This window comes from Ectopseudomonas alcaliphila, assembly GCF_900101755.1.
Taxonomy (GTDB): Bacteria; Pseudomonadota; Gammaproteobacteria; order Pseudomonadales; family Pseudomonadaceae; genus Aquipseudomonas; species Aquipseudomonas alcaliphila.
Window position 1 is genome coordinate 28,480 of the sequence record NZ_FNAE01000002.1, and the last position, 57,671, is coordinate 86,150.

Sequence of the window (57,671 nt, forward strand, 5' to 3'; positions counted from 1 at the left end):
CGGCTTCACTGCCGAGTAGGCAGCTCAGAAAAGCAGATCAGCGACGACCCCATGACGCAGGCGCTTCACTGCCGAGTAGGCAGCCCAACACTTGGCACCCACAGCCAAAAGGACTTAACTGCAGGCACTGCCTCAGGAGCCTTTCATGGACGACATCAGCCCCTCCGACCTCAAGACCATCCTTCACTCAAAGCGCGCCAATCTGTACTACCTGCAGCACTGCCGGGTGCTGGTCAACGGCGGGCGGGTGGAGTATGTGACCGATGCAGGCAAGCAGTCGCTGTACTGGAACATTCCCATCGCCAACACCACCACCATCCTGCTCGGCACCGGCACTTCGATCACCCAGGCGGCGATGCGCGAGCTGGCCAAGGCCGGTGTACTGGTGGGCTTCTGTGGCGGTGGCGGTACGCCGCTGTTTTCAGCCAACGAGATGGATGTGGAAGTGGCCTGGTTCTCGCCGCAGAGTGAATACCGCCCCACCGAGTACCTGCAGAAGTGGGTGAAGTTCTGGTTCGATGACGACAAACGCCTGGAAGCGGCCAAGGCCTTCCAACTGGCGCGTCTGCAACGCATTCGCCGGAGTTGGCTGCACAGCCGACCACTCAAGGACGCCGGTTTTCAGGTCGATACCGCAGCCCTGGAGCACGCCCTCGACGCTTCGCAGCACGCTATCGTGGCGGCACCGGACAACACCTTCCTGCTCACCGAAGAAGCCCGCCTGAGCAAGCAGTTGTTCGCCCTGGCCGCCCGAGCCGTGAGTTACGGCGACTTCACCCGTGCCAAGAACGGCTCCGGCGGCGACCCGGCCAACCGTTTTCTCGACCACGGTAACTACCTGGCCTACGGCCTGGCCGCCAGCGCCACCTGGGTGCTCGGCATCCCTCATGGCCTGGCCGTGCTGCACGGCAAGACGCGGCGTGGCGGCCTGGTGTTCGACGTGGCCGATCTGGTGAAAGACGCCACCATTCTGCCGCAGGCCTTCGTCAGCGCCGTGCGCGGCGACGAGGAGCAGGAGTTTCGCCAGGCCTGTATCGAGAACCTGACCCGCAGCGAGTCGCTGGACTTCATGATCGACACCCTCAAGGCCGTGGCCGAACAGGTCGGCGCATGAACGTGCTGCTGATCGCCCAATGCGACAAACGGGCACTGGTGGAGAGCCGGCGCATCCTCGACCAGTTCGCCGAGCGACGGGGCGAGCGCACCTGGCAGACACCGATCACCCAGGCCGGGCTGGATACGCTGCGCAAGCTGCTGAAAAAGACTGCCCGACGCAACACCGCCGTGGCCTGTCACTGGATTCGCGGCAAGGACCACAGCGAACTGCTGTGGATAGTCGGCGATGCCAGCCGCTTCAACGTACAGGGCGCGGTGCCCACCAATACCACCCGCCGCGACGTGCTGCGCAAAAGTGATGAGAACGACTGGCACAGCGCCGAGGATCTTCGTCTGCTCAGCACCCTGGCCGCGCTGCTGCATGACCTGGGCAAAGCCAGTCTGGCATTCCAGAACCGCCTCAAACCCGGCGCGCCCATGGAGCGCAACCTGTACCGTCACGAATGGACATCATTGCGTCTGTTCCAGGCCTTTGTCGGCAACGACGACGACTCGGCATGGCTCGCACGCCTGGCCAACCCCAGCCCGCAGGATGACGCCACCTGGCTGAGCCGCCTGCAACGCGACGGCCTCGACCCCGACTGCGACAAACCCTTTCGCCACCTACCGCCCTTGGCCGCCGCACTGGCCTGGCTGGTACTGACCCATCATCGCCTACCCCTGATGCCGAGCGAGGACACGCGCCTGGGCAGCAAGATTCGCCATTTCCAGCTCGGCATGCTGAAGAACCTGCCAGGAGATATCGATGCCAGTTGGAACGAGCATTGTGCCACCCAGGACAGGGCACAGATCGAACCTTACTGGCACTTCCCACATGGCCTGCCAGTGACCACCGAGCGCTGGCGCAAACGGGCCAGCAAGCAGGCCCAACGCCTGCTCGCCCTGCTACCACGCCGCCCGCAGCAAGACTGGCTTGGCAGCCCCTATCTGATGCACCTGGCACGCCTGAACCTGATGCTCGCCGATCATCACTACTCCAGCCTCACCGGCCCGGGCCGGGTGCAGGGCGAGGCGGGCTATCCACTGTGGGCCAATACCGAGCGCAAAAGCGGCAAGTTCAACCAGGGCCTCGACGAACACCTGCTTGGGGTCGAGGCCAATGCCGGGCTGATCGGCCACCGCCTGGCCGACTTCGAGCGCAGCCTGCCACGCCTGAGCCGGCACAAGGGCCTGAAGAAGCGCAGCGGCAACGAACGCTTTCGCTGGCAGGACAAGGCCTTCGATCTGGCCGCTGGCATGCGCGAACAGGCTGCCCGGCACGGCGCCTTCATCGTCAACATGGCCTCCACCGGTTGCGGCAAGACCCTGGGCAATGCACGCATCATGTATGCCCTGAGCGACCCCGAGCGCGGCATGCGCTGTGCTTTCGCACTTGGCCTGCGCAGCCTGACCCTGCAAACCGGGCGCGCCTTCCGCCAACGCCTGCGCCTGGACGAGGACGACCTGGCCATCCGCGTCGGTGGCACGGCCAACAGCACGCTGTTCGAGCACCAGCAAGCCCTCGCCGAACGCAGTGGCTCAGCCTCCAGCCAGGCACTGTTCGAGGACGATGGCCATGTGCGCTTCGACGGTAATGTGGACGCCCACCCCCTGCTCAACAAAGTGATCCATGAACCCCAGGTGCGCGCCCTGCTGGTCGCGCCGGTACTGGTCTGCACCATCGACCACCTGACCCCGGCCACCGAAAGCCAGCGCGGCGGCCGGCAGATCGCCCCCATGCTGCGCCTGATGAGCGGCGACCTGGTACTCGACGAACCGGACGATTTCGACATCGCGGACCTGCCTGCCCTGGCGCGCCTAGTGCACTGGGCCGGGCTGCTCGGCAGCCGTGTTCTGCTGTCCTCAGCCACCTTGCCGCCCGCGCTGATCCAGGGGCTGTTCGAGGCCTATAGCGCCGGGCGCAGTGAATACCAACGCCATCGTGGCGAACGTCCCGGCGAGCTGCCGGCCATCGCATGTGCCTGGGTCGATGAACAGCGGCAAAGCCGCCTGGACTGTAGCGACAGCGCCAGTTTCAGCGCCGCCCACCTGGACTTTGCCCAGCGCCGCCACACCTGGCTCGCTGCACAGCCAGCGCGCCGCCATGCGCAACTGCAGCCCCTGCGCTTTGCCAGCCAACGCCCGGAGGAGATTCGCCTGGCCTTCGCCGAACAGATACTGACCGCCGCCCAAAGCCTGCACAATGCCAACGCTACAACCGATCCGCACAGCGGCAAGCGCGTGAGTTTCGGTCTGGTACGCATGGCCAATATCGAGCCCCTGTTCGATGTGGCGCTGGCCCTGTTTCGCCAGGGTGCCGCCGAGGGCATGCGCATCCACCTGTGCGTCTATCACTCGCAATTCCCGCTGCTGCTGCGCTCGGCCATCGAAAACCGGCTGGATACCACCCTGCAACGTGAACAGCCGGAAGCTGTATTCGCCCTGCCGGAAATCCGCCAGCGCCTGCGGCATTACGCCGAGCCAGAGCAACTCTTCATCGTGCTGGGCTCACCCGTGACCGAAGTGGGCCGCGACCATGATTACGACTGGGCCCTGGTCGAGCCCTCGTCCATGCGCTCGCTGATTCAGTTGGCAGGTCGCGTGCGGCGCCATCGCCCCGAGCCCTGGAGCGCAACCAATGTGCAGATATTCGACAGCAACCTGCGCCATGCCGAACGGCGCGACCAACCAGCCTTCTGCAAACCCGGTTTCGAGACGGAACATTCCTGGCGGCTGAACGCCCATCGCCTGGACAAGCTGCTGGAGGCCGAGCAGTACCAACAGATCGACGCCCGCCCGCGCATTCTCGAGCGCCCCGCGCCACTCGACGCCACGGGTAATCTGGTCGACCTGGAACACGCGCGCCTGCAAGGCTGGATGCTGCAACCCACCGAACCCGACCCGACCACGCTGTCTGAGCGCCAGCGGCGGCGGCAAAGCAGCCAGCCGCGCGAAATGAACGCCCATGACGGCTGGAGCCAGCCGCTGCTGCACCTCACTGCCTTGGCCCAGCAGCAGCAACCCTTTCGCCTCGACACTCAGCCAAGGATCGAGCTGATCTTGCTGCCGGACGACGATGGCGAGGATTATCAGTTGCACCGCATCGACCCCGGCCAGCGCCGCTACGAACAGATCTACGTGCTGGTGGAAAACAGCCTGCACCAGCGCATCGCCGACAGCGAACTGGCCGGCCCGCGCATCAGCCCCTGGGGCACAACCGACTACCTCAGCGCGCTGGATGAACTGGCGCAGGAGCTGGACATGAGCCTGGAGGGGTGCGCCAAACGCTTCGGGACCGTCAACCTGCCCGAGAGCGAGCGAGGCTGGCGCTTTCACCCCGCGCTGGGGTTTGCCAAGCGTCGGTGAAGCATATGCAGGGGCGTAGCCGACGCTTTTTTCATCCACCATTGGAAGCTATCTGGCGAGTGGCAGAGCCATGGTGGGCAAGCTGCCCGTTGCCCACCCTACGGCCTGCCTCGTTCGCGCTTATCACAGCGGAACGCGATTGAATCCGCGCCTACATCCTGCGTGGCGAGTCTAACTCTCGATCCGAAAATCCCCATGCAACGCCCGCCAATGCTCACGCAGGGCGGCCTTGTGCACATCCTGCATCGGGCTGTCGCGCAACGCGGCCGGCCATAGCTCGCGGGCTTTGCCGATGGCAGCTTTAAGGTTGTAGAGAATCGGCGACTCCGGCAGGTCCGCGCGGTTGGCCCAGCGGCGGAAGTGTTCGAGCGATACCGCATACCACTGCTTGGTCTGCGCCATATTCAGCGCGTAGTGCTGCTCAGCGTGGATATAGGCCTTGGTGAAGAGGATGTCATAGGCCGGCGACAGCACGGGTTTTACGCCATCGGGGTAGAGAATGCTCCAGTTCTTCAAATGCGCATCGCCGTTGCCCAGCAGGATATTGACCAACAGGCGCACGGCCATCTGCACCGCATCGCGCTGGCCGTTGTAAGTGTTCTGGTAGACCAGCCGAGCGATCTGTTCGTAACTGGCCTTCTGGTATTTCTCGGCGGCATAGCTGAACAACACCTGAGCGAAGTCCTCGGCATGCACGCGCCGCCCCTCGGCCCGGTCGAAACGCCGGATGGCGTAGGCATAGCCTTCGTCGGGCAGCTTGATCTCCGGCAGGCGCTCGAGCTTGTCCAGCTCCACCAGGCGGATCTCCGGGATGTCCACGCCGGCCAGCTCCGCCAGGCGCATGCTGGTGTACTCGTTCAGCGGTACATGGGCATGCACTGTAGAAGGCGTCTTGATGATCCAGTCACCGGGCGCCGCCGCATCCCCCAATTGGTAACGGCCATCGCGCTGGTGCATGGAAAACTTCATCTGCACCCCGGCCAGGGAAAAATGCGCCACCCGGTCCACGGCATCCACTGCCACCCGGTCGAGCCGTCCGTGGTCACCAAAGGCCGCATCCGGGATGGCCTCGGCAGCAACCGGTTCGGCGATTAGGGCGCCGGGCAGGTCGCCGCCCAGGTGTACCAACAGCGGAAACTCGTTGTGCTCATGGACCTTCAAGCGCTGGGCCAGCAGTTGGCGCAGGGCGCCTTCGGGCAGCAGGTTGCTCAGCAGTGGGTGCAACTGCATGTTGGTCGCCACCGGGAAACTCTTGCCAGCACGGGCCGCGAAGGTGGCCGGGTTGGCCAGTGACAGGGTCAGCGCGGGGCGGTTGGCATCCTCAACAAACGACGGCGCCAGCGACAACACCGTGCGGTTATGCGCATAGCCGGCCACGTAACCCACCAACTGCCCATGCAGCGTCAGCCTGAGTGCCGAAACCTGCTCGCCGGCCATCAGTCGTCACCCAGGTCTTGCCAAGGGTCTTCGATGGTTTCCTTGACGCCCGCGCCAGGCGCAGACGATGGCGAGCGGTCCATGGCGTAGTTCTGTTGCGCCTTGGCGGGGCCAGCCTCCAGTAATTGCTCGACCTGACGCGCCAGCTCCTTGGGGATCAGCATGAGAGTGGCGTCGAGCCCCTCGGCGATCTTGTCCAGGGTGGCCAGGCTGGGGTTGCCGTCTTTTTCGATCTTGCCGTACTGCTGGCGATTGAGCCCCACACGCAACGGCATGTCCGTGCCTTTCAGGCCGAGTTGAAGGCGTCGGCGTTTGATCTGGGTCAGCACTGTGCTGCGCATGGGCTACCTCACTCGCTCTATTCAGAGTGCAGCATATAAGGCTCTATTGGATAAAAAGAGCCTTATATGATGCAAATAAACCAATCCGAAGCTTATGTGCTTCATTAGTAAGTGAAGTTTATAAGCTTCACAAGCATTTATTTGCAGTATAAATGCTTCTTTTAAGAGCCAATGCAGCATAAAGGGCTCAAGCGGTCTGAGTCAGGCGGGCAGCCAAAATTAGTGGCAAAACAATGCTACTTTTCGTGTTGCCTCCCAGCACAAGGACACGCTGCTATGCACGACCCGTCCACACACCGACAAAGCGAAATCCGCAGCCTTATCCAAGGTTTTATCGCCGAACGCTTAGCCACCAAGCTCGAAGGCTTGGCCGACGATGACCCCAGGCACACCACCCTGCTTGCCCAATACGCACCGGCCACCTGGCTGGAAGAGGCCGCCCGCCGTGCCGGACAGATCCAGGCGGTGACCCATACGCTCAAGGCGATTCACCCGGACGCCAAGGGCACCAACCTCTACTGTTTACCACGCGCGCTGCCCCAGCATCAGTTGGTCGGCAGCCATTGCCTGGGCGACGACTTTGCCGGCGATGTGGTGGGCAATGCCGCCGCGCTGGATGTCTACAAGCTGCTCAAGCTGGAACACGACGGCCAGGCACTGCTCGACCTGCTGCTGGCCGCAGATGCCGACGCTATCGCCGCGCTGCATGACGATGCCGAACAGGCCCGGAGCCTGGCCGCCGCCTTTACCAGCATCACCCGCGCCCGCGACGGCCTGGCCTCCCACACCCACGGCAAGCAGTTGTACTGGCTGGTGGGCGATGATCCACGCAACGATGCGCACTTCCATCTGCTCGCGCCGCTGTATGCCAGCTCGCTGGCACACCGGACTTACCAGGGCATCCAGGCGGATCGCTTCGGCGAGCCGGCCAAGGAAGCGCGCCAGGCACGCCGCGACAAGCAGTTTCATCCTGGCGTGATCCACGAGTACCCCGACCTGGCGGTGCAGAAACTCGGTGGCACCAAACCGCAGAACATCTCCCAGCTCAACAGCGAGCGGCGTGGCGACAACTACCTGCTCGCCTCCCTGCCGCCAAACTGGCAGCAGCGCGACGTACGCCTGCCGATCCGCACCCGTGATGGCTCGATCTTCCCGGCCTTTGGCCAGCGCCCGGCGGTGGCCGAACTGGTGCGCAACCTTCGCGACTTCCTGCTCAGCGGCCCGCCACCGAATGTGCATACCCGCAACAGCCGCGATGAACTGCTCACCGAGCTGATCGACGAGCTGCTGCTGTATGCCGCCGAGCTATGGGCCTTCGAGCCCGGCTGGTCGACCAGGCCCGAGTGCAACCTCAACCGTGCCGAGCAGCTGTGGCTGGATTTTCGCCGCGCCGAGCACGACGCCATCTTCGCCAGCGAATGGCGACGCATGGAGTGGCTCGCGGAAATTCGCCAGCGGTTCGCCAACTGGCTCAATGCGCGGCTGGTCAGCAAACTCTCGGTCGGCGATGTGGAGAACAGTTACTGGGCCAAAAAAGCTGGCAGCAATGCCCTGTGGCTCGACCTCGACTGGCTGAACCGGGCCTGGGTCGAACAATTCGAGCGCGAGCAACGCGACCTGGAGGCCGAACATGAGTGAACTGCCCGCCTCCAACGGCTTGTTGATCGTCCCCCACCTGCGGGTGCAAAACGCCAACGCCATCTCCAGCCCACTGACCTGGGGCTTCCCCGCCATCAGCGCTTTCATCGGCCTGATGCAGGCCGTCGAGCGCAAGTTCGAGGGTCGCTTCGCCCTGATGTTCGACAGCGTCGCGGTGGTCTGCCACAACCATGAGGCCCAGGTCACCGGGGGCTATCAACGCGCCTTCCGCCTGACCCGCAACCCGGTCAACGAGCGCGGTGAAACCGCCGCCATCGTCGAAGAGGGGCGTATCCACTTGGACATCACGCTGATCTTCGGCATCAGTGGCTATAGCGAAGACGGGCAGGACGACCCAGTGCAGGGCGATTGGCAACAGCGCCGGCAAATCGCCAGTGAGATCGCCGAACTGCTGGGCAGCATGCGTATCGCCGGCGGTAGCGTATTCCTCGATCCGCAGCACAAGCCGGTACTGGAGCCTTTGGCACAAGGCGAGGAGCGCAGCAAGCAGTTCCGCCGCCTGCGTCGCCGCTGGCTGCCGGGCTTCGCACTGGTCAGCCGCGACGACCTGCTACAGGCCCATCTGCAGCATCTGCGTGACGAAAATACTAACGCCAACCTGCTCGACGCCTGGCTTGATCTTTCACGCCTGAACCTCAGCGCCCAGGAAACCCGCCCGGCCAGCGAAACCCAGCCTGCCAAAGTGGAGTGGCGCGTCCAGCGTGTAATGCCTAACGGCTGGCTAGTACCGATCCCGGTCGGCTATGGCGCCCTCGGCCCGCTGCAAGCAGCCGGCAGCGTGGCCAACGCACGGGATGGGCAAACCCCGCTGCGTTTCGTCGAAAGCCTCTACTCCATCGGCCAATGGCTCAGCCCGCACCGACTGCGCGATGTCGATGACCTGCTCTGGTACGCCAGCGCCGATCCCGAGGCCGGCCTGTACCGCTGCCACAACCTCTACAGCCAAAACCTCTGCACTGATGACATGGAGTGACCATCATGACCACCGCCCCTCTGAAAACTGCTTCCGTCCTGGCCTTCGAGCGCAAGCTCGACCCTTCCGATGCGCTGTTTCATGCCGGTGACTGGCAGACGCGCGACAACTGGCAGCCGCTCGCCGTGCGGGAAAAATCCGTGCGCGGCACCATCTCCAACCGCCTCAAGGCCAAGGACCAGGACCCGGCCAAGCTCGATGCGAAAATAGAAGACCCCAACCTGCAGACCGTCGACGTCGCCGCCCTGCCGCATAACGCCGACACGCTACGCGTCAGCTTCACCCTGCGTGTACTCGGCGGCGCCGGCACCCCCTCGGCCTGCAACGATGCCAGCTACCGACAGAAGCTGCTGGACACCGTGCAGGGCTACGTCGCCAGCCACGGCTTCGCTGAACTGGCACGTCGCTACGCACACAACCTGGCCAATGGCCGCTTCCTCTGGCGCAACCGCATCGGCGCCGAACAGGTGGAGGTGCAGATCGCTCATCTGGTCGATGGCAAGGCCACCCAGCAGTGGAGCTTCGATGCCCTGGGCCTGTCCCTGCGCAACTTCGACGCCAACGGCCCGGTGGCCACGGCGCTGGACGAACTGGCCAGCCTGATCGCCGCAGGCCTGAGTGGCGAGCGTCACCTGCTGCTGGGCATCACCGCGTACGTGCGTATGGGCGCAGGCCAGGAGGTTTTCCCTTCCCAGGAGCTGATCCTCGACCGGGGCAAGGGCGACAAGAGCAAGACCCTGTACAACATCAACGGCGTCGCCGGCATGCATTCGCAAAAGCTCGGCAATGCCCTGCGCACCATCGACACCTGGTATCCGGACGCCGGCGAACTCGGCCCCATCGCCGTCGAACCCTACGGTTCGGTAACCACCGAAGGTCGTGCCTATCGCCAACCCAAGGCCAAGGCGGACTTCTACAACCTGCTGGACAACTGGCTGCTCAAGGACAAAGTGCCGAGCATCGGTGACCAGCACTTCGTCATGGCCACCCTGATTCGCGGTGGCGTCTTCGGTGAGGCGGGCTAGCCATGGACCACTACCTCGACCTGAAACTGCTTCCCGACCCGGAGTTTCCGGCCACGCAGTTGATGAGCGCACTGCTGGCCAAGCTGCACCGTGGCCTGCATGACCTGCGCCGTACCGATGTAGGCATCAGTTTCCCGGATGTGGAAAGCGCCAGCCACAGCCTCGGTGCCAGCCTGCGCCTGCATGGCAGTGCCGAGGCGCTGGATCGGCTGATGGCCCTGAACTGGCTCACTGGAATGCGCGACCACCTGACCCTGGGTGAACTGGCGCCGATCCCCGCGCAGGTGCGCTGGCGTTGTGTCAGCCGCGTGCAGGTGGACAGCAACCCGGAACGCGCCCGCCGCCGCCTGATCAAGCGTCACGGCATCAACGAGGCGGAGGCGCGCCAGCGCATCCCCGACAGCGCCGGCAAACGCTGCGACCTGCCCTACGTCACCTTGCGCAGTAAAGGCAGCGGCCACAGCTTCCGCCTGTTTATCCGCCACGGCCCGCTACTCGACGCCCCAACCCCCGGTACCTTCGGCGCCTACGGCCTCAGCGCCAAGGCCAGCGTCCCCTGGTTCTGACCCTTTTTTCGGGATAAAGAAAGACTCTTTAAAAATCAATAGCTTAAAAAATTGCTCAAAAAGAGGGTCAATCGCAGTAAAAAGCCAAACCCGCTTTGCCGAGCAAGGTGTTACGGCTTTATGGTTCTACTTCACTGCCGTATAGGCAGCTCAGAAAACTTGGAGAGCGCCGCGCCGCCGCTTGAGTTCCTTCACTGCCGTATAGGCAGCTCAGAAAATCCCGCGCGGGCACTCGCTTTTGATGTAGCTCTTCACTGCCGTATAGGCAGCTCAGAAAAACAAAAGCATTGATGTTAGCCGCGACCTCAACTTCACTGCCGTATAGGCAGCTCAGAAAACTGGAAAAGGTCTAGGGCTGCGCTCATGAGGCTTCACTGCCGTATAGGCAGCTCAGAAAGCCATCGCCGCCTGCCGAGCGCTGGGCATCGACTTCACTGCCGTATAGGCAGCTCAGAAATGATAGCTGACCCACCCACCGTCGCTGTTGCGCTTCACTGCCGTATAGGCAGCTCAGAAATCAACTGGAGAAAGACACCTGGCCGACGCAGGCTTCACTGCCGTATAGGCAGCTCAGAAAAGCGCCCTGGAGGGCGAAGCTATGTCCACGGACTTCACTGCCGTATAGGCAGCTCAGAAAGAACTGGACCGATGCGCCTATCGGCAACACCACTTCACTGCCGTATAGGCAGCTCAGAAAGGCACGGTTGCGCGCCTTCTGATGCTCGTTCCCTTCACTGCCGTATAGGCAGCTCAGAAATCGATCTCGGCCTGCTGCGCGCGGTCGAGCTGCTTCACTGCCGTATAGGCAGCTCAGAAATACCCATCGCCCATCAGACGACGCAGGCGCTCCTTCACTGCCGTATAGGCAGCTCAGAAATCGATATGCTCGCCTGGTCAGAGTTGGGCGAGCTTCACTGCCGTATAGGCAGCTCAGAAAACTCCCATCGCTCGACTGGCAGGCGCCGCCTGCTTCACTGCCGTATAGGCAGCTCAGAAAACGCACACATAGCGAGGATTGATCATGTCCGACTTCACTGCCGTATAGGCAGCTCAGAAATTCTCCAGTGGCGCCACGATATGGCCGAGCCGCTTCACTGCCGTATAGGCAGCTCAGAAATCGGTGCACATGGTCATGTGCTCTACGCGGTCCTTCACTGCCGTATAGGCAGCTCAGAAAGAACAGCTCGTCGAGAGAGATGCGCTGCTCGATCTTCACTGCCGTATAGGCAGCTCAGAAAACTCGAAGAAGGTGACGCCACCCTAATACGCCCTTCACTGCCGTATAGGCAGCTCAGAAACCTTTGCCGGCGTCAGCCAGCAGACGTGGCAGCTTCACTGCCGCATAGGCAGCCCATGGCCGCCCCAACCGTTCGTGAACGGGTCGTGAAACCACGAAGAAATTCGCTCCTACAGCAACCACAGGCTCAGGCCAGGCTACGAAACATCACATGGCAATCGACCAGCCCATGGCGGGCATGGCGGTAGGCCTTGGGAAGGGTACCGACGATGGCGAAGCCGTGCTTCTGCCACAGCGCCACGGCAATGCCGTTGGTGGCCACCACGCGGTTGAACTGCATGGCGCTGAAACCCATCTCGCGCGCTACCTCCAGCGAATGGAGGCAGAGCCGGCTGGCGATGCCACGCCCGCGTGCGGCCGGCGCGGTCATGTAGCCGCAGTTGCATACATGATCGCCCGGCCCGGCCGCATTGGCCTTGATGTAGTAGGTGCCGAGAATCTGCCCGCCCTGCTCGGCAACGAAGGTGGCGCGCGGCAGCTCCACCCAGGTTTTCCAGGCCGTTTCACGATCCATGTTTGGGTCGAAGGCGTAGGTTTCCTGCGCCTGCACCACGTCACGGATGATCGGCCAGACCTGGTCGAAATCGGCCGCCTCGATGGTGCGAATGATCAGCTCATCGCTCATTGGTCGTAGCCTTCGGCCAGGTGCAGATCCTTGAGTTTCACGTAGTTGCCCGCCGTGTAACTGAAGAAGTTGCGCTCCTTGTCGGTCAACGGGCGCGCCTGTTTCACCGGGCTGCCGACGTACAGGTAGCCGCTTTCCAGGCGCTTGCCCGGTGGCACCAGGGAGCCGGCACCGATGATCACCTCGTCCTCGACCACCGCATCGTCCATGACGATGCTGCCCATGCCGACCAGAATACGGCTGCCCAGGGTGCAGCCATGCAGGGTGACCTTGTGCCCGACGGTCACCTCATCGCCGATGATCAGCGGATAGCCGTCCGGGTTGAACGGCCCGGCGTGGGTGATGTGCAGCACACTGCCGTCCTGCACGCTGGTACGCGCGCCGATGCGGATGCGGTGCATGTCGCCACGGATCACGGTCATCGGCCAGACCGAGCTGTCCTCGCCCAGTTCGACATCGCCGATGACCACGGCAGAAGCGTCGATGAATACGCGCTCGCCCAGTTGTGGAACGTGCTGCTGGTATTTGCGAATCGCCACGATAGAAGCTCCTGAGCTGCGGGAAAGCTTGATTGTAATTAAGATGCCCCCCATATCGACTGCAATGGCCCCGGGATTTTCCCGGCTTTTGCCTTCCTTCATTTGCCACAGGTGCCTCGTCGTGACCGCAAACAATCCCCTGCTGCAAGACTTCGACCTGCCGCCCTATTCGCAGATCAAACCGGAACACGTCGAGCCCGCCGTCGACCAGATCCTCGCCGACAGCCGCGCCGCCATCGCCAGACTGCTCGAACAGCAGCAGGCCAATCCGAGCTGGGATGGCCTGGTGCTGGCCCTGGACGAACTGGGCGCGCGCCTGGGCCGCTCCTGGAGCCCGGTGAGCCACCTCAACGCCGTGTGCAACAGCGCCGAGCTGCGCGCGGCCTACGAGGCCTGCCTGCCCAAGCTGTCGGAATACTGGACCGAGATGGGCCAGAACAAGCCGCTGTTCGAGGCCTACGATGCGCTGGCCAAGAGCCCGGCAGCCGCCAATTTCGACGTAGCGCAGAAGACCATCCTCGAACACGCCCTGCGTGATTTCCGCCTGAGCGGTATCGACCTGCCTGCCGAGCAGCAGAAGCGCTACGGCGAGATCCAGATGCGCCTGTCCGAGCTGACCAGCAAGTTCTCCAACCAGCTGCTCGACGCCACCCAGGCCTGGACCAAGAACGTCACCGACGAAGCCGTGCTGAGCGGCCTGACCGACTCGGCCAAGGCGCAGATGCAGCAGGCCGCCGAGGCCAAGGGCCTGGACGGCTGGCTGATCACCCTGGAATTCCCCAGCTACTACGCGGTGATGACCTACGCCGACGACCGCGCTCTGCGCGAAGAGGTGTACACCGCCTACTGCACGCGCGCCTCCGACCAGGGGCCGAACGCCGGGCAGAACGACAACGGCCCGCTGATGGCCGAGATTCTCGACCTGCGCCAGGAGCTGGCGCGCCTGCTCGGTTTCGCCCATTACAGCGAGCTGAGCCTGGCCAGCAAGATGGCCGAGAACACCGACCAGGTGCTGAGTTTCCTGCGTGACCTGGCGGTGCGCAGCAAACCGTTCGCCGAGCAGGATCTGGCCGAACTCAAGGCCTTCGCCGCCGAGCAGGGGCTGGATGATCTGCAAAGCTGGGACGTCGGCTACTACAGCGAGCGCCTGCGTCAGCAGCGCTACAGCATCGCCCAGGAAGAAGTGCGCGCCTGGTTCCCGGTGGACAAGGTGCTGACCGGCCTGTTCGCCATCGTGCAGAAGCTCTACGGCATCGAGATCCGCGAGCTGCAAGACTTCGACACCTGGCACCCGGATGTGCGCCTGTTCGAGATTCAGGAGAACGGCCAGCACGTCGGCCGCTTCTTCTTCGACCTCTATGCCCGCGCCAACAAGCGCGGCGGCGCCTGGATGGACGGCGCCCGCGACAAGCGCCGCGACGCCCAGGGCAAGCTGATCCCCCCGGTGGCCAACCTGGTGTGCAACTTCACCCCGCCGGTCGGCGGCAAACCGGCGCTGCTGACCCACGACGAGGTCACCACGCTGTTCCACGAATTCGGCCACGGCCTGCACCACCTGCTGACCCGCGTCGAGCACGCCGGCGCCTCGGGCATCAACGGCGTGGCCTGGGATGCAGTCGAGCTGCCGAGCCAGTTCATGGAGAACTGGTGCTGGGAGCCGGAAGGCCTGGCGCTGATCTCCGGCCATTACCAGACCGGCGAGGCGCTGCCGCAGGCCATGCTGGACAAGATGCTGGCGGCGAAGAACTTCCAGTCCGGCCTGATGATGGTGCGCCAGCTGGAGTTCTCGCTGTTCGACTTCGAGTTGCACGCTACCCACGGTGACGGTCGCAGCGTGCTGGACGTGATCGAAGGCGTGCGTCGCGAAGTCTCGGTGCTGCGTCCGCCGGCCTACAACCGCTTCGCCAACGGCTTCGCGCACATCTTCGCGGGCGGCTATGCGGCCGGTTACTACAGCTACAAGTGGGCCGAGGTGCTCAGCGCCGACGCCTTCTCGAAGTTCGAGGAAGAAGGCGTGTTCAACGCCGAGACCGGCCGCGCCTTCCGCGAAGCGATCCTCGCCCGTGGCGGTTCGCAGGAGCCGATGGTGCTGTTCGTCGACTTCCGTGGCCGTGAGCCAAGCATCGATGCGCTGCTGCGCCACCTCGGCCTGAGCCAGGAGGCCGCATGAGCGATGCGCCTGTGAACAGCACCCCGAAACGCTTCATCGCCGGCGCCGTGTGCCCGGCGTGCAGCGAAACCGACAGCATCAAGATGTGGAACGTCGACGGCGTGCCGCATCGCGAATGCGTCCGTTGCGGCTATGCCGACACCCTCGACGCGCGCGGCAACTCGGTACCCAAGGAGATCCCCACACGGGTCAATGTCAGTGGTCTTAAACCCAAGGCGGCCGACCCCAATGTGCAGGCCGTGCAGTTCTTCCCCAACCCGAAGCTGAAAAAGCCGAAGGAATAACGTGTAGCCCGGATGCAATACGGGGAATGCCTGGCACACTGCCCCGGATTGCATCCGGGCTACGCAACGGCCGCACGATAGGCTACTCGCGAAAGAACTCACCCGGCGTCGCGCCGAACTGGCGGCGAAAAGCGGCGATAAAAGCCGATAGCGAGTCATAGCCGCAGGCCAGCGCCACGTCGGTGACGCGTTCGCCCTGCTCCAGTGGGGCCAGCGCATCGAGCAGGCGTTGTCGCTGGCGCCAGACGCGGAAACTCAGGCCCGTCTCACGCAGGAACAGCCGGCTCAGGGTCTTTTCCGAGACGCCCAGGCGCCCGCCCCATTCGCCCAGGCCAAGCTGGCGCAGCGTCGCATCCTCCAGCCCCTGGCACACCTCGCGCAGCCGCGCGTCCTGTGGCAGCGGCAGCATCAACTCGACGTCTGGTGCAGCCCGCAGTTCGTCCAGCAACACCGCCGCCAATCTCCCCGGCGCGCCCTGCTCGTCGTATTCGGCCGGCAGCGCGCTGAAACCACGAATCAGCTCGCGCAGCAACGGGCTGACCGCCAGCACCCGGCACTCGTCTGGCCCCCAGGGCACCGCACTGCCGTCGATGTACAAACTGCGCATCTCGGTGCGTGGCGAGCTGAATACCTGATGCTCGACACCCGCCGGCACCCACACCGCCCGCTGCGGCGGAGCGACGAAGCGGGCGCCAGCCGTCTGCACCTCGAGCACCCCGGCGATGGCGTACGACAGCTGCACCCAGGGGTGGGTATGGCGGAAGGTCAGGGCGCGGTTGGTCAGCGATTCGGTGCGGCCATAGAGCGGCCGGGGCAGGCGCGGCAACTCGGGCAGGCTGCGATGCAGGGTGGCAGGATGTCTGTTTGGCGACACTTGCTGGCTCTTTGGCGTTAGCCGGAAATTTTCGACGACGATAGTCTGGCGCCCTCCTGTATCGCAAGTCCGAGATTTGCCATGTTCCTGCGCCGCCTGCTGCCCGACAATTTCACCCTGACCCTGCTCGCCGTTGTGCTCGCGGCCACGCTGCTGCCCGCCAGCGGTCAGATCGCGACGGTCTTCGAGTGGATCACCAACCTGGCCATCGCCCTGCTGTTCTTCATGCACGGCGCCAAGTTGTCGCGCCAGGCGATACTCGCCGGCGCCGGGCACTGGCGTCTGCACCTGCTGGTGTTCGCCTGCACCTTCATTCTCTTCCCGCTGCTCGGCCTGGCGCTCAAGCCGGCGCTGCAGCCTTTGCTGGGCACGGAGCTGTATCTGGGCATGCTCTATCTCTGCGCCCTGCCGGCCACCGTGCAATCGGCCATCGCCTTCACCTCGCTGGCGCGCGGCAATATCCCGGCGGCTATCTGCAGCGCGGCGGCCTCCAGCCTGCTCGGTATCTTCGTCACCCCACTCCTGGTCGCCTTGCTGATGGGCGTGCAGGGCGACAACGGCTCGACCCTCGATGCTATCGGCAAGATCAGCCTGCAACTGCTGCTGCCGTTCGTGCTCGGCCAGATCGCCCAGCGCTGGATCGGCGGCTGGGTCAACCAGAACAAGAGCTGGCTGAAATACGTCGACCAGAGTTCGATCCTGCTGGTGGTCTACACCGCCTTCAGCGCCGCGGTGATTGGCGGCCTGTGGCAGCAGGTGCCGCTGACCACCCTACTGGCAGTGACCTTTGCCTGCTGCGTACTGCTGGCCCTGGCTCTGGTGCTGACCCACCTGCTGGGCAAATGGCTGGGTTTCAGCCTGGAAGACCGCATCACCATCCTCTTCTGCGGCTCGAAGAAGAGCCTGGCCACCGGCGTGCCCATGGCCCAGGTGCTGTTCGCCGGCAGCGCCATCGGCGTGCTGATCCTGCCGCTGATGCTGTTCCACCAGATCCAGCTGATGGTCTGCGCGGTGCTGGCGCAGCGTTACGCCAAGCGCGAGGAAACACCGCAGATCGCGGCCGTTTGATCGGCGCCGCGACAGAAGGGACTTGCTCAGGCCCCAGATAACTGTATTTTTATACAGTATATTTGGAGTCCGAGCATGTCCTTCAGCCTGCCGCCACGTGGCCGTGGCACCGCCAGCAACCCGCACAACCGCTATGCGCCGACCCGTTCGGAGCAGGAAGACGACGGCTGGTATCAGGACGAGACCCCACTGAGCCGCGCCACCGAAGTGCGCAAGGAGCAGGCGAAGACGGCGATCACCCGCAACAACTCACCGGATGTCGGCTTCGACCGTTCGGTGAACCCCTACCGTGGCTGTGAGCACGGCTGCATTTATTGTTTCGCCAGGCCAACTCACGCTTACTGGGACATGTCGCCGGGCATCGACTTCGAAACCCGCCTGATCGCCAAGACCAACCTGGCCGAGCGCCTCGAAGAGCAGCTGCAGAAGCCCGGCTACATGCCGCAGCCCATCGCCCTTGGCATCAACACCGACGCCTACCAGCCCATCGAACGCGAACAGCGCCTGACCCGCCAGGCCCTGGAAATCCTGCTGCGCTACAAGCACCCGCTGCACATCATCACCAAGGGCTCGCTGATCCTGCGTGACCTCGACCTGCTCAGCGAGCTGGCCAGGCACAACCTGGTCAGCGTGGCCTTCAGCCTGACCACCCTGGATGACGAACTGAAACGCATCATGGAGCCGCGCACTGCCGCCCCAGCGGCGCGCCTGCGTGCCATGCGCACCCTGCACGAAGCGGGTGTACCGGTCAGCGCCATCTGCGCGCCGATGATTCCGCAGATCAACGACATGGAGCTGGAAGCGCTACTGGAAGCTGCCCGTGACGCCGGCGCCCGTTCGGCCGGCTACGTGCTGCTGCGCCTGCCACTGGAGATCGCCGGATTGTTCGAGGAATGGCTGCAGGTGCACTTTCCGGATCGCGCCGCCCATGTGATGAGCCTGATTCGCCAGAGTCGTGGCGGCAAGAACTACGACAGCCGCTTCGGCAGCCGCATGCGTGGCGAGGGCCAGTTCGCCGATCTGCTGGAGCAGCGCTTTCGCCTGGCGCGGCGCAAGCTCGGCCTGGATCAGCGCGGTAGCGTGGTGCTGGACTGTTCGCAGTTCTGCCCGCCGGGTGCGCAATTGAGCCTGCTCTGACTTGGCAGCACGTCTCGATATGTTAAAACGGGGGCGACCCGAGGCATTGACCGACGACGACCATGACCCGCACATCCCGCGTAGCCGACCCGTCCTACGAACTGATGGACGACCATGAAGGCCATTCGCTGATCTACCGCCAGCACGGCTTTCCCTCGCCGCTGGTGCGCTGGCACTTCCACAAGGAATACGAGCTGCACCTGATCGTCGCCAGCTCCGGCAAGGTATTCATCGGCGACTACATCGGCAATTTCTCCCCCTATACCCTGTTCCTCACCGGCCCCGGCCTGCCGCACAACTGGATCAGCCAGGTCGAGGACGGCGAGGTGGTGGAAACCCGCGACATGCTGGTCAACTTCACCGATGAAGTACTGGAGAGCGGCACCGCGGTGTTCGCAGAGCTGAAGAGCCTGCAGCCGTTGCTGGCCCGCGCGCAGTTCGGCATCGAGTTCCGCGACCCGCAACTGATTCGCGAAGCCGGCGTACTGATGGGCAAGATCGCCAGTAGCCGCGGCATCACCCGCCTGGGCCATTTCTTCATCCTCATGGAGCTGCTCGCTGGCAGCGAGGATTACCAGTTGCTCTCGGCCGTGACCTCTTCGGAGCTGGGCGACGAGCAACATGTCGAGCGCATCAACCGGGCGGTGGACTACATCTTCCAGCACTACGCGCAGGGCATCAGCCAGGAGGAAGTCGCCGAGCACCTGGGCATGACCACCACCTACTTTTCGCGCTTCTTCAAGCAGGCCACCGGACGTGGTTTCGTCGAGTTCGTCAATCGCCTGCGGGTGAGCAAATCCTGCGAGCTGCTGAGCAAGAGCGACAAGCCGGTGACCGACGTGTGCTTCGAGTCCGGCTTCAGCAACATTTCCAACTTCAACCGCCGTTTCCAGCAGCTCAAGGGCATGACCCCCTCGGGTTATCGCAAGCTGGCGGTGCAGCGCCTGACCGAGCAAAACCTGTACTGAATCAGCAGCCACCCTCTACCCCGACCTCCTCTACACCCCTGATGCCAGAGAGCTACACCCCTTGCCGCGCCGGTTTCTCGCTGCACAGGCAGTGCAAAAAAGTATCGATCACTGTGCGCTCAAGGATTTGTTCGTGCAGGCCTGCGGGGGTGTAATCCGGCCCGAGCTAAACAAAAACAATAACGTTCTTCCGCAGCCGTACAGGCGCGGGAGAGGAGTTCACAACCATGAACAACTCGATCAAAGCCCTCGTTGCAGCCTCTTGCCTGTCTCTCACCGTGGTCGCCCAGGGCGCCGAAACCCTGACCATCGCCACGGTCAACAACAGCGACATGATCCGCATGCAGCGGCTCGCCAAGACTTTCGAAGAACAGAACCCCGACATCCGCCTGAAGTGGGTGGTGCTCGAGGAGAACGTGCTGCGCCAGCGCCTGACCACCGATATCGCCACCCAGGGCGGCCAGTTCGACGTGCTCACCATCGGCATGTACGAAGCGGCGCTGTGGGGCGAGAAGGGCTGGCTGGAGCCGATGACCGAACTGCCGGCCGACTATGACCTCGACGACGTCTTCCCTTCGGTACGCGAAGGCCTGTCCGTCAAGGGCACGCTGTACGCCCTGCCGTTCTATGCCGAAGCCTCGATCACCTATTACCGCAAGGATCTGTTCGAGCAGGCCGGTCTGGAAATGCCCGAGCAACCGACCTGGGAGCAGATGGCCGAATTCGCCGGCAAGCTGCACCAGCCGGACAAGGGCCAGTACGGCCTGTGCCTGCGCGGCAAGGCCGGCTGGGGCGAGAACATGGCGCTGATCACCACCCTGGCCAACGCCCATGGCGCGCGCTGGTTCGATGAGCAGTGGCAGCCGGAATTCACCGGCAGCGAGTGGCAGAACGCGCTGAACTTCTACGTCGACAACATGAAGAAATACGGCCCGCCCGGCGCCTCCAGCAACGGTTTCAATGAGAACCTGGCGCTGTTCAACAGCGGCAAGTGCGCGCTGTGGGTCGATGCCAGCGTCGCCGGCTCCTTCGTCACCGATACCTCGCAAAGCAAGGTCGCCGATGCCGTCGGCTTCACCTTCGCGCCGACCCAGGTCACCGACAAGGGCGCCTCCTGGCTGTACTCCTGGGCCCTGGCGATTCCCACCAGCTCCAAGGCCAAGGACGCCGCCAAGACTTTCAGCGCCTGGGCCACCTCCAAGGCCTATGCCGAACTGGTCGCCGAGAAGGATGGCGTGGCCAACGTGCCGCCGGGCACCCGCGCCTCGACCTACAGCGAGGCCTACATGCAGGCCGCGCCGTTCGCCAAGGTCACCCTGGATTCGCTGAAGAAGGCCGACCCGACCGACCCCAGCGCCAAGCCGGTGCCTTACGTGGGCATCCAGCTGGTGACCATCCCCGAGTTCCAGGCCATCGGCACCAGCGTCGGCAAGCTGTTCACCGCTGCCCTGACCGGGCAGATGCAACCGCAGCAGGCCCTGCAGGCCGCACAGCAGAGCACCGAGCGGGAAATGAAGCGCGCCGGGTATCCGAAGTAGCCATTTTGTAGGGTGGGCCGGGCGGCGTTCCGCTTCAGCCCACCAGGGTTTTCACCGTGAGTTCGTGGTGGGCTGAAGCCCACCCTACGGGCTAAAGCGGAACGCCACCCCCCATTCGCCCTCGGAGGCATGATGAATTCTCCGGCCATCGATACCCCCGCCGCACAGGCCAGCACACCGGCACCGCGTAAATCGCGGCGCCTGGCACCCGGCTGGTTTCTGGTCAGCCCTTCGGTGGCCCTGCTGCTGATCTGGATGATCGTGCCGCTGGGCATGACCGTCTATTTCTCGCTGATCCGTTACAACCTGCTGTACCCCGGCGAAAACGATTTCGTCGGCCTGGAGAACTTCGAATACTTCGTCACCGACGCTGCTTTCCTCTCCGGCGCCGGCAATACCGTATTGCTGGTGGGCAGCGTGCTGCTGATCAGCGTGGTGTTCGGCGTGCTGATCTCCGCGTTGCTGGAGGCCAACGAGTTCTTCGGCCGTGGCATCGTGCGGGTGCTGCTGATCTCGCCGTTCTTCATCATGCCCACGGTCAGCGCGCTGCTGTGGAAGAACCTGATCTTCCATCCGGTATCGGGGATTCTCGCCGCCATCTGGCAGTTCTTCGGCGCGCAGCCGGTGGACTGGCTGGCGCACCACCCGCTGTTCTCGATCATCATGATCGTGTCCTGGCAGTGGCTGCCGTTCGCCATCCTGATCCTGATGACCGCCATGCAGTCGCTGGATCAGGAGCAGAAGGAAGCCGCACGCCTGGACGGCGCCGGCCCCATCGCCATCTTCTGGCACCTCACTCTGCCGCACCTGGCCCGGCCGATCGCCGTGGTGGTGATGATCGAGACCATCTTCCTGCTCTCGGTATTCGCCGAGATCTACACCACCACCAGCGGCGGTCCCGGCTACGAGTCGACCAACCTCGCCTACCTGATCTACACCCAGGCGCTGCTGCAGTTCGACGTCGGCATGGCCTCGGCCGGCGGGCTGATCGCGGTGGTGATCGCCAACATCGCCGCCATCGTGCTGATCCGCATGATCGGCAAGAACCTGACCGATAAACAGTGAGGGCGCCGACATGCTGACACTCAAACAGTCCCGTCGCCTGCAAAGCCTGTTCATCGGCACGCTGGCCTGGGCGATTGCCGCGGTGATCTTCTTCCCGATCTTCTGGATGGTGCTGACCAGCCTGAAGACCGAGATCGACGCCTTCGCCACGCCGCCGCAGTTCATCTTCACCCCGACGCTGGAGAACTACCTGCACATCAACGAGCGCAGCGACTACTTCGCCTTCGCCTGGAACTCGGTGCTGATCTCCCTCTCGGCGACGCTGCTGTGCATGCTTCTGGCGGTGCCGGCCGCCTACTCCATGGCCTTCTTCGAAACGCGCCACACCAAGCGCACGCTGCTGTGGATGCTATCGACCAAGATGCTGCCGCCGGTTGGCGTGCTGGTGCCGATCTACCTGCTGGCCAAGCAGTTCGGCCTGCTCGACTCGCGCGTGGCGCTGATCATCATCTACACCCTGATCAACCTGCCGATCATCGTGTGGATGGTGTACACCTACTTCAAGGACATCCCCGTGGACATCCTCGAAGCGGCGCGCCTGGATGGCGCCACCACCTGGCAGGAGATCGTCCGCGTGCTGCTGCCGATCGCTCGCGGCGGCCTGGCCTCGACCATGTTGCTGTCGCTGATCCTGTGCTGGAACGAAGCGTTCTGGTCGCTCAACCTGACCAGCTCCGCCGCCGCCCCGCTGACCGCCCTGGTCGCCTCCTACTCCAGCCCCGAGGGCCTGTTCTGGGCCAAGCTCTCCGCCGTTTCGACCCTGGCCTGCGCGCCCATCCTGATCGTCGGCTGGATCAGCCAAAAACAACTTGTACGCGGCCTGTCCTTCGGCGCGGTGAAATAACGGGAGACCTTCCATATGGCTGATCTGAAGATCCGCAATCTGCAAAAAGGCTTCGACGGCACGGCAATCATCCAGGGCGTCGACCTGGACATCCACGACCGCGAGTTCGTGGTCTTCGTTGGCCCCTCGGGCTGCGGCAAGTCCACCCTGCTGCGCCTGATCGCCGGGCTCGAGGAAGTCAGCAGCGGCCATATCGAACTCGATGGCCAGGACATCACCGACATGGCTCCGGCGCGCCGCGACCTGGCCATGGTGTTCCAGACCTATGCGTTGTACCCACACATGACCGTGCGCAAGAACCTGTCCTTCGCCCTCGACCTGGCCCGGGTGGGCAAGCAGGAGATCGAAGCCAAGGTCGCCAACGCCGCGCGCATCCTGCAGCTGGAGGCGCTGCTCGAACGCAAACCCAAGCAGCTATCCGGCGGCCAGCGCCAGCGCGTGGCCATCGGCCGCGCCATCGTGCGCAACCCGAAGATCTTTCTGTTCGACGAGCCATTGTCCAACCTCGACGCCGCCCTGCGCGTGCAGACCCGCCTGGAGCTGGCGCGGCTGCACAAGGACCTGCAGGCGACCATGATCTACGTGACCCACGACCAGGTCGAAGCCATGACCCTGGCCGACAAGGTGGTGGTGCTCAATGGCGGTCGCGTCGAGCAGGTCGGTTCGCCGCTGGAGCTGTACCACCACCCGGCCAACCTGTTCGTCGCCGGCTTTCTTGGCACGCCGAAGATGGGCTTTCTGCGCGGCACCCTGAACAGCGTCGGGGCCGACAGCTGCGACGTGCAGTTGGAGTGCGGCACGCACCTGACGCTGCCGCTGTCCGCCGCCGGCCTCAGTGTCGGCAGCAGCGTGACCCTGGGCGTGCGCCCGGAACACCTCAACGTGGTCAGCACCGGCGCGGGCCGCATGCAGGTGACCGCCGACGTCAGCGAGCGCCTGGGCAGCGACACCTTCTGCCACGTGCGCTGCACCTCGGGCGAGATGCTCACGGTGCGCGTACGCGGCGACTTCGCGCCGCGTTATGGCGATGCCCTGACGCTGGATTTCGACACGGCGCACTGCCACCTCTTCGACGCCGATGGCCAGGCCGTCGCCAAACCACTGCAGCAGGCTGCCTGACGCCGCTCCATACGGGATGTTCCAGATGAAACTCAATCGCCAGCAGCTTTCCCGGCTTGGCGGCGCCGTCGCGCTGCCCGGCTACACCGCCGACATGATTCGCACCGGCATCGCCCATTTCGGCGTCGGCGGCTTTCACCGCGCCCACCAGGCAGTTTACACAGACGCCCTGATGAACCAGGGCCTGGCGCTGGACTGGGCTATCTGCGGGGTCGGCGTGCGCAGTGAGGACCGCGCCATGCGCGATGCCCTGGCCAGCCAGGATTACCTCTACACCCTGGTCGAGCTGGGCGACGAGCCGAACCTGCCGGTGCGGGTGATCGGTGCGATCAACGACATGCTGCTGGCCGAAGAGTCACCGCAAGCGCTGATCGACAAACTGGCCGACCCGGCGATTCGTATCGTCTCACTGACCATCACCGAGGGCGGTTACTGCATCGACGACAGCACCGGCGAATTTCTCGCCGAGCTACCCGCTATCGCCCACGACCTGCGCCACCCCGAATCACCGCAGAGCGTGTTCGGCTTTCTCTGCGCCGCCCTGGCCAAACGTCGCGCCGCCGGCATTCCGGCCTTCACCCTGATGTCCTGCGATAACCTGCCACACAACGGCGATGTCACGCGCAAGGCGCTGCTGGCCTTCGCCCACCTAGCCGACCATGAGCTGGCCAGCTGGATCGACCATCACGTGAGCTTTCCCAATGCCATGGTCGACCGCATCACGCCGATGACCAGCGCCGCCCATCGCCAGCAACTGGCCGAGCAGCATGGCGTCGACGACGCCTGGCCGGTGGTCTGCGAGCCCTTCGTGCAATGGGTGCTGGAGGACAAGTTCGTCAGCGGCCGCCCGGCCTGGGAAGAGGTCGGCGTGCAGTTCACCGACGATGTCACGCCCTATGAGGAGATGAAGATCAAGCTGCTCAATGGCAGCCACCTGGCGCTGACCTACCTGGGCTTTCTCAAGGGCTATCGCTTCGTCCACGAGACCCTGAACGATCCGCTGCTGCGCCGCTACGTGCGCGCATTCATGGATCTGGACGTGACCCCGCAGCTGGCGCCGGTGCCGGGCATCGACCTGAACACCTACAAGGACACGCTGATCGAGCGCTTCTCCAACCAGGCCATCGCCGACCAGCTCGAACGCGTCTGCTCGGATGGCTCGTCGAAGTTTCCCAAGTTCATCGTGCCGACCCTCAACCGCCTGATCGAGGACGGTCGGCCGCTGGAGCGCGCGGCACTGGTGGTCGCGGCCTGGGCGCTGTACCTCAAGGGTGTCGACGAGAACGGCACGCGCTATCGTATTCCCGATCCGCGCGCCGAGTTCTGCCAGGCGCTGGTGGCCGACGACGACCAGGTACGCGAGCGGGTACTGGGCGTCGAGGCGATCTTCGGCACGGCGATCCCGCAGTCGGCAGCGTTCGTCGCCGCCTTCGAGCTGTGTTACGACAGCCTGCGCAAGCTCGGCGTAACCCGCACCCTGCAGACCCTGCTGGGCGACTGAGCCATGTACCTCGGTATCGACTGCGGCACCCAGGGCACCAAGGCGCTAATACTGGATGCAGGCAGCGGCCAAGTGCTCGGCGCCGGCAGCGCCAGCCACACCCTGCAGAGCGCTGCCAACGGCCGCCGCGAACAGCAGCCACAGCAATGGCTGGACGCCTTCGCGCAGGCGACCCGCCAGGCGCTGACAGCCGCGGGAATCAGCGGCGAGCGGATTCTCGGTATCGGCGTATCCGGCCAGCAGCATGGTCTGGTGCTGCTCGATGAACAGGGCGCGGTGCTGCGCCCGGCCAAGCTCTGGTGCGACACCGAGTCGACCCCGGAGAACCAGCGCCTGCTCGATCATCTCGGCGGCGAGGCCGGTTCGCTGCAGCGCCTGGGGCTGGCCATCGCGCCGGGTTACACGGTATCCAAACTGCTCTGGACCCGGGAGCAGCACCCCGATGTCTTCTCCCGCATCGCCCATATCCTGCTGCCCCACGACTACCTCAACCACTGGCTTACCGGGCGTGCCTGCAGCGAGTACGGCGACGCCTCCGGCTCGGGTTATTTCAACGTGCGCACGCGCAGCTGGGATCGCGAACTGCTGAATTTCATCGACCCCAGCGGGCGCCTTTGCAACGCGCTGCCAGAGCTGATCGAGTCGGATCAGCCGGTAGGCCGCATCCGCCCACAGATCGCCGGGCAACTGGGCCTGAACCCGGATGCCGTGGTGTCCAGCGGCGGCGGCGACAACATGATGGGCGCCATCGGTACCGGCAATATCTGCCCCGGCGCGATCACCATGAGCCTGGGCACCTCCGGCACGCTCTACGCCTACAGCGATCAGCCGATGGTCAGCCCGCATGCGCAGGTGGCGACCTTCTGCTCGTCATCCGGCGGCTGGCTGCCGCTGATCTGCACCATGAACCTGACCAGCGCCACGGGGCTGATCCAGCAACTGCTGGAGCTGGACATCCAGGCCTTCGGCGCTCTGGTCGAGCAATCGCCCATCGGCGCCGGGGGCCTGCTCATGCTGCCGTTCTTCAATGGCGAACGGGTGCCGGCCCTGCCCCGCTCGCGCGCCAGCCTGCAGGGCATGGACAGCGACAACCTGACCCGCGCCAATCTGTGTCGAGCAGTGGTCGAGGGCACCAGTTTCGGCCTGCGCTACGGCCTCGACCTGCTGCGCGCCAGCGGTCTGCAGAGCCAGACCATCCGCCTGATCGGCGGCGCGGCGAAGAGCCCGGTGTGGCGCCAGGTGATCGCCGACATCATGGGCACACCACTGGTCTGCCCGCAGCACACCGAAGCCGCCGCGCTGGGCGCCGCGATCCAGGCCGCCTGGTGCCTGAGCCCGGGCACACCGAGCCAGGCGCAACTGGCCGCGCTGTGCGAGCGCTGCGTGCAGCTCGATGCCAGCACGCAAACCCGGCCCGACCCGGCGCGCACGGCGCAGTACGAAGAGGTCTATCAACGCTACCGCGAGCAGGTCAGCCGGCTTGCCGAGAGCAAACCGGCGTGAGAGCGCCACGACTCTAGACGGAGAGGCATATGTACCTGGTCTGTGGCGAAGCGCTGTTCGATGTGTTCATCCAGAGCGACGGTGGGCGTGGCAATGAGCTGGCCTTCAAGGCCATTGCCGGCGGCTCGCCGTTCAACGTGGCGCTAGGCCTGCGCCGCATGGGCGCCGACTCGGCGCTGTTCACCGGGATTTCCTCGGACAGCCTGGGCCAACGCCTGCGCCAGGTGCTGCGCGACGAGGGCGTGAACGATGCCTACCTGATCGCCAGTGATGCGCCGACCACCCTGGCGATGGTCGGCCTGGACGCCGCCGGTTCGCCGCAGTATTCCTTCCGTGGCGAAGGCTGCGCCGACCGCCAGCTGCTCGCCGAGCACCTGCCGACACTCGATGCACGGGTGCGTGGCCTGCATGTCGGCTCCTTCTCGCTGGTGGTGGAGCCGGTGGCCAACACGCTGCTGCAGCTGGTGCAGCGCGAACACCAGCAGCGCCTGATCAGCCTCGACCCCAACGTGCGTCTCGGTCCGGCACCGGATATCGCCCACTGGCGCGAGCGCGTCGAGACCTTCGCCCGCTACGCGCACCTGATCAAGGTCAGCGAAGAAGATCTGCAGCTGCTGTACCCCGAGCGCGACCCGCAGCAGGTCGCGGCGAGCTGGCGCAACGAGCGCTGCCAGCTGGTGTTCCTCACCCATGGCAGTGAAGGCGCCAGCGTCCACAGCCGCCACGGCCACTGGTCAGCGCCGGCGATAGCGGTACACACCCGCGACACCGTCGGCGCCGGCGACACCTTCCAGGCCGCGCTGCTCAGTTATCTGGCGCGCCATCAGCTGGACAGCCCGCAAGGGCTGGCGACGCTGAGCCGCGCGCAGATCGACGACATGCTGCGCCTGGCCATCGAAGCCGCCGCACTGACCTGCTCGCGGGTTGGCCCCGACCTGCCCTACCTGCATGAACTGGAGCGGCAAAGCGCACGCTGAACAGGGTGTCAGGCGCCCTGCGCTGCGGCGTCTCGCGACATCGGCGTGCCCATCCTTCAGGCGCGCGACGCCGGTAAACCGACACTTGGTAGCAACTACATGAACCTTCAGGTTGTCGCACCTTCGAGCGGAGGCGACACTTGGCGTGTGACTCGCCCCCCGCTGCGGCTGTCGTTCTAGCAGCGTATTTTCGATAACAACGAGGTTCAGGGCATGCCTTACAAACATCAGGTAATTCCGCTTCAGGCCCACGAGGGCAACGAAACCGCCGAGCAGGCGCTGCAGAGCATCGTCGATGGTTTCAAACGCTTTCGTCATGAAGTGTTCCCGCAGCAGGAAGAACTGTTCAAGAAGCTCGCCACTGCACAGAACCCACGCGCCATGTTCATCACCTGCGCCGACTCGCGCGTGGTGCCGGAGCTGATCACCCAGAGCTCGCCAGGCGACCTGTTCGTCAACCGCAACGTCGGTAACGTGGTACCGGCCTACGGGCAGATGATGGGCGGCGTCTCCACCGCCATCGAATACGCGGTGATGGCCCTGGGCGTGCAACACATCGTCATCTGCGGCCACTCCGACTGCGGCGCGATGAAGGCAGTCCTCAACCCGGCCTCGCTGGAAACCATGCCCACGGTAAAGGCCTGGCTGCGTCATGCCGAAGTGGCACGCACGGTGGTAGCGGAGAACTGCAACTGCGGCAACGACCAGGAAGCCCTGGCCGTGCTCACCGAAGAGAACGTGGTAGCCCAGCTCGACCACCTGCGCACCCACCCCTCGGTGGCGGCGAAGCTGGCGCGCGGTCAGCTGTTCATCCACGGCTGGGTGTATGACATCGAAACCAGTCAGATCAAAGCCTACGACGCCGAACTGGGCGGCTTCCTGCCGCTCGATGGTGACAAGGTGCCGATGGCCACGCCGCGCGCGCGCTATCCACAGAGCTGATACACAGGCTCGCGGCTAAAGCCCCTCCCACAAAACGCACCGTGAACGTGGGAGGGGCTTTAGCCGCGACGCTCCTCCTGGAGCTTCAGCGCCCAGGCGGCTCCGCTCCCTGATGCGCCTTAGAACTTCTCCCCACGCAGCACTTCCACCTGCGCCAGGTAACAGACCATGGCGAAGTGGTCGTAGTAGCGCGCCTGCAGATGCTCGGCGATGCGCTCGGCCAGCTCGCGGTTGCAGATGATTTCCAGGCGGATGTTGCCTTCGGTGTCCCAGCCGGCGCTGCGTACGCCGCGGTGTCCACGGCCACGGGCGTCGGATATGGTCCAGCCGGGTGCGCCGAGTGTTTCCAGATCGGCCAGCAGACGCTTCTCCAGCGCCGCCTCGCAGATCACGGCGAGCAGGGTGCGGCTATGTGCGTTCATCTCAGAACCCCCAGGCGATCAGTCGTTCGGCCAGCGCCAGGTATAGCGGAATGCCGATCAGGATATTGAATGGGAAGGTTATCCCCAGCGAGGCGGTCAGCGACAGCGACGGATTGGCCTCGGGCAAGGCCAGGCGCATGGCCGCCGGCACCGCAATGTAGGACGCCGAGGCCGCGAGCGTGGCTAGCATCGCCGTGCCGCCCAGGCTCAGGCCCATGAAGCGCGCCAGCAGGGCACCGATCAGCGCCCCGAGCAGCGGCATCAACAGGGCGAAGCCGACCAGGCGCAGGCCGAACTGTTTCAGCGCGCCAAGCTGGCCGGAAGCGATCAGGCCCATCTCCAGCAGGAAGAACGCCAGCACCGGCTTGAACATGCTGGTGTACAGCGGCTCCAGCGGCTTGATCGCCTCCTTGCCAGCGATGGCGCCGATCACCAGGCCGCCGAGCAGCAGCATGATGCTCTTGCCGAGGAAGATCTCGCGGCCCAGTTCGCCCCAGTGGGTCTCGCGCGAAATGCCCTTGGCCAGGACGATACCGACCAGGATCGCCGGAATTTCCAGGATGGCCACGAACAGCGGCATATAGCTCTCGAACTCGACGCCCTTGGCCAGCATGTAGGCCACCACCACGGCGAAGGTACCGGCGCTGACCGAACCGTAGTGCGCCGCCACCGCCGCGGCATTGACGCGGTCGAAACGCAGGCCGCGCAGCAGGACGAACGCCAGGATCGGCAGCAGTACGCCGAGCGCCAGTACCAGCGCCGACTGACCCAGCAGCTGCAGGCTGGCCTGCTGCGCCAGCTCTACCCCGCCGTGCAGCCCGATGGCCAGCAAGAGGATGATCGACAGCGTCTCGTACAACGCCGCCGGCAGTTTCAGCTCGCTCTTGAGCAGCCCGGCGACCAGGCCGAAAACGAAAAACAGCACCACCGGATCCAGACCCACTTCAGCTCACCTCCGCCAACGTCGTAGGGCGCGTTGTGCGCACCAGTCACTCTATTCACCGCCTGTCTCGGGCGCACGGCGCACCCTACACATACGCAAAGGAAAGGGCCATGCCCCGGCACAGGGCGGTGCTGATCGCCCTGCTTTGCCACGCCACGAAGGCGAAGCGCCGGAGCATGACCGGAAAGCTTAGCCGGCATGTCCGGCCTCTCCCCCGCGCTGACGAGTCACAAAAACGCCGGGAGCGTTTTGCGCGGGGGCCCCGAAGGGGTGAAGCACATGGATGTGCCGTGCAAAAAAAGGGAGCCTTGCGGCCCCCGGGACAAACGTGCGCCGTGGCGCTGAATAAAAAAAGGAGCCCGGGTTATACGCCCCGTCAAACTTGCCCATCCAACAGGCCGGGCTCCATAGAGGTTAACCTTCGATTTCCACCAGTACTTCGCCTGGATTGACGCGGTCGCCCTTGGCCACGTGAACGGCCTTGACGGTACCGGCGATCGGCGCCTGCACTTCGGTTTCCATCTTCATCGCTTCGGTGATCAGCACCGCCTGACCAGCCTTGACCGTGTCACCTTCCTTGACCAGCACATCGACGATGTTGCCCGGCATGGTGGTGGACACGTCGCCCGGCGCGCCGGCCTGCTTGCGCTTGCCGCCAGCACCCGCGACGTATTCATTGAGCGCCTCGAACACCACCTCTTCCGGCATGCCGTCGATGGACAGGTAGAAGTGGCGCTTGCCGTCTCCCTTGACGCCGACACCGGTGATGTCGACGCGGTAACTTTCGCCGTGCACGTCGACCACGAACTCGGTCGGCACACCTTCACCGCCCACCGGCGCCGCCTTGCCCTGGCCATTGGGCATGGGCAGCAGCTCTTCCGGCTTGAGGGTGCCCGCAGCACGCTCTTCGAGGAACTTGCGCCCGATATCAGGGAACATGGCGAAGGTCAGCACGTCTTCTTCGGACTTGGCCAGGCTGCCGATCTCTTCACGCAGGCGTGCCAGCTCGGGCTTGAGCAGGTCGGCCGGACGCACGTCGATCACTTCCTCGCTGCCGATGGCCTGCTTGCGCAGTTGCTCGTCGACCTTGCCCGGCGCCTTGCCGTAGCGGCCCTGCAGGTACAGCTTCACTTCGTTGGTGATGGTCTTGTAGCGTTCGCCGGCCAGCACGTTGAAGAACGCCTGGGTACCGACGATCTGCGAGGTCGGTGTCACCAGCGGCGGGAAGCCGAGGTCGGCGCGTACGCGCGGAATCTCGTCCAGCACTTCGTTCATGCGGTTCAGCGCGCCCTGTTCCTTGAGCTGGTTGGCCAGGTTGGAAATCATCCCGCCCGGCACCTGGTTGACCTGCACGCGGGTATCGACGCCGGTGAACTCGCTCTCGAACTGGTGGTACTTCTTGCGCACGGCGTGGAAATACATGCCGATTTCCTGGATCAGCTCCAGGTCGAGACCGGTGTCGAACTCGCTGCCCTTGAGCGCGGCGACCATCGACTCGGTACCCGGATGGCTGGTGCCCCAGGCCAGGCTGGAGATGGCGGTATCGATGTGGTCGGCACCGGCTTCGATGGCCTTGAGCTGGCACATCGAACCGAGACCGGCGGTGTCGTGACTGTGGATGAACACCGGCAGGTCGACTTCGCCTTTCAGCGCCTTGACCAGCGCGAAGGTGGCATAGGGCGTGAGCAGCCCGGCCATGTCCTTGATGGCGATGGAGTCGATGCCCATCGCCTGCATGGCCTTGGCCTGGGCGACGAAAGCCTCGGTGGTATGCACCGGACTGGTGGTATAGGCGATGGTGCCCTGGGCGTGCTTGCCGGCGGCCTTGACCGCCTCGATGGCCACACGCAGGTTACGCACGTCGTTCATCGCGTCGAAGATGCGGAACACGTCGATGCCGTTGACCGCGGCCTTGGCCACGAACGCCTTGACCACGTCATCGCTGTAGTGGCGGTAGCCGAGCAGGTTCTGCCCGCGCAGGAGCATCTGCAGGCGGGTGTTGGGTAACGCGGCCTTGAGCTGGCGCAGGCGCTCCCACGGGTCTTCCTTGAGAAAGCGCACGCAGGCATCGAAGGTGGCGCCGCCCCAGACTTCCAGCGACCAGTAGCCAACGCGGTCGAGCTTGTCGCAGATCGGCAGCATGTCTTCGGTGCGCATGCGCGTGGCCAGCAGCGACTGGTGGGCATCGCGCAGGACGGTATCGGTAACGGTGATCTTCTTGCTCATGATGTCCCCTACAGGCCCGCGTGGGCAGCGATGGCGGTGGCGATGGCGATGGCCAGGTGCGACGGGTTGCGCTTGATCGAGTACTGGGTCAGCTCCGGGTGGCTTTCGACGAAGCTGGTGTTGAACTGACCGCTGCGAAATTCCGGATTGCGCAGGATTTCCTGGTAATAGGGCGCGGTGGTGCGCACACCCTGCACGCGCATGTCATCCAGCGCGCGCAGGCCACGGTCCATCGCCTCTTCCCAGGTCAGCGCCCAGACGATCAGCTTCAGGCACATCGAGTCGTAATAGGGCGGAATGGTGTAGCCGGTGTAGATCGCCGTATCGGTACGCACGCCGGGGCCGCCAGGCGCGTAGTAACGGGTGATCTTGCCGAACGAGGGCAGGAAGTTGTTCTTCGGGTCCTCGGCGTTGATGCGGAACTGCAGGGCATAACCACGGTGGATGATGTCTTCCTGCTTGACCGACAGCGGCTGGCCGCTGGCGATGCGGATCTGCTCGCGAACGATGTCGATGCCGGTGATTTCCTCGGTGATGGTGTGCTCCACCTGTACCCGGGTGTTCATCTCCATGAAGTACACCTCGCCTTCGGCGAGCAGGAACTCCACGGTACCGGCGTTCTCGTAACCCACAGCCTGCGCGGCGCGCACCGCCAGGTCACCGATATAGGCGCGCTGCTCGGGGGTGAGCTGCGGGCTGGGGGCGATTTCGATGAGTTTCTGGTTACGGCGCTGGATCGAGCAGTCGCGCTCGTACAGGTGCACGGTATTGCCGAAGCTGTCGGCGAGAATCTGCGCCTCGATATGCTTGGGATTGACGATGCACTTTTCCAGGAAGACTTCCGCGCTGCCGAAGGCCTTGGTTGCCTCGGAGATCACCCGCGGGTAGGCCTGTTCCAGCTCCTCGCGGCTGTTGCAACGGCGAATGCCGCGACCGCCACCACCGGAGGTGGCCTTGAGCATCACCGGGTAACCGATGCGCTCGGCCTCGCGCAGGGCCTCGGCCAGGTCGGCGACGTTGCCTTCGGTGCCGGGGGTGCAGGGCACGCCAGCGGCCATCATGCTGCGGCGCGCTTCGGTCTTGTCGCCCATGCGGCGGATGACTTCCGCGCTCGGACCTATGAATTTGATCCCGCGTTCGGCGCAGATGTCTGCAAGTTCTGCGTTCTCGGAAAGAAAGCCGTAACCGGGATGCAGCGCATCGCAACCGGTTTCCACGGCCAGATTGACCAGCTTGCGCGGGTTCAGATAGCCGGCCAGCGGATCTTCACCAATGCTGTGCGCCTCGTCGGCACGCTTGACGTGCAGGGCATGGCGGTCCGCATCGGAGTAGATCGCCACCGAGCGGATGCCCATCTCGGCGCAGGCCCGCACGATGCGGACGGCAATCTCACCACGGTTGGCGATCAGTATTTTTCTTATCACGATCCAATCCTCAGCGCAGAGCTGCAAGGGCCGCTGCAACAGTTGGTTGCAAAGGTGGTGAAACCCTATCCGGCTATACGAATTAACAAAAATGAATAATTATTTGATCATGCATAAGTAATTACTTATGGATTGATCGAACGAGGACGAAACCGTGCGTAAAACCCTGCTGCGCATGACCTTGCGCCAGCTTCAGGTGTTCCGTGCCGTGTGCGAACACGGCTCCTACAGCCGCGCCGCCGAGGAGATGGCGCTGACCCAACCGGCCGTGAGCCTGCAGATTCGTCAGTTGGAGGAACTGGTCGGCCAGCCGCTGTTCGAGTACGTCGGCAAGAAGCTCTATCTGACCGAAGCCGCCGAGGCACTCAAACGCGCCAGCAGCGATATCTTCGGCCGCCTGGAGAGCCTGGACATGCAGCTGTCCGACCTGCAGGGCTCGTTGCAGGGTCAGCTCAACCTGTGCGTCGAATCCAGCGCGAAATATTTCATTCCTCACCTTTTCGCCGAATTTCGCCGCCAATACCCGGAAGTAAGCCTGAATCTCACGGTGGTCAATCACGCGCTGGTGGTCCGCCGCCTGACCCAGAGCCGCGACGACCTGATGATCATGAGCCAGGTCCCGCAGGACATGGCGCTGGACTTCATGCCCTTCCTCAACAACCCGATCATTGCCGTGGCGCCGCCGGATCACCCCCTGTGCGAGGCGGACAGCCTACAATTGCAGGACCTCACCCCCTACCCGCTGCTGATTCGCGAAAGCGGCTCGGGCACCCGCCGCGCCTGTGAGGAATACTGCCACCAGAAACGTGCGCACTTCCCGAATACGCTGGAAATCGGCTCGCTGGAATCGCAGCGCGAATCGGTGCTGGCCGGCCTCGGCATCGCCCTGCTGCCGCGCCATGCCGTGCGCCTGGAATTGCAGCATGACCTGCTGCGCGAACTGCCGGTGGCCGAGCTGCCGCTGCAACGCAGCTGGTGCGTGGTGAACATCCGTGGCCGACGTCTGTCACCGGTGGCCCAGGCCTTCGTCGACTTCATCCGCACCGAGCGCGCGCAGATCATCAAACTGGCCGAGCGTTTCCAGCCCAGCCACGCAGGATCGGGCAAGAATCTCGCAGGATCGGCCTAGCCCCTCTTAACCGAGATACGGGACATTGCCAGCCTGGGATCGCTCCACCAAAACCTGCCTGGGAGAAACCTATGCTGTCGGGAATCAGCGCCCTGCTCGGTGCCCTGCGCGCACTCGAACGTGACAACGGCCAGGCCGTGCTCGCCACCGTGGTCAAGGTCGAAGGCTCGGCCTACCGCCGCCCCGGCGCGCGCATGCTGATTCCGCTGTATGGCGGCACCGTGGGCACCATCAGTGGCGGCTGCCTGGAGTCGGAAGTGGCGAAGAAGGCCTGGTGGCTGACTGACAGCGGCGAAGCCGTGATCCGCCGTTACAGCACCGCTACCCAGGACGACGATGACGACCAGGACGCTGCGCTGACCTTCGGCCTCGGCTGCAACGGCACCGTGCACGTACTGCTCGAGCGCCACAGCGCGGAAAAGCCGCTGGCGGTGCTCGAGTTGCTGCGCCAGGTGCGCGAAAGCGGACAGGCCGGGGCGGTCGCCACGGTGATAGGTAGCTATCGCAACGCCCGCGTGCGTGTCGGCGATCGCCTGTGCCTGCATCCATCGCTGACCGACAGCGGCCGTCTGCTTGCCCCGGAACTCGACGCTGAAGTTCGCGCCGACCTGCAGCGAACCCTGATCGATGGCCACTCCTCACTGCGCAGCTACCGCGATGCGCGCGGCGAGATCGAGGTGTTCTGCGAATACCTGGCACCACAGCGGCGCCTGGTGATCTTCGGCGCCGGCCATGATGCGCAGCCGCTGACGCATATGGCCAAGCTGCTGGACTGGCACGTCACGGTGGTCGACGGCCGCGCCCATTTCGCCCGCGCCGAACGCTTTCCCGACGCCGACACCGTATTGCAGGTCGATACGCGGCCGCCCTATGACCTGCACGCGCTCACCGACGGCGCCATGGTGGCGATCATGAGCCACAGCTACAGCCAGGATCGTCACTGGCTGGGCAGCGTACTGCAGGGCGCGCCGGCCTATATCGGCCAATTGGGGCCGCGTGACCGCACCGAGCGCCTGCTGGAGGAGATCCGCCAGCACAGCAACGCGCACCTGCCGGCACTGGAGCGCCTGCACTACCCCATCGGCCTGGACATCGGCGGCGATACGCCGGAAAGCGTGGCCACGGCGATTCTCGCCGAGATGACCGCCGCCATTAACCAGCGCACAGGCGGCATGCTCAAGCATCGCCAGGCGGCGATCCATACGCCAACGGCGCAGAATTGCAGCGATATCGAAACTGCGGCCAGACTGACCGCCTCCTGATCGAAGCCCCGGATTGCATCCGGGCTACTGCCCGCCACCTCCGTAGGAGCGGCTTCAGCCGCGATCGATCGCAAAAGCTCGCCGCAGAAGCGGCTCCTACACAAAGCAAGCTCTAGCCCAGATCAAGTCCGCTCGACCGCCTGACGTGGTTCTGTGGGAGGGGCTTCAGCCGCGACCAGCCCCAAAAAACTCGCCGCTACGACTGCATGGATGAAGGAGGTAGAGCGAAGCAGGATGCCAGAGCCGAAAGCGCCTCCCACAGCCCCCCACAAACAAAAACGCCCGGGCACAGCCCCGGGCGTCGTGTTTACCGCACCAAGCCTCAGGCCTTGATCTGCGCCGGGAACGGCAACTTGCGCAGGCGCACACCGGTGGCGGCGAACAGCGCGTTGGCCAGGGCTGGCGCCAGCGGCGGCACACCCGGCTCACCGACACCGGTCGGATTCACCGCCGACGGCACTATATGCACCTCGACCTTAGGCATCTCGTTCATGCGCAGCACCTGGAAGTCGTGGAAGTTCGATTGCTCGACCCGCCCTTCCTTCAAGGTGATCGCGCTGTGCCGGGCGGCCGCCAGGGCGAAGCCGATGCCGCCCTCCATCTGCGCCTTGATCACATCCGGGTTGATGGCGATGCCACAGTCCACGGCGCACACCACACGATCCAGACGGTAACTGCCATCGCTCTTCACCGTAACCTCGGCGACCTGCGCCACGAAGGAGCCGAAGGATTCGTGCACGGCAATACCCCGCCCGCGCTTCTCGCCTTCGGCACCCGCCGCCAACGGCTTGTCCCAGCCAGCCTGCTTGGCGGCCAGCTCCAGCGCACCACGGTGACGCGGATGACTTTCCAGCAACGCATGACGGAAGGCGTAAGGGTCCTGCCCTGCAGCGACTGCGGCCTCGTCGATCATGGTTTCGGCCACAAAGCCAGTGTGGGTATGGCCGACCGAACGCCACCACAGCACCGGCACCTTGATATTGGTCGGCGTGCTCAGCTCCACCTGCAGGTTGGGCACCGCATAGGACAGGTTGGAAATCCCCTCCACCGAGGTGTGGTCGATCCCGTCCTTGACCAGGAACGGCTCCATCGAGGTGCCGGCAATGATCGACTGGCCGACGATGCGGTTGTGCCAGGCCTGCAGCTTGCCGCCCTGGTCCAGGCCGATGCGCACGCGGTGCAGATACAACGGCCGGAAGTAACCGCCACGGGTGTCATCCTCGCGCGTCCAGACCATTTTCACCGGCGCATCCACGCCCTTGTCACGCGCGGCCTTGGTGATGGCCACCGCCTCCAGCAGGTAGTCCGACACCGAGCTGGCGCGGCGACCAAAGCTGCCGCCGGCATACAGCTGGGTCAGCGAAACCTGCTCGGGCGTCATGCCCAGGTAGCCGCTGATGATGGCCTGGTCGACGGTCTGGAACTGCTCGCCGTTCCAGATTTCGCAGCGGTCGCTGGACAGTTTCACCAGACAGTTCATCGGCTCCATCGCCGCATGCGCCAGATAAGGAAACTCGTAGTCGGCCTCGACGGTTTTCGCCGCCTGGGCCAGCGCCGCATCGGCGTCGCCCTTGCTCGCCGCCGGCAAACCGGGCTTGCCCGCGCTGTCGCGGTACTGGGCGAAAATCTCCTCGCTACCGAGGGTGAAAGCCTGACTCTCGTCCCACTCGATCACCAGCGCATCACGGCCCTGGCGCGCCGCCCAGGTGTTCTTCGCCAGCACGGCGACGCCCGAACGGCCGTGGGGCAGATCGCGAAACTCCACCACCTCGATCACATCGCGCACGGCCTTGGCCTTGCTGCTGTCGACCGAGCGCGGCACACCGCCGAAGCGCGGCGGATAGGCAACCATGGCCACCAGCATGCCGGGCAGCTTGAAGTCCTGGGTGAAGATGGCGCTGCCGTCGGTCTTGTCGGTGCTGTCCTTGCGGCGCAGATCGAGCTTGCCGATCAGCTTGAAGTCCTTGGGATCCTTGAGTTGCACCTGCTCCGGCACCGGCAGCGACGCCGCCGCCTCGACCAGCTCGCCAAAGCCGGCGCTGCGGCCGGAGCCGGCGTGGCTGAGCACACCCTGACTGACGCTGATCTCGCTGGCCGGTACGCTCCAGCGCTGCGCGGCCGCAGCCACCAGCATGGCCTTGGCCGTCGCGCCGGCGTTGCGCATCTGCTCCCAGGAGTTGGCCATGGCGGTGCTACCGCCCGTGCCCTGCATGGGGCCGAAGGCGAGGTTGTTGTAGCGTTTTGCGTCGGCCGGCGCGCCCTCGACGCGCACCTGGTCCCAGTCGGCATCCAGCTCTTCGGCCAGCAGGGTGGCGAGGCCGGTGTAGCTGCCCTGCCCCATCTCCAGGTGTTTGGCCAGGACGGTCACCGTGCCGTCGAGGTCGATACGCACGAAGGCGTTCGGCTCCAGCGGGCCGCTGGCCGCCAGCGCGTCCATGCCGCGGATCAGCGGCGCGAAGAAGATGCCCAGCGCCAGACCACCGGCGCCCTTGAGCAGGGTGCGACGGCTGACATTGAGGATGCCGCGAGTGGCGCTATCGGGGGTTTCGATCTTGCCCATGTCTATGCGCCTCCTCAGGCCAGCTTGCCGGCAGCTTCGTGAATGGCGGCGCGAATCCGCACATAGGTGGCGCAGCGGCAGATGTTGCTGCTCATGGCCGCATCGATATCGGCATCGCTCGGCGCCTTGTTGCTGCTCAGCAGCGCCGTCGCGGCCATGATCTGCCCGGACTGGCAGTAGCCGCACTGGACCACATCCAGTTGCCGCCAGGCTTGCTGAACCACCTTGCCCACGGCGTCTTCGCCCACCGCCTCGATGGTGCTGATGCGCTTGCCAACCACCGCGGATACCGGGGTGACGCAAGAGCGGGTCGGCTGGCCTTCGACGTTCACCGTGCAAGCACCGCACAGAGCCATGCCGCAGCCGTACTTGGTGCCGGTGAGATTGGCCACGTCGCGCAATGCCCAGAGCAGCGGCATGTCGTCGGCCACGTCCAGCTCATGGTCCTTGCCATTGAGATTCAGGGTAATCATGGTCTGCCCACCTTGTTCTGATGGTGTCTGATGGTTCCGGCATGGCGTGCCGGTGGTCACGGTCAACCCCGCACACAGGGGGCCAGGCCATCACTGTAGTGGGCGCAAAACCTGCTGTCGCCGCCGACCACTGAGATCGGCAGAACCGGGCAATAAGTTCGTAGAATCGGGCAAGCTCACTGCCCTGCCCGCAGGCAGGGCAACAAGAAAGTCAGGCGGCGCGGCGCGAAGCAGGTTCGGCGTGCTGGAGGTAGCTGGCGGAAACCAGCTCGGGGAAGTCGGCAAGTTCGCGTTGCAGCTGGCACTGCTCGGCGTAGTGCTCGATGGCCCGACGATAGGCCATGCGGCGCTGGTCTTGCAGTTTGCGCCGGGTCTTGGCGTCGGGTTGGTCGTGCAGTTGCGCGTCATCGAAGATACGAGGCATCTCGGTTCTCCCGGAACGAGGACTGGAGCGCCCAGCTTCGCTCGGGGAGATGACGCTTTGACGGCGAGAAGATGAACAGGCGGTGAACCCGCTCTCTCAATCCTCGGTGTTACGCAGCGACTTCGGCGACAGGCGCAGACTGCGCAGGCTGCGCTTGACGCTCTTGAGGTGGTTGACCAGGCTCGGCCCGCGCGCCATGGCCACGCCCATGGCCAGCACGTCGATCACCACCAGGTGAGCGATGCGCGAGGTCAACGGGGTGTAGATCTCGGTATCTTCCTGCACGTCGATGGCCAGATTGACGGTCGACAGCTCCGCCAGCGGCGTCTGGCTCGGGCACAGGGTGATCAGGCTGGCGCCCGACTCACGCACCAGATTGGCGGTGATCAGCAGGTCCTTGGAGCGGCCGGACTGAGAGATGCACACCGCCACGTCGCCCGGCTGCAGGGTCACTGCGCTCATCGCCTGCATGTGCGGGTCGGAATAGGCCGCGGCGTTGAGCAGCAAACGGAAGAATTTGTGCTGGGCATCGGCCGCCACCGCGCCAGACGCACCGAAGCCATAGAACTCCACGCGCTGCGCCTTCGAGCAGGCGGCGATGGCACGCTGCAGCGCCTCGGGGTCAAGCTTTTCGCGCACTTCAATCAGCGTATGCAGGGTGGTGTCGAAGATCTTCAGGCTGAAGTCGGCGACCGAGTCGTCCTCGTGAATCGCGAACTGACCGAAGCTGGCCCCGGCGGCCAGGCTCTGCGCCAGCTTCAGCTTGAGGTCCTGGAAGCCGCTGCAACCGATGGCGCGGCAGAAGCGCACGATGGTCGGCTCGCTGATGCCGACGCTGTGCGCCAGCTCGGCCATGGAGCTGTGCATCACCGATGCAGGATCGAGCAAGACGTGATCGGCCACCTTGAGCTCGGACTTGCGCAGCAGGTGACGCGACTGGGCGATGTGTTGCAACAGATTCACTGAGATAGGCTCTATGCAGAAAAGGGTCTACCGCGGCACTCGGCGGGTCATAGCTCGGTTATGATCGGCGGTCGGCGGTTGTAGTGACCTTGTAGTTATACTACATAGCTCGCGCCCGCGCACAGCCAGGCGGCTGCCAATTCGCTGAACGAACTTTCAGGCGCAAGGGCGCGCCCGATGTTTTCACTGCCTCTTTGCCGCAAACGCAGGTAGCTTGCAACGGCCTGCCACAACGAGTCGGAGTCTTCCCTTGAGCATCCCCTGCGACATGCTGGTCTTCGGTGGTACGGGCGACCTGGCCCTGCACAAACTGCTGCCAGCGCTCTATCACCTGCACCGCGAAGGACGCCTGCACGCCGATGTGCGCATCCTCGCCCTGGCCCGCAGCAGCCACAGCCGCGAGTCCTACCAGGCCCTGGCCGAGCGCCACTGCCGCGCTCAGGTGGCGCGCGCCGATTTCGCCAACGACACCTGGGCCAGCTTCGCCGCGCGCCTCGACTACTTCGCCATGGACGCGGCACAAAGCGCCGATTTCGGCCGTCTGGCCAAGCGCCTGGGGCGTGATGACGAACGCGTGCGGGTCTACTACCTGGCCACCGCGCCAAGTCTGTTCGAAGACATCGCCGCGCACCTGGCCAACGCTGGTCTGGCCGGCCCGGCGGCGCGCATCGTGCTGGAAAAACCCATCGGCCACTCGCTGGAATCGGCACGAGCGATCAACACCGCCATCGGCGCCGTGTTCGACGAAGCGCGGGTGTTTCGCATCGACCATTATCTGGGCAAGGAAACCGTGCAGAACCTGATGGCGCTGCGCTTCGCCAACGCCCTGTTCGAGCCTGTATGGCGCGCCGGGCATATCGATCACGTGCAGATCAGCGTCTGCGAAACCCTTGGCGTGGAAAACCGCGGCGGCTACTACGACCAGGCCGGCGCCATGCGCGACATGATCCAGAACCACCTGCTGCAGCTGCTGTGCCTGGTGGCCATGGAAGCACCGGTGCGTTTCGACGCCGAGGCGGTGCGCAACGAGAAGGTGAAGATCCTCGAAGCGCTGAAACCCATCTCCGGCCTCGACGTGCAGGACAAGACCGTGCGCGGCCAGTACACCGCCGGCAAGATCGGTGGCCATGACGTGCCCGCCTACTACTTCGAGAAGAACGTCGACAATGACAGCGACACCGAAACCTTCGTCGCCGTGCAGGTGGAGATCGACAACTGGCGCTGGGCTGGCGTGCCCTTCTATCTGCGCACCGGCAAACGCCTGGCGAAGAAGGCCTCGGAGATTCTCATCCAATTCAAACCGGTGCCGCACCGCCTGTTCCACGAGGGCGAAGCCAACCAGCTATTGATCCGCCTGCAGCCGGAAGAGCGCATCAGCCTGCAACTGATGGCCAAGAATCCCGGCAAGGGCATGCACCTCAAACCCGTGGAGCTGGATCTCAACCTGGCCAATGCCTTCAACCAGCAGCGCCGCTGGGACGCCTACGAACGTCTGCTGCTCGACGTGATCGACGGTGACTCGACGCTGTTCATGCGCCGCGATGAAGTGGAGGCGGCGTGGCAATGGGTCGACCCCATCCTGCAGGGCTGGCACCAGCACTACCAGAGCCCGCGCCCCTATCCGGCCGGCAGCGATGGGCCGGAGCAACTGCAGCATCTGCTGGAGCGCCACGGTCGGCACTGGGCATAAAGGCGTAGCCCGGATGCAATCCGGGGTGCTTTCTCAGCACCGCCCCGGATTTCATCCGGGCTACTGGCTTCAGGCTTGCCGCTTGAGGCTGCCGCTGTGCAGCACCACCAGCCCCAACACCAGCACACCCAGCACTCCGGCGCCGAGGAACAACCCCTCGTACCCCAGCGACTTGGCCAGCATGCCGCTGCTTGCACCAACGGCATTGGTCAACAACACCTGCGCCGATGCCTGCAGGGTGAAGTCGGCGCCTTCGTGTTCGGGACGGCACATGCGCATCATGGCGGCGAACAGCGCGACGGTGGACATACCGTCTGCCACCTGCTCGAACAGGGTCACGGCATAGACCAGCCCGGTATTGGCGCCCTGCCCCACCAGCAAGGCCAGGGCGGCGATGCCGATGGCTTGCATGGCGCCGAACAGGATCAGCGCGCGCAGTACACCGATACGGGCGTAGAGCAGGCCGCCGAGCAGGGCGCCGCCGATGCCGGCCAGGCTGCTGATCAGGGTCAGCTGGCCAAGCGCCCCGGTGCTCCAGCCCTGATCCACCAGCATCGGCTTGATCATCGGTGAGCCGAGCGAGTCACCGAGCTTGAAGGTCAGCACCACCGCCAACCACAGCAGCATGCCGGGCTGCGCCAGCAGGCCGCGATAGTGGTTCAGCAGCAAGCGCGGGCCGAGGGCGGTTTCCGCCAGAGCGGGCTGGAAGGGCAGCACGCGGCGCTCGGGGAACAGCCAGATCGGCAGCGTCATCAGCAGGATCAGGCCGGCCAGCAGGCCAAGCGCCAGGTTCCAGCCCAGCGGGTCGATCACCAGCAACAGGCCGCTGCCGCTGACGATCATGCCGACCTTGTAGCCGCCCACCTGCAGGCTGTTGCCCAGGCCGCGCCAACGTTCGGGCAACAGGCGTACGGTGAGGCCATCGGTAGCGATGTCCTGGGTCGAGGCCAGCAGGTTGATCAGCAGCAGCAAGCCGAGCAGCAGCCACAGACCGGAGCCGAACAGCGTGTGCGGGGCGAGCAGCGCCAGTGCCGCGACACAGACAATCACGCCGCTTTGTAGCGGTAGTATCCAGCCACGGTGATGGCCCAGGCGGGGCGAGGCCAGACGGTCGACCCAGGGCGCCCAGAACACCTTGAGCAACCAAGGCAGCGCCAGCAGCTTGAGCAGGCCGATCAGGGCCAGGTCGACGCCATGTTGGCGCAGCAGCACCGGCAGCGAGTGGGCGATCAGCCCGGAAGGCAGACCCTGCGCGCAATAAAGAGAGGCCAGCAGCACCAGCGTGGCGTTGGACGGACGAGGTGCGGTTGGCGACATGGCAGGTGCTCGCGGCAAAAGCGCAAGCCTAGTGGTTTGCGCCTGCGGGCGGCAACGAGGCGGTGGTTACAGTTCGTAGCCCGACTCGTCGCGGCTGAAGCCCCTCCCACAGAGCAGGACGTTCGATTAGCAGGCCGTTGAAAAACGTAGGCGAGGCAGCCAGTGCAATACCGATGGCGGCCCTGCAAAAACAGCCGAAAAAACGCAGTTTACCTGTTGTAAATGAGCATTTGATTCGCTTCGCTCACCCCTTCGGGGCCGCGCTGAAGCGCGTTCAACCTTCGGTTGTGAGGCTGTTTTTAACGCAGCAATGGCAACGCAGGTAGTTTTTCAACGGGCTGTTAGTTGTAGCCCGGATGCAATCCGGGGCCGTTGCCACGCTCCCGGGTTGTATCCGGCTACGTAAAAACGTTCACGGCGACCAAAGGTCTTACAGGCTATTCAGGCACTCGCTCAGGCCACCGGCCAGGTTTTCCAGCAGTTGTTCATAGCCAGTGGCATTGACGGGCAGAGCGCCGCCGAGCGCATCGAGCTCGGCCAGTTTCACCGGCAAACCGGCGCTGAGTGTTTCGGCCAGGCGCGGGCGCAGCGGCGGTTCGCTGAACACGCAGCTGGGGCCAGCCTGTTGCAGCGTCTTGCGCATCGCAGCGACGTGACGGGCGCCGGGCTGTACTTCGGTCAGCACGCTGAACACGCCGGCGTGCTTGAGGCCGTAGGCGGCCTCGAAATAGTCGAAGGCCTCGTGGAAGACGAAATACGGCTTGCCCTGCAAGGCGGCCAGTTGCGGACGGATACGGCCATCGAGCGCGTCCAGGCGCGCCTCGAAGGCCTGCAGGTTGGCGGCGTAACGTGCGGCGTTGGCAGCATCCAGCTTGGCCAGGTCTGCCGCCATGCGCGCGGCGATCACCCTGGCGTTGTCGGCGGCCAACCACAGGTGGGCATCCAGGCTGCCCGGGCGGTGATCATGATCATGGCCCAGGTCGTTCCCCGCAGGCTCATGCTCATGCTCATGCTCATGCTCATGCTCATGCTCGTGCTCGTGCTCGTGCTCGTGCTCGTGCTCGTGCTCGTCATGACTATGGCTATCGCCGAAATGGCGCAAGGTCATGCCGGGCAGATCCTGCACCGCCACCTGAGGCTTGTCGCGGCTGCTCAGTACACGCGGCAGAAAGGCTTCCATATCCGGTCCGATCCAGTACAGCAGGTCGGCATCGCGCACCCGGCGCACATCGGACGGGCGCAGCGCATAGTGGTGCGGCGAGGCGCCTGGCGGCAGCAGCACCTCGGGTTCGCCGATGCCGTCCTGCACCGCCGCGGCGATCAGTTGCAGCGGTTTGATACTGGTCAGCACACGCACCTCGGCCTGGGCGCTGGCGACGAAAAGCAGGGTAAAGAGACAGAAAAGACGCAACACGGGGCATACTCGGATTGGATTGAAGGGCACCTCTAAAAACGTAGGCGAGGCAGTCAGCGCAAGGCAAAAACAGGCGAAAAAGCGCAGTTTACGAGCTGTAAATGAGCATTTTGAGTCTGTTTTTAACGCAGCGATGGCAACGCAGGTAGTTTTTAGAGGCGCCCTGAACGGGTAACATAATAACGTCTCTTCCCATCGCCGTCCTTGCCCATGACCGACACACCCCTGGCTGCACGCCCACACGACCACTCCCGCTGCGTCAGCCATGCGCTGGCCGAGGCCGAGGCCATCTGCGCCCGCCAAGGCCTGCGCCTGACCGCCCTGCGCAAACGCGTGCTGGAACTGGTCTGGGCCAGCCACAAGCCGCTGGGCGCCTATGACATCCTCGGCGTATTGAGCGACGAAGACGGTCGCCGCGCCGCGCCGCCCACCGTTTACCGCGCGCTGGACTTCCTTCTGGAAAACGGCCTGGTACATCGCATCGCATCGCTCAATGCCTTCGTCGGCTGCAGCCACCCCGAGCACGCACATCAGGGCCAGTTCCTGATCTGCCGCGCATGCCATGCAGCGACCGAACTGGAGCAACCGGCGATCAGCCAGGCCATCGTCGACGGGGCGGCCGGCGTCGGTTTCGTCGTCGAAAGCCAGACCGTGGAAGTGGTCGGCCTCTGTGCAGGCTGCAAGGGTAAGGCATGAGCGAAGCGCTGATCCGTCTCGACGGAGTCGCTGTCAGCTTCAACGGCCAGCCTGTGCTGGATGACGTGCAGCTCAGCGTACAACCCGGCGAAATCGTCACCCTGATCGGCCCCAATGGCGCCGGCAAGACCACCCTGGTGCGCGTGGTGCTCGGCCTGCTGCAACCAGAACGGGGCAACGTGCGCCGGACTCCACGCCTGCGCATTGGCTACATGCCGCAGAAGCTGCATGTGGATGCCACCCTGCCGCTGTCGGTGCTGCGTTTCCTGCGCCTGGTGCCGGGTGTGGATCGCACTCGCGCTCAAGCAGCGTTGGCCGAGGTCGGTGCCGAACAGGTGATCGACAGCCCGCTGCAGAGCATTTCCGGGGGCGAGATGCAGCGCGTGCTGCTGGCCCGCGCCCTGCTGCGCGAGCCGCAACTGCTGGTGCTCGACGAGCCGGTGCAGGGCGTCGATGTCGCCGGCCAGGCCGAGCTGTACCGGCTGATCTCGCGGCTGCGCGAGCGCCACGGTTGCGGCGTGCTGATGGTGTCGCACGATCTGCACTTGGTGATGAGCGCCACCGACCAGGTGGTCTGCCTCAACCGCCATGTGTGCTGCTCCGGCCACCCGGAACAGGTCAGTGGCGACCCGGCTTTTATCGAACTGTTCGGCCAGGACGCCAAGAGCCTGGCCGTCTACCACCACCATCATGACCACGCTCACGACCTGCATGGCGGCGTGGTTCAGCCAGGCCTGACCATCCACGGCCCGGCTCACGTTCACGGCCCTGGTTGCAAACACTGATGCCCGATTTCCTGCTCAACGCCCTGCTCGCCGGCCTGACCCTGGCCCTGGTGGCCGGCCCGCTCGGCTCCTTCGTGGTGTGGCGGCGCATGGCCTATTTTGGCGACACCCTGTCCCACGCTGCCCTGCTCGGCGTGGCGCTGGGGCTGATGCTCGACGTCAGCCCGACCCTGACGGTGACCGTCGGCTGCGTCTTGCTCGCCGTACTGCTGGTCACCCTGCAGCAGCGCCAGCCGCTGGCCTCCGACACCCTGCTCGGCATCCTCGCCCACAGCACGCTGTCGCTGGGTCTGGTGGCGCTGAGCTTCATGCATGACGTACGCATCGACCTGATGAGCTACCTGTTCGGCGACCTGCTCGCCGTCGGACCTACCGATCTGGCCTGGATCATGGGCGGCAGTGCCCTGGTGCTGGCACTGCTGGCCTGGCTGTGGCGACCGCTGCTGGCGATCACCGTGCATGAGGAGCTGGCACGGGTCGAAGGCCTGCCGGTGGCAGCGATCCGCCTGGCGCTGATGCTGCTGATCGCCGTGGTGATCGCCGTGGCGATGAAGATCGTCGGCGTATTGCTGATCACCTCGCTGCTGATCATCCCCGCCGCCGCCGCCCAGCGCCACGCGCGCACGCCGGAGCAGATGGCCGTGGGCGCCAGCCTGCTCGGCCTGCTGGCGGTGTGCTGTGGTCTGGCGCTGTCCTGGTATCAGGACACACCGGCCGGGCCATCCATCGTGGTCAGCGCCGCTGCGTTGTTCCTGGCCAGTTTCGCATTACCCAAGCGCAGCGGGTGACGGTGGATCGCGCGTAGCCCGGATGCAATCCGGGACAGCTGCGCCACGTTGTTCCCGGATTGCATCCGGGCTACGGCTCATCTTTCTACCCTCTCCCTAGCCCTTGCCCGTGAATGAGCGCGGGACCCCGAACAGTGTGAAATCGAGGCCGTAAACCTGTATGATTGCGCGTTTTTTGCACAATTCGAGACGCGTAGTTATGAAGTCGTTCGCTTTTCGTGGTCTTCCGCTTTTTCTGGTTCTACTTCTGGCCGGTTGCCAGAGCAGCCAGCCGCACAGCCTCCCGCCGGTCGACGATCTGGTCGTCGCCTTCCGTCAGCTCGACCTGAGCCTGGCCGAAGAGCGTCTCGATGATGCGCGCAGCCAGCTCGGCGCGCTGCAGCAACGCGCCAGCCGCGACACGCGTCTGGAGCAGTACCAGCGCCAGCTGGCCGAGGCCTATATGGAGCAGGGCCGCGAAGCGCTGCAACAGGGCGATCTGGATCGCGCCGCGCAGGCACTGGGCCAGGCCCGCAGCCTGATGCCGCAGGCCCCGGCCCTGAGTCACGATCTCAACCAGGCCATCGACAGCGCCCGCACGGCGCGCCAGGCGGCCGCCGAGCAACAGGCACGCGAGGCCGCTGCCAAGCTCGATGCCGAGCGCCAGGAGCAACTTCGTCAGCAGCGTCTGGCCAGTGAGCGCCAAGCCAGGACAGCGGACGCTGCAACGCCGGCGAGCCAACCGACGCCAGTGGTCGAGAGCAAGCCCACAGCGCGCCTGATCGACCCGAGCGCCGCCACCAGCAGCGTGGCCATGCCCATGCTGGACACCCAGGACAACGAAAACCTGCGCCGCCTGCTCGACAGCGTGGCAGCGGATGTCGTGACCTTTCGCTGCGCCGTGCGCATCGAAGTACGCGAAGCCAAGGATTACCCCTGGGTCGCGGCGCTGCTCTCGGCACGCATCAAGAAGCTCGACCCGAGCTTCCGTCCGCAGTTGAGCCAGAAAGTCGCGCCGCAACAGGTACCGCGCCTGCTGCTGAGCCCGCAAGGTAGCTAAACCCAGGCTTTCGGCCTGCCGCTTATCGGTAATGCCTTTTTGTAATAACCATAGGCCAACAAAGATTTTCTCGGCCTAAACACCGCCGGGTAAACTAGCGCCCTTTTGCGCTCACCCGGCGCCAACGGCCGCTTCAGCAATCCCAGAATCCGGCCCTGAACATACCCAAAAGGTCGTTCGCGTGATCCAGTTTCAATCCGTCCACAAAGCCTACCGCGTCGCCGGCCGCGAGATTCCGGCACTGCAGCCCACTACGCTGCAGGTCGGCAGCGGCCAGGTGTTCGGCATCATCGGCCACTCCGGCGCCGGCAAGAGTACCCTGCTGCGCCTGATCAACCGTCTGGAGGAACCCTCCGGCGGACGCATCGAGATCGACGGCGTCGATGTCACCGCCCTCGATGCCAACGGCCTGCGCCGTTTCCGCCAGCAGGTCGGGATGATCTTCCAGCACTTCAACCTGCTGTCGTCGAAGACCGTCGCTGACAACATCGCCATGCCGCTGCGCCTGGCCGGTGAGCTGAGCCGCGCCGAGATCGATACCCGCGTCGCCGAGCTGCTGGCCCGCGTCGGTCTGCAGGATCACGCCAACAAATACCCGGCGCAGCTCTCCGGCGGGCAGAAGCAACGCGTCGGCATCGCCCGTGCGCTGAGCACCCGACCGAAGATCCTGCTGTGCGACGAGGCCACCAGCGCCCTCGACCCGCAGACCACCACCGCCGTGCTGCAACTCTTGGCCGAGATCAACCGCGAACTGGGCCTGACCATCGTGCTGATCACTCATGAGATGGACGTGATCCGCCGCGTCTGTGACCGCGTGGCGGTGATGGATGCCGGCGTCATCGTCGAGGAAGGCCCGGTGGCCGAGGTGTTCCTGCACCCGCAGCACCCGACCACGCGGCGCTTCGTGCAGGAGTCCGAGCATGTCGACGAGGCCGAGCAGCGCGACGACTTCGCCCATGTCGAGGGCCGCATTCTGCGCCTGACCTTCCAGGGCGAAGCCACTTACGCACCGCTGCTGGGCACCGTGGCCCGTGAAACCGGGGTGGACTACAGCATCCTCGCCGGGCGCATCGACCGTATCAAGGACACCCCCTACGGCCAGCTGACCCTGGCCCTGACCGGTGGCGACATCGACGCCGCGCTGGCGCGCTTCGAAGCCGCCGACGTGCATCTGGAGGTACTGCGCTGATGCTCGAACAACTGCTGCCCAACGTATTCTGGCCGGAAATCTGGCAGGCCAGCCTCGACACCCTGAACATGCTGCTCGGTTCGATGCTGTTCACCGTGCTGCTCGGCCTGCCGCTCGGCGTGCTGCTATTTCTTACCGGTCCGCGCCAGCTGTTCGAGCAAAAGGCGCTGTACGGCGCGCTGTCGCTGGTGGTGAACATCCTGCGCTCGGTGCCCTTCGTCATCCTCTTGATCCTGATGATCCCGTTCACCGAGCTGCTGGTCGGCACCTCACTGGGCGTGGCCGGCGCCATTCCACCGCTGGTGGTAGGCGCCACGCCGTTCTTCGCGCGTCTGGTGGAAACCGCCCTGCGTGAGGTGGAGCGCGGCATCATCGAGGCGACCCAGGCGATGGGCGCCAGCACCTGGCAGATCATCACCCGCGCGCTGCTGCCCGAGGCGCTACCCGGCCTGCTCGCGGCCACCACCGTCACCGCCATTACCCTGGTGTCCTACACCGCCATGAGCGGCCTGATCGGCGGCGGCGGCCTCGGCGACCTGGCCGTGCGCTACGGCTACCAGCGCTACCAACCGGACGTGATGGCCGTGACCGTGATCCTGCTGCTGATTCTGGTGCAGGTGCTGCAGATGGTCGGTGATCGATTGGTCGTACATTTTTCTCGTAAGTAATCACGACAAGCGGCGACTCGCCACCCGCGAGACCCGCGCCAACCTTCCCAAAAGGAACCTTGAAATGAAGAAACTGCTGACTGCCCTGGCCGCCTGCGCGGCCTTCTCGGCCCAGGCCGAAACCCTCAACGTCGCCGCGACCCCGGTACCGCACGCGGAGATCCTCGAAGTGGTCAAGCCGCTGCTGGCCAAAGAAGGCGTGGAGTTGAAGGTGCGCGTGTTCACCGACTACGTGCAGCCCAACCTGCAAGTGCAGCAGAAGAACCTCGACGCCAACTTCTTCCAGCACCAGCCGTACCTGGACGAGTTCAACGCCAGCCGCAAGACCGAGCTGGTCAGCGTTGCCGGTGTGCACGTCGAGCCCTTCGGCGCTTACTCCAGCAAGATCAAAGACCTCAGCGAGCTGCCGCAAGGCGCCACCGTGGCCATCCCCAACGACGCCACCAACGGCGGCCGCGCCCTGCTGCTGCTGCATAAGGCTGGCGTGATCACCCTCAAGCCGGAAGCCGGCATCCTCGCCACGCCGAAGGACATCGTCGAGAACCCCAAGGCGATCAAGGTGCGTGAGCTGGAAGCGGCCACCCTGCCGCGCGTGCTGAGCCAGGTCGACCTCGCCCTGATCAACACCAACTACGCCCTGGAAGCCAAGCTGAACCCGACCCAGGACGCCCTGGCCATCGAAGGCAGCGACTCGCCGTACGTGAACATCCTGGTCACCCGCGCCGACAACAAGGACAGCGACGCCGTGCAGAAGCTGGTCAAGGCTCTGCACAGCGCCGAGGTGAAGCAGTTCATCGAAGAGAAGTACAAAGGCGCCGTCGTGCCGGCGTTCTGATCGCCGCTGACGCTGTACCCGATGCCGCGCCGCTGCAAAGCTGCGCGGCATTTTTATGCGAGGAATGCATAGTCTGGCCCTCGGCGACCCGTAGGGTGCGCCGTGCGCACCAGGGGTAATATCGCCACCGCCCCCGGATTGTATCCGGGCTACGAGACTGGCCGGCGCCTCGACAACGGTTGTAGTCGCGGCTGAAGCCCCTCCCACGGAGCGCACTAACCTGCCTTGGGCTTTTCCGGCCGCGTCCAGATAAACAGCGCGCCGCAGCTCATGCCGGCAGCGGCGAACAGCACGGAAGGCAGGTGGTCGACGGTCAGCAGCAGGATGGTCAGCGCTAGCAGCATGCTGGCACTCGCCACCCACTTGGTACGCCGGGCGATCAGGCCGCCGTTCTTCCAGTCGCGCAACAACGGGCCGAACACCCGGTGATTCTCCAGCCAGGCGGCCAGCCGCGGAGAACTGCGCGACGCCGCCCAGGCCGCCAGCAGCACGAACTCGGTGGTGGGCAGCCCCGGCAATATCACCCCGAGCATGGCCATGCCGATGCTCAGGTAGGCCAGCAGCAACCACAGCCAGCGCTGCCAGGCCGAACGCGCCAACGTGGTTTCAGGCAAAGCAGCGTTCCAGGTGCACGGTGAAACGCTCGAAGGCCGCGATGGCCGCCGCCTCGGCCAGACGCTCCTGTTCGGCATCCAGTTCGACGCTGTCGAGCACGGCGGTAAACGCCTTCCAACCCTGTGCGCGGCCACCTTCCGGTTCGCCCAGGTGACGCGCGCCAAAGGTCTCGCTCAAGCCCAGCGCCGGCATGCGCTTGAGCAGGAAAGCGGCGCCCAGCTTGGAACCTTCGGAAACGAACAACCAGGCCAGCGCTTCGCCGGTGCCCATGGCCTTGTTGCGGATGCTGTCATCGCCCTCAGGCAGCGCACGCTGCAGATCGGCCAGGTCCAGCACGGCCTGCTCGACGCGGCAGCGCTGCGGCAGGTCAGGCACCAGTTTGATCAGCGCCGGATCGTTGTAGAGCTTTTCCAGGTCACGCTGGAACAGATACTGGGCGGCCACGAAATGGGAAAACCGCTCCGGGCTGCCGAACGGATCATGGCTCTTGACCAGGTTGTCGAGGTGACTGTGCGGCTCGTGGGTGATCTGGTTCAGGCGCTGCGAACGCAGCGGATGGGACAGTTGCGAAGAGGCGGTCATGGAAAGCTCGCTGATGACTGGCATGAAGTACGGCAGCCCAGCCCCTGCGCCGCTCGCTGACGCGCGCAGGACGTTCGACTGCCACTGCCTTATAAAGACGAACGAACCTGCCAAGCTCCGTAAAAATAAAGCGAAACACCGGGATATGGCGCTCAAGGCAGGCTTTCTAAACACGCTCGCTAGCCGACCTTATTAAAAGTGATTATTATTCGCGGAGTAGTCGGCGAACCAGGCTTGCCAGTGAGCATCTCCAACCTAGACAGCGTATTCATCAGCCAGCGCACCCCGCTGCTGCGCACGCTGGTGAAAATCGTGAAGAACGCCAGCATCGCCGAGGAGCTGGTGCAGGAAACCTACCTGCGGGTCGCCCGTAGCCTGCGCGACAAACCGGTCGATCACCTCGAACCCTTTCTCTTCCAGACAGGCCGCAATCTGGCGTTCGACCACTTGCGCCGCGAGCGCATGCAGTCGCGAACCATGCTCGATGACGTGCCGGATGCAATCATGCAGGCCGTTCCGGCTCCGGGTTCATCCAGCGAAGACAGCCTGCACGCCGAGCGCCTGCTGCAACGGCTGGGCAATGCGCTGGAGCAGTTGAGCGAACGCCAGCAGCGCATCTTCATCCTCAGCCGTCTGCATGGCCAGGGTTATGCGCAGATCGCTGCAGAGCTCGGTGTTTCAGCCAGCACGGTGCAGAAGGAGCTCAAACTGATCATGACCCTGTGCATGACCCTGCTCGAGCGCCTCGCGCCTCCGACATGAGCGACTATCGCTCCCCCGCACCTTCGGCCAGAATATTGCCCCCCGGTTTCGAGAACAGCCCGATGCACCAGCAGCAGGGAACTCCCAACGACAGCGACGCATCGCTGAGCCAGGCGCTGGACTGGCTGCTTCTGCTGGAACATGCGGACGATGATTGCCGGGCGCGATTCGCCGAATGGCTGGCCGCCTCCCCTGCCAATGCCGAGGCGTTCGAGCGCGCGCAGCAGTGCTGGCAATCATCCACACTGGTCAGCGCAGCCGCGCGCCTGGAGCAGCGCAGGCAACCGGCGCCCAGGCGCTCGCGGCGCATCGGTAGAACGCTGGCGATCGCCGCCTCGCTGCTGCTGGTGGTCGGCATCACCCTGCAAAGCGATCTGCTGCTGCGCCTGCGCGCCGATCATGTCACTGCCGTCGGCCAGCGCCAGAGTCTGGATCTGGCCGATGGCTCGCACGTACTGCTCAACACCGGCAGTGCGTTCTCCAGCCAGATCGACGCGAGTCAGCGCGTCACGCAGCTGCTCAGAGGCGAAGCCTACTTCGATGTCGCCAAGGACAGCAGTCGCCCCTTCCAGGTCAATGCCGGCCCCGTCCGCATCTCGGTACGCGGCACCGCATTCTCCGTGCGCTATCTCGACGATACCGCCGAAGTCAGCGTCGAACGCGGCGAGATCGAGGTGCATGCCCGCGGCAACGACACGCGCATCTACCTGGCCAGCGGCGACAGCATCCGCATTGGGCCGGACGGTGTCGGCAAGCGCATCCATGGCGCCACAGCCAGCCAACTCGCGTGGGTTCACGGCCGCCTGATCTTCGATGACCGTCCTTTGCACGAAGTGCTGGATGAACTGCGCCGCTACTACCCCGGCTGGATCATCAACCGCAATGCCGACCTGAATGAGCTGCGCATCACCGGCAACTATCGCCTCAGCGAACCCACCGACATCGTGCGCTCGCTGGCGCAGGTGGCTTCGGCGCAGCTTCAAGAGTACCCATCGCTGCTGATTCTCAACTGAGAAAAAGAATTTTTACGCTCACCGAGGGGCTCGTTCGTCCCGTCATAACAATGCAAACAATTCGCATTAACTGACCTTCCGACGACACCCGCAGAGAGCACAACGATGCCCCTTCACACCAGGCGCCCGCATTTCCCGCGACTGTCCACCGCCAGCCTGTCGCTGCTGGCACTCTCCATCGCCTGCGCCAGCCTGCCGCTGGCCCATGCTGCCGAGCTGGCGCCGGCGGCACAGCAGCAGAGCCAGGGCGGTTACAGCTTCGCCATCGAGCGCCAGCCACTGGTCTCGGCGCTGAACGCGTTCAGCGACGTCACGGGGTGGCAGATAGGCCTGCCGGCACAATTAGCCGACGGCATCGACTCGCCGGGAACCAGTGGTCGCCAATCGCCGGAGCTGGCCCTGGCGCGCCTGCTCGAGGGCACCGGCTTGAGCTACCGCAGCGTTGGGGAACGCAGCGTGGTGCTGGTGAAGAACCCTGCGCAATCGCTCGCACTACAGCCGACGACGGTCACAGCCACACGTCACGAGCAAAGCGTGAATGACGTTCCCGTTTCGGTCAGCGTGCTCGGTCGCGAGCAACTCGACCAGCAGAACGTCAATAGCATCAAGGATCTGGTGCGTAACGAACCGGGTGTTTCCGTCGGTGGCGCCGGCCAGCGTGCCGGCATCACTGGCTACAACATCCGTGGTATCGATGGTGACCGCATCCTGACCCAAGTCGACGGCGTTGAGGTACCGGCCAGCTTCTTCAACGGCCCCTACGCCCAGACCCATCGCAACTATGTCGATCCGGAAATCGTCAAACGCGTGGAAATCCTTCGCGGCCCGGCCTCTGCGCTATACGGCAGCAGCGCCATTGGCGGCGCAGTAAGCTATTTCACCCTTGATGCCGATGACATCATCAAGGACGGCAAGGATGCAGGCGCACGCCTGAAAACCGGTTACAGCTCGGCCGACGACAGCTGGCTGACCTCGGCCACCGTTGCCGGTCGTCACGAACAGTTCGACACCCTGCTGCATCTGTCCCAGCGCAACGGCCACGAAACCGAGTCCTACGGCAGCACTGGCGGCACCGGCCTGGATCGCACCGAGGCCAACCCCGAAGACGCACGCACCACCAACCTGCTGGCCAAGCTCGGTTGGAACTACAACGACAGTGATCGCCTGCAACTGACCTACGAGAAGTACAAGGACGACCGCGACACCGATCAGTTGAGCGCTGTAGGCGGGCCGTTCAACGCCGGCAGTGGCTTCAACTACTACGAGTCACGCAAGGGCAACGACACCATTACCCGCGAGCGCTTCGGTCTGGAGCACAGCATAGCTGTGGACAGTCTGCTGGCCGACAAATTGAAGTGGAGCCTGAACTACCAGGTGGCGAAAACCGACCAGAGCACAGTAGAGCACTACGTGCCGAAGAGCTTCATGACCGGAGCTGCCACCCGTAACGTCATGCGCTACCGCGACACCACATATAAAGATCGCCAATGGATCTTCGATGTTCAGCTCGACAAGGCCTTCAGCCTCGGCCAGACCGATCACCTGCTGACCTATGGCACCACCCTCAAGCGCGAGAAAGTCACTGGACTGCGTACTGGCTACGGCATCTGCCTGCAGGCGCTGAGCGCCAGTTGCACCAGCGTCGGCGCCATCAGTACCAACGCCTCTGACACCCTGACGCCACAGAGCGACTTCCCCGATCCGACCATCAAGACCTACAGCCTCTTCGCTCAGGACGAAATCCGCTGGGACCAGTGGACCTTCCTGCCCGGTCTGCGCTACGACTACACCCGCATGACACCGAAACTGACGGACGAGTTTCTCGCCACCGTCACCAGCAGCGGCGTGACCGAGTACAACGACGACGAAAAGACCTGGCATCGCATCTCGCCGAAACTCGGCGTCACCTACGCCTTCGATGATCATTACACCTGGTTCGGCCAGTACGCGGAAGGCTTCCGTACCCCTACGGCCAAGGCACTGTACGGACGTTTCGAGAACGTCGCTGGCGGCTACACCGTCGAGCCCAATCCGAACCTGGAACCAGAGAAGAGTCGCGGCGTGGAGACAGGCCTGCGCGGCCAGTTCGAGGGCGGCAGTTTCGACGTGGCGGTGTTCTACAACCGCTACCGCAACTTCATCGACGAAAACGCCATCACCGCCAACAGCAATGCGCTGGCCTTTCAGTCGCAAAACATCAGCCACGCCAGCATTCGCGGTGTGGAGGTCAAAGGCCGCTTGAACCTGAATAGCTTCGGCGCTTTTGAGGGCCTCTACACTCAGGGTTCGATTGCCTATGCCCGTGGTCGTAACGACGATACCGGCGAAGCACTCAACAGCGTCAACCCGCTGACCGGCGTATTCGGTCTGGGCTACGAGCAGGAGCGTTTCGGTGGCCTGCTGAACTGGACCCTGGTCAAGCGCAAGACCCGCATTGACGACAGCAGCTTCAACAGCCCGGACGGCAGCAGCAGCCAGTTCGCCAGCCCCGGCTTCGGCATCCTCGACCTTACCGGCTACTACAAGCTGACCGACGACCTGACCGTTAATGCCGGCCTGTATAACCTGACCGACAAGAAATACTGGCTGTGGGATGACGTGCGTGGCTACGACGCCGTTGGTGAAGCGGGTGTGACCAGCCCGGCCAATCTCGACCGCCTGAGTCAACCGGGGCGCAACTTCTCGATCAATCTGGTCTGGGACATCTGAGCCCAGCCACTGGAGGCGGTCGCAACGGCCGCCTCCGGTCTTTGCTAGCAGGCTGTTGAAAAACTACCTGCTAGCCCTGCTTCGCGACGAAGTACCCCGCCAGCCGGCTCAAGTCCGCCTCGTCCAATACCCCACCCAGATAACGCAACTGCAACCAGGCACGCAGGTAGCCGTGGCGCGCCTCGGCCAGGTCGCGGCGGGCGCCGTGCAACTGCTGCTCGGCGTCGAGCACATCGAGATTGACCCGTTCGCCACCGGACACGCTCTTGCGCGTCGCCTGCACCAGCGTCTCGGCAGCGCTCACGGCCAGACGATAGGCACGCACCCGTGCTGCCGCACTGTTGCACAGGTTGAACTGCTGACGCAGACGGGTGAGCAGCTCGGCAGTTTGCGCGTCCAGCTCGAAGCCTGCCTGCACATGCGCGGCGCTGGCCTGACGGGTTGCCGCACTCACTCCGCCACCGGCGAACAGCGGCACACTGAGCTGGATGCCGATGCTGTCGGTGTCGTACTGCTGGTTGTAGGCGCTTTCCGAATCGGAGCTGGTCAGGCGGCTGCTGGCCACCAGGCTCAGGGTCGGCAGATGGCCGGCGCGCTGTTTCTCGATGCCCTGGGCCGCTACCTCGACGGCACGGCGCTGCGCCGCCAGTTCGGCATTGCCGGCCACGGCCAGGTCGCGCCAGGCCTCGAAGCGCGCCGGCTGCGGCGGCTGGATCGGGAAATCATCAAGCAACGGCTGCAGGTCGCTGTGCGCCAAAGGCTCGCCGACGATGGCCTCCAGCGCGCGCAGGGCAATGTCCAGATCGTCCTGAGCCTGGATCAGCTCGGCC

The 57,671-nt window shown here is 64.4% G+C and carries 51 protein-coding genes and 1 CRISPR repeat array (1 of these 52 running past the window's edge); of the genes, 33 read left to right on the top strand and 18 right to left on the bottom strand.

The genetic code is table 11. The features are described from left to right. The first annotated feature begins 145 nt into the window (after positions 1 to 145). On the top strand, positions 146 to 1,114 hold the full coding sequence (gene cas1f / locus BLR77_RS08915) for a type I-F CRISPR-associated endonuclease Cas1f (RefSeq protein WP_074676873.1): 969 nt from the start codon (positions 146 to 148) through the stop codon (positions 1,112 to 1,114). Continuing rightward, positions 1,111 to 4,461 (top strand): type I-F CRISPR-associated helicase Cas3f, encoded by a 3,351-nt coding sequence (cas3f, locus tag BLR77_RS08920; protein ID WP_074676875.1) that lies wholly within the window; start codon positions 1,111 to 1,113, stop codon positions 4,459 to 4,461. Before cas1f ends, cas3f begins: the two co-directional genes overlap by 4 nt. 171 nt (positions 4,462 to 4,632) lie before the next feature. Here the strand turns inward: cas3f and BLR77_RS08925 are convergent, their stop codons facing one another. Beyond that, a complete protein-coding gene (locus BLR77_RS08925) occupies positions 4,633 to 5,898 on the bottom strand; it encodes a type II toxin-antitoxin system HipA family toxin (protein WP_074676877.1) in 1,266 nt (421 codons plus the stop codon). Next, entirely contained in the window at positions 5,898 to 6,239 is a 342-nt protein-coding gene (locus BLR77_RS08930) for a helix-turn-helix transcriptional regulator (RefSeq protein ID WP_074676879.1), read from the bottom strand. The genes BLR77_RS08925 and BLR77_RS08930 overlap by 1 nt, the downstream gene beginning before the upstream one ends. 276 nt (positions 6,240 to 6,515) lie before the next feature. Between BLR77_RS08930 and csy1 the strand changes: the two genes are divergently transcribed. Genes csy1 through cas6f form a run of 4 tightly spaced genes read left to right on the top strand, consistent with a single transcriptional unit; the run spans position 6,516 to position 10,462 of the window. Beyond that, a complete protein-coding gene (csy1, locus tag BLR77_RS08935) occupies positions 6,516 to 7,877 on the top strand; it encodes a type I-F CRISPR-associated protein Csy1 (protein ID WP_074676881.1) in 1,362 nt (453 codons plus the stop codon). Continuing rightward, positions 7,870 to 8,871, top strand: coding sequence for a type I-F CRISPR-associated protein Csy2 (gene csy2 / locus BLR77_RS08940; protein WP_074676883.1), 1,002 nt, complete (start codon positions 7,870 to 7,872; stop codon positions 8,869 to 8,871). Before csy1 ends, csy2 begins: the two co-directional genes overlap by 8 nt. Positions 8,872 to 8,876: 5 nt before the next feature. Continuing rightward, positions 8,877 to 9,896, top strand: coding sequence for a type I-F CRISPR-associated protein Csy3 (csy3, locus tag BLR77_RS08945; RefSeq protein WP_074676885.1), 1,020 nt, complete (start codon positions 8,877 to 8,879; stop codon positions 9,894 to 9,896). A gap of 2 nt (positions 9,897 to 9,898) precedes the next feature. Continuing rightward, positions 9,899 to 10,462, top strand: a complete 564-nt coding sequence (gene cas6f, locus BLR77_RS08950; protein WP_074676886.1) for a type I-F CRISPR-associated endoribonuclease Cas6/Csy4 — start codon at positions 9,899 to 9,901, stop codon at positions 10,460 to 10,462. Positions 10,463 to 10,591: 129 nt separating this feature from the next. Beyond that, positions 10,592 to 11,760: a CRISPR direct-repeat array (repeat unit 28 nt; unit sequence CTTCACTGCCGTATAGGCAGCTCAGAAA). A gap of 126 nt (positions 11,761 to 11,886) precedes the next feature. Here cas6f and BLR77_RS08955 read toward each other — a convergent pair. Together BLR77_RS08955 and BLR77_RS08960 are read right to left on the bottom strand one after the other, a co-directional pair. Next, positions 11,887 to 12,384, bottom strand: a complete 498-nt coding sequence (locus BLR77_RS08955) for a GNAT family N-acetyltransferase (RefSeq protein ID WP_074676888.1) — start codon at positions 12,382 to 12,384, stop codon at positions 11,887 to 11,889. Next, on the bottom strand, positions 12,381 to 12,923 hold the full coding sequence (locus BLR77_RS08960; RefSeq protein WP_074676889.1) for a gamma carbonic anhydrase family protein: 543 nt from the start codon (positions 12,921 to 12,923) through the stop codon (positions 12,381 to 12,383). The genes BLR77_RS08955 and BLR77_RS08960 overlap by 4 nt, the downstream gene beginning before the upstream one ends. A gap of 121 nt (positions 12,924 to 13,044) precedes the next feature. Here BLR77_RS08960 and prlC point away from each other — a divergent pair, with 121 nt between their 5' ends. Further along, on the top strand, positions 13,045 to 15,093 hold the full coding sequence (gene prlC / locus BLR77_RS08965) for an oligopeptidase A (RefSeq protein ID WP_074676890.1): 2,049 nt from the start codon (positions 13,045 to 13,047) through the stop codon (positions 15,091 to 15,093). Beyond that, positions 15,090 to 15,377, top strand: a complete 288-nt coding sequence (locus BLR77_RS08970; protein WP_074676892.1) for a YheV family putative zinc ribbon protein — start codon at positions 15,090 to 15,092, stop codon at positions 15,375 to 15,377. The genes prlC and BLR77_RS08970 overlap by 4 nt, the downstream gene beginning before the upstream one ends. Positions 15,378 to 15,459: 82 nt before the next feature. Here BLR77_RS08970 and BLR77_RS08975 read toward each other — a convergent pair whose 3' ends face one another. Beyond that, positions 15,460 to 16,251: an AraC family transcriptional regulator gene (locus BLR77_RS08975; RefSeq protein WP_074676894.1), complete on the bottom strand. Its 792-nt coding sequence runs from the start codon at positions 16,249 to 16,251 to the stop codon at positions 15,460 to 15,462. An 81-nt stretch (positions 16,252 to 16,332) separates the two neighbouring features. Here BLR77_RS08975 and BLR77_RS08980 point away from each other — a divergent pair, with 81 nt between their 5' ends. From BLR77_RS08980 to BLR77_RS09030, 11 genes are all read left to right on the top strand, one after another. Beyond that, positions 16,333 to 17,319: a bile acid:sodium symporter family protein gene (locus tag BLR77_RS08980; RefSeq protein ID WP_074676896.1), complete on the top strand. Its 987-nt coding sequence runs from the start codon at positions 16,333 to 16,335 to the stop codon at positions 17,317 to 17,319. Positions 17,320 to 17,394: 75 nt separating this feature from the next. Beyond that, complete coding sequence (locus BLR77_RS08985; RefSeq protein WP_074676898.1) at positions 17,395 to 18,456, top strand: PA0069 family radical SAM protein; 1,062 nt, start codon at positions 17,395 to 17,397, stop codon at positions 18,454 to 18,456. A gap of 62 nt (positions 18,457 to 18,518) precedes the next feature. Beyond that, positions 18,519 to 19,424 (top strand): AraC family transcriptional regulator, encoded by a 906-nt coding sequence (locus BLR77_RS08990; RefSeq protein ID WP_074676900.1) that lies wholly within the window; start codon positions 18,519 to 18,521, stop codon positions 19,422 to 19,424. Between the two features lie 227 nt (positions 19,425 to 19,651). After that, positions 19,652 to 20,962, top strand: a complete 1,311-nt coding sequence (locus BLR77_RS08995) for an ABC transporter substrate-binding protein (protein ID WP_074676902.1) — start codon at positions 19,652 to 19,654, stop codon at positions 20,960 to 20,962. Positions 20,963 to 21,094: 132 nt separating this feature from the next. Next, positions 21,095 to 22,027: a carbohydrate ABC transporter permease gene (locus tag BLR77_RS09000; protein WP_074676904.1), complete on the top strand. Its 933-nt coding sequence runs from the start codon at positions 21,095 to 21,097 to the stop codon at positions 22,025 to 22,027. A 10-nt stretch (positions 22,028 to 22,037) separates the two neighbouring features. After that, on the top strand, positions 22,038 to 22,871 hold the full coding sequence (locus BLR77_RS09005; protein ID WP_074676906.1) for a carbohydrate ABC transporter permease: 834 nt from the start codon (positions 22,038 to 22,040) through the stop codon (positions 22,869 to 22,871). 15 nt (positions 22,872 to 22,886) lie between these two features. Beyond that, entirely contained in the window at positions 22,887 to 23,990 is a 1,104-nt protein-coding gene (locus BLR77_RS09010; protein ID WP_074676908.1) for an ABC transporter ATP-binding protein, read from the top strand. A gap of 25 nt (positions 23,991 to 24,015) precedes the next feature. Continuing rightward, entirely contained in the window at positions 24,016 to 25,491 is a 1,476-nt protein-coding gene (locus tag BLR77_RS09015; protein ID WP_074677907.1) for a mannitol dehydrogenase family protein, read from the top strand. Between the two features lie 3 nt (positions 25,492 to 25,494). After that, a complete protein-coding gene (xylB, locus tag BLR77_RS09020; protein ID WP_074676910.1) occupies positions 25,495 to 26,994 on the top strand; it encodes a xylulokinase in 1,500 nt (499 codons plus the stop codon). A 29-nt stretch (positions 26,995 to 27,023) separates the two neighbouring features. Then, on the top strand, positions 27,024 to 27,971 hold the full coding sequence (locus BLR77_RS09025; RefSeq protein WP_074676912.1) for a carbohydrate kinase family protein: 948 nt from the start codon (positions 27,024 to 27,026) through the stop codon (positions 27,969 to 27,971). A gap of 213 nt (positions 27,972 to 28,184) precedes the next feature. Continuing rightward, positions 28,185 to 28,913 carry a carbonic anhydrase gene (locus BLR77_RS09030; protein ID WP_074676914.1) on the top strand — a complete coding sequence of 243 codons (729 nt, stop codon included), beginning with the start codon at positions 28,185 to 28,187 and terminating at the stop codon, positions 28,911 to 28,913. 119 nt (positions 28,914 to 29,032) lie between these two features. On the opposite strand, the gene BLR77_RS09035 is transcribed toward BLR77_RS09030, so the two are convergent. From BLR77_RS09035 to BLR77_RS09050, 4 genes are all read right to left on the bottom strand, one after another. Beyond that, positions 29,033 to 29,335: a P-II family nitrogen regulator gene (locus BLR77_RS09035; RefSeq protein WP_074676916.1), complete on the bottom strand. Its 303-nt coding sequence runs from the start codon at positions 29,333 to 29,335 to the stop codon at positions 29,033 to 29,035. A gap of 1 nt (position 29,336) precedes the next feature. Next, positions 29,337 to 30,278 (bottom strand): sodium-dependent bicarbonate transport family permease, encoded by a 942-nt coding sequence (locus tag BLR77_RS09040; RefSeq protein WP_074676918.1) that lies wholly within the window; start codon positions 30,276 to 30,278, stop codon positions 29,337 to 29,339. A 414-nt stretch (positions 30,279 to 30,692) separates the two neighbouring features. Then, a complete protein-coding gene (oadA, locus tag BLR77_RS09045; RefSeq protein WP_074676920.1) occupies positions 30,693 to 32,504 on the bottom strand; it encodes a sodium-extruding oxaloacetate decarboxylase subunit alpha in 1,812 nt (603 codons plus the stop codon). Between the two features lie 8 nt (positions 32,505 to 32,512). Next, complete coding sequence (locus tag BLR77_RS09050) at positions 32,513 to 33,928, bottom strand: acetyl-CoA carboxylase biotin carboxylase subunit (RefSeq protein ID WP_074676922.1); 1,416 nt, start codon at positions 33,926 to 33,928, stop codon at positions 32,513 to 32,515. Positions 33,929 to 34,082: 154 nt separating this feature from the next. Here BLR77_RS09050 and BLR77_RS09055 point away from each other — a divergent pair, with 154 nt between their 5' ends. Next, a complete protein-coding gene (locus BLR77_RS09055) occupies positions 34,083 to 35,057 on the top strand; it encodes a LysR family transcriptional regulator (RefSeq protein ID WP_074676924.1) in 975 nt (324 codons plus the stop codon). Between the two features lie 71 nt (positions 35,058 to 35,128). Beyond that, complete coding sequence (locus tag BLR77_RS09060) at positions 35,129 to 36,319, top strand: XdhC family protein (protein ID WP_074676926.1); 1,191 nt, start codon at positions 35,129 to 35,131, stop codon at positions 36,317 to 36,319. A gap of 322 nt (positions 36,320 to 36,641) precedes the next feature. Here BLR77_RS09060 and BLR77_RS09065 read toward each other — a convergent pair whose 3' ends face one another. The 4 genes from BLR77_RS09065 to hexR all read right to left on the bottom strand — a co-directional run bounded on the left by BLR77_RS09065 (position 36,642) and on the right by hexR (position 40,739). Next, a complete protein-coding gene (locus BLR77_RS09065; protein WP_074676928.1) occupies positions 36,642 to 38,879 on the bottom strand; it encodes a xanthine dehydrogenase family protein molybdopterin-binding subunit in 2,238 nt (745 codons plus the stop codon). A 14-nt stretch (positions 38,880 to 38,893) separates the two neighbouring features. After that, entirely contained in the window at positions 38,894 to 39,352 is a 459-nt protein-coding gene (locus BLR77_RS09070; RefSeq protein ID WP_074676930.1) for a (2Fe-2S)-binding protein, read from the bottom strand. 211 nt (positions 39,353 to 39,563) lie between these two features. Continuing rightward, positions 39,564 to 39,776 (bottom strand): PA3496 family putative envelope integrity protein, encoded by a 213-nt coding sequence (locus BLR77_RS09075; protein WP_074676932.1) that lies wholly within the window; start codon positions 39,774 to 39,776, stop codon positions 39,564 to 39,566. Positions 39,777 to 39,872: 96 nt separating this feature from the next. Beyond that, entirely contained in the window at positions 39,873 to 40,739 is an 867-nt protein-coding gene (gene hexR, locus BLR77_RS09080) for a transcriptional regulator HexR (RefSeq protein ID WP_074676934.1), read from the bottom strand. A 250-nt stretch (positions 40,740 to 40,989) separates the two neighbouring features. Here hexR and zwf point away from each other — a divergent pair, with 250 nt between their 5' ends. Further along, a complete protein-coding gene (gene zwf / locus BLR77_RS09085) occupies positions 40,990 to 42,429 on the top strand; it encodes a glucose-6-phosphate dehydrogenase (RefSeq protein ID WP_074676936.1) in 1,440 nt (479 codons plus the stop codon). Between the two features lie 69 nt (positions 42,430 to 42,498). On the opposite strand, the gene BLR77_RS09090 is transcribed toward zwf, so the two are convergent. Continuing rightward, positions 42,499 to 43,746, bottom strand: a complete 1,248-nt coding sequence (locus BLR77_RS09090; protein WP_074676938.1) for an MFS transporter — start codon at positions 43,744 to 43,746, stop codon at positions 42,499 to 42,501. 430 nt (positions 43,747 to 44,176) lie between these two features. Continuing rightward, positions 44,177 to 45,160, bottom strand: a complete 984-nt coding sequence (znuA, locus tag BLR77_RS09095; RefSeq protein ID WP_074676940.1) for a zinc ABC transporter substrate-binding protein ZnuA — start codon at positions 45,158 to 45,160, stop codon at positions 44,177 to 44,179. Between the two features lie 210 nt (positions 45,161 to 45,370). Between znuA and zur the strand changes: the two genes are divergently transcribed. From zur to BLR77_RS09135, 7 genes are all read left to right on the top strand, one after another. Next, positions 45,371 to 45,856: a zinc uptake transcriptional repressor Zur gene (gene zur, locus BLR77_RS09105; protein WP_074676942.1), complete on the top strand. Its 486-nt coding sequence runs from the start codon at positions 45,371 to 45,373 to the stop codon at positions 45,854 to 45,856. Then, the gene (gene znuC, locus BLR77_RS09110; RefSeq protein ID WP_074676944.1) at positions 45,853 to 46,641 is read left to right on the top strand and encodes a zinc ABC transporter ATP-binding protein ZnuC; all 789 of its coding nucleotides are present in this window, start codon (positions 45,853 to 45,855) and stop codon (positions 46,639 to 46,641) included. Before zur ends, znuC begins: the two co-directional genes overlap by 4 nt. Further along, the gene (gene znuB / locus BLR77_RS09115; protein ID WP_074676946.1) at positions 46,641 to 47,429 is read left to right on the top strand and encodes a zinc ABC transporter permease subunit ZnuB; all 789 of its coding nucleotides are present in this window, start codon (positions 46,641 to 46,643) and stop codon (positions 47,427 to 47,429) included. Before znuC ends, znuB begins: the two co-directional genes overlap by 1 nt. Before the next feature lie 199 nt (positions 47,430 to 47,628). After that, positions 47,629 to 48,468 (top strand): PA5502 family lipoprotein, encoded by an 840-nt coding sequence (locus tag BLR77_RS09120; protein WP_074676948.1) that lies wholly within the window; start codon positions 47,629 to 47,631, stop codon positions 48,466 to 48,468. A 181-nt stretch (positions 48,469 to 48,649) separates the two neighbouring features. After that, entirely contained in the window at positions 48,650 to 49,657 is a 1,008-nt protein-coding gene (locus BLR77_RS09125; RefSeq protein ID WP_074676950.1) for a methionine ABC transporter ATP-binding protein, read from the top strand. Continuing rightward, on the top strand, positions 49,657 to 50,325 hold the full coding sequence (locus tag BLR77_RS09130) for a methionine ABC transporter permease (protein WP_074676952.1): 669 nt from the start codon (positions 49,657 to 49,659) through the stop codon (positions 50,323 to 50,325). Before BLR77_RS09125 ends, BLR77_RS09130 begins: the two co-directional genes overlap by 1 nt. Before the next feature lie 64 nt (positions 50,326 to 50,389). Next, positions 50,390 to 51,160 carry a MetQ/NlpA family ABC transporter substrate-binding protein gene (locus BLR77_RS09135; protein WP_074676954.1) on the top strand — a complete coding sequence of 257 codons (771 nt, stop codon included), beginning with the start codon at positions 50,390 to 50,392 and terminating at the stop codon, positions 51,158 to 51,160. A gap of 215 nt (positions 51,161 to 51,375) precedes the next feature. On the opposite strand, the gene BLR77_RS09140 is transcribed toward BLR77_RS09135, so the two are convergent. Next, positions 51,376 to 51,774: a YbaN family protein gene (locus tag BLR77_RS09140; RefSeq protein ID WP_074676956.1), complete on the bottom strand. Its 399-nt coding sequence runs from the start codon at positions 51,772 to 51,774 to the stop codon at positions 51,376 to 51,378. Beyond that, positions 51,767 to 52,357, bottom strand: a complete 591-nt coding sequence (locus tag BLR77_RS09145) for a biliverdin-producing heme oxygenase (RefSeq protein WP_074676958.1) — start codon at positions 52,355 to 52,357, stop codon at positions 51,767 to 51,769. Before BLR77_RS09145 ends, BLR77_RS09140 begins: the two co-directional genes overlap by 8 nt. On the opposite strand from BLR77_RS09145, the gene BLR77_RS09150 reads away from it, so the two are divergent. The 4 genes from BLR77_RS09150 to BLR77_RS09165 all read left to right on the top strand — a co-directional run bounded on the left by BLR77_RS09150 (position 52,356) and on the right by BLR77_RS09165 (position 56,841). Continuing rightward, positions 52,356 to 52,553, top strand: coding sequence for a hypothetical protein (locus tag BLR77_RS09150; protein WP_074676960.1), 198 nt, complete (start codon positions 52,356 to 52,358; stop codon positions 52,551 to 52,553). The two genes, BLR77_RS09145 and BLR77_RS09150, sit on opposite strands and share 2 nt — an antisense overlap. 44 nt (positions 52,554 to 52,597) lie before the next feature. Next, positions 52,598 to 53,119, top strand: a complete 522-nt coding sequence (locus BLR77_RS09155) for an RNA polymerase sigma factor (RefSeq protein WP_074676962.1) — start codon at positions 52,598 to 52,600, stop codon at positions 53,117 to 53,119. A 62-nt stretch (positions 53,120 to 53,181) separates the two neighbouring features. After that, positions 53,182 to 54,132 (top strand): FecR family protein, encoded by a 951-nt coding sequence (locus BLR77_RS09160; RefSeq protein WP_074676964.1) that lies wholly within the window; start codon positions 53,182 to 53,184, stop codon positions 54,130 to 54,132. A 105-nt stretch (positions 54,133 to 54,237) separates the two neighbouring features. Then, positions 54,238 to 56,841, top strand: coding sequence for a TonB-dependent receptor (locus BLR77_RS09165; protein ID WP_074676966.1), 2,604 nt, complete (start codon positions 54,238 to 54,240; stop codon positions 56,839 to 56,841). A 70-nt stretch (positions 56,842 to 56,911) separates the two neighbouring features. On the opposite strand, the gene BLR77_RS09170 is transcribed toward BLR77_RS09165, so the two are convergent. Continuing rightward, on the bottom strand, positions 56,912 to 57,671 hold the 3' portion of the coding sequence (locus BLR77_RS09170) for a TolC family outer membrane protein (protein ID WP_074676967.1). It continues 560 nt past the right edge of the window; the window shows 760 of its 1,320 coding nt (coding positions 561–1,320); its start codon lies off the right edge, out of view; it ends in the stop codon at positions 56,912 to 56,914.

Coding starts and splice junctions, on each gene's coding strand:
- BLR77_RS09005 (WP_074676906.1), top strand. CDS start 22,038: ATGCTGACACTCAAACAGTCCCGTCGCCTGCAAAGCCTGTTCATCGGC.
- BLR77_RS08955 (WP_074676888.1), bottom strand. CDS start 12,384: ATGAGCGATGAGCTGATCATTCGCACCATCGAGGCGGCCGATTTCGAC.
- BLR77_RS09070 (WP_074676930.1), bottom strand. CDS start 39,352: ATGATTACCCTGAATCTCAATGGCAAGGACCATGAGCTGGACGTGGCC.
- BLR77_RS09065 (WP_074676928.1), bottom strand. CDS start 38,879: ATGGGCAAGATCGAAACCCCCGATAGCGCCACTCGCGGCATCCTCAAT.
- BLR77_RS09135 (WP_074676954.1), top strand. CDS start 50,390: ATGAAGAAACTGCTGACTGCCCTGGCCGCCTGCGCGGCCTTCTCGGCC.
- BLR77_RS09160 (WP_074676964.1), top strand. CDS start 53,182: ATGCACCAGCAGCAGGGAACTCCCAACGACAGCGACGCATCGCTGAGC.
- BLR77_RS09025 (WP_074676912.1), top strand. CDS start 27,024: ATGTACCTGGTCTGTGGCGAAGCGCTGTTCGATGTGTTCATCCAGAGC.
- BLR77_RS09090 (WP_074676938.1), bottom strand. CDS start 43,746: ATGTCGCCAACCGCACCTCGTCCGTCCAACGCCACGCTGGTGCTGCTG.
- BLR77_RS08970 (WP_074676892.1), top strand. CDS start 15,090: ATGAGCGATGCGCCTGTGAACAGCACCCCGAAACGCTTCATCGCCGGC.
- BLR77_RS09010 (WP_074676908.1), top strand. CDS start 22,887: ATGGCTGATCTGAAGATCCGCAATCTGCAAAAAGGCTTCGACGGCACG.
- BLR77_RS08980 (WP_074676896.1), top strand. CDS start 16,333: ATGTTCCTGCGCCGCCTGCTGCCCGACAATTTCACCCTGACCCTGCTC.
- oadA (WP_074676920.1), bottom strand. CDS start 32,504: ATGAGCAAGAAGATCACCGTTACCGATACCGTCCTGCGCGATGCCCAC.
- BLR77_RS09165 (WP_074676966.1), top strand. CDS start 54,238: ATGCCCCTTCACACCAGGCGCCCGCATTTCCCGCGACTGTCCACCGCC.
- BLR77_RS09035 (WP_074676916.1), bottom strand. CDS start 29,335: ATGAACGCACATAGCCGCACCCTGCTCGCCGTGATCTGCGAGGCGGCG.
- BLR77_RS08930 (WP_074676879.1), bottom strand. CDS start 6,239: ATGCGCAGCACAGTGCTGACCCAGATCAAACGCCGACGCCTTCAACTC.
- BLR77_RS09000 (WP_074676904.1), top strand. CDS start 21,095: ATGAATTCTCCGGCCATCGATACCCCCGCCGCACAGGCCAGCACACCG.
- csy2 (WP_074676883.1), top strand. CDS start 7,870: ATGAGTGAACTGCCCGCCTCCAACGGCTTGTTGATCGTCCCCCACCTG.
- csy1 (WP_074676881.1), top strand. CDS start 6,516: ATGCACGACCCGTCCACACACCGACAAAGCGAAATCCGCAGCCTTATC.
- BLR77_RS09145 (WP_074676958.1), bottom strand. CDS start 52,357: ATGACCGCCTCTTCGCAACTGTCCCATCCGCTGCGTTCGCAGCGCCTG.
- znuB (WP_074676946.1), top strand. CDS start 46,641: ATGCCCGATTTCCTGCTCAACGCCCTGCTCGCCGGCCTGACCCTGGCC.
- BLR77_RS09075 (WP_074676932.1), bottom strand. CDS start 39,776: ATGCCTCGTATCTTCGATGACGCGCAACTGCACGACCAACCCGACGCC.
- zur (WP_074676942.1), top strand. CDS start 45,371: ATGACCGACACACCCCTGGCTGCACGCCCACACGACCACTCCCGCTGC.
- xylB (WP_074676910.1), top strand. CDS start 25,495: ATGTACCTCGGTATCGACTGCGGCACCCAGGGCACCAAGGCGCTAATA.
- BLR77_RS09030 (WP_074676914.1), top strand. CDS start 28,185: ATGCCTTACAAACATCAGGTAATTCCGCTTCAGGCCCACGAGGGCAAC.
- BLR77_RS08995 (WP_074676902.1), top strand. CDS start 19,652: ATGAACAACTCGATCAAAGCCCTCGTTGCAGCCTCTTGCCTGTCTCTC.
- BLR77_RS08990 (WP_074676900.1), top strand. CDS start 18,519: ATGACCCGCACATCCCGCGTAGCCGACCCGTCCTACGAACTGATGGAC.
- cas1f (WP_074676873.1), top strand. CDS start 146: ATGGACGACATCAGCCCCTCCGACCTCAAGACCATCCTTCACTCAAAG.
- BLR77_RS08925 (WP_074676877.1), bottom strand. CDS start 5,898: ATGGCCGGCGAGCAGGTTTCGGCACTCAGGCTGACGCTGCATGGGCAG.
- BLR77_RS09120 (WP_074676948.1), top strand. CDS start 47,629: ATGAAGTCGTTCGCTTTTCGTGGTCTTCCGCTTTTTCTGGTTCTACTT.
- cas6f (WP_074676886.1), top strand. CDS start 9,899: ATGGACCACTACCTCGACCTGAAACTGCTTCCCGACCCGGAGTTTCCG.
- BLR77_RS09015 (WP_074677907.1), top strand. CDS start 24,016: ATGAAACTCAATCGCCAGCAGCTTTCCCGGCTTGGCGGCGCCGTCGCG.
- BLR77_RS08985 (WP_074676898.1), top strand. CDS start 17,395: ATGTCCTTCAGCCTGCCGCCACGTGGCCGTGGCACCGCCAGCAACCCG.
- cas3f (WP_074676875.1), top strand. CDS start 1,111: ATGAACGTGCTGCTGATCGCCCAATGCGACAAACGGGCACTGGTGGAG.
- BLR77_RS09060 (WP_074676926.1), top strand. CDS start 35,129: ATGCTGTCGGGAATCAGCGCCCTGCTCGGTGCCCTGCGCGCACTCGAA.
- BLR77_RS09130 (WP_074676952.1), top strand. CDS start 49,657: ATGCTCGAACAACTGCTGCCCAACGTATTCTGGCCGGAAATCTGGCAG.
- csy3 (WP_074676885.1), top strand. CDS start 8,877: ATGACCACCGCCCCTCTGAAAACTGCTTCCGTCCTGGCCTTCGAGCGC.
- BLR77_RS09150 (WP_074676960.1), top strand. CDS start 52,356: ATGGAAAGCTCGCTGATGACTGGCATGAAGTACGGCAGCCCAGCCCCT.
- znuC (WP_074676944.1), top strand. CDS start 45,853: ATGAGCGAAGCGCTGATCCGTCTCGACGGAGTCGCTGTCAGCTTCAAC.